A 56450-nucleotide genomic window follows, 5' to 3' on the forward strand; every position below is an offset into this window, starting at 1 on the left:
ACCGGGATCGAGGTCGCTGACGAACAACTCCACACCATCCGCGGCAAGCTGCTCGGCCAGGGCGTAGCCGACATTGCCGAGCCCCTGCACGGCCACACGCAGGCCCTGCAGATCGTCGCTGCCGAGGCGCGCCAGGGCGGTGGCGCGGATGCCGGCGTACACGCCCATGGCGGTGTGCGGCGAGGGATCGCCGGCGGAGGTGGTGCTGGTGACATGGCGGGTCTGCTGAGCGATGCAGTCCATGTCGGCGCTGGAGGTGCCGCTGTCCACGGCGGTGATGTAGCGGCCATTCAACGACTCGATCATGCGGCCAAAGGCCTCGAACAGCGCGCCGCGGCTGTCCACATGCGGCGGGCGGATGATCACCGCCTTGCCGCCGCCCTGCTCCAGGCCGGCCAGCGCGGCCTTGTAGCTCATGCCCTGAGCCAGGCGCGTGGCGTCGCGAATGGCGCTGTCGTCGTCGGGGTAGGCCAGGTAGCGGCAGCCACCCAGGGCGGCGCCGAACCGGGTGTTGTGGATGGCGATGATGGCCTTGAGGCCGGTGGCAGGATCATGGGCGAGATGCAGCGCTTCGAGCCTGGCGCTTTCCATCATGGTGAACATGGCGGACTTCCTTCGCTGGCTTTACAGGCCAGTATAGGTCGGCCGCCGTGACCGGGCCGGGCAGGCGGGAATAAGACCGGCTGGCCTTATCGCCCCTGCACCTTCCACCAGTTACAGAACTCCTCCAGCGCCGTCCAGATCGGCACTTGCGGCTCGTACTCCAGGTACTGGCGGGCGCGGCTGATATCGAGGGAAAAGTCGCGCCCCATCACCGCCACGCCGAGGCGGAACAGCGCCGGCTCCGGGCGGCCCGGCAGCAGCTTGCAGATGTTTTCGTTGAGCGTCGCGGCCGCGTAGGCCAAGCCGAACGGCATGTGCTTGGTCACCGGCGGCAGGTCGAACCGGCGCAGCACGAAATTGACCACGTCCCACAGCGGCACCGGCGCGCCATTGCTGATGTTGTACACCTTGCCCAGCGCCGGGCCGGCGGCCAGCAGGCTGCTGAACAGGGCGTCGTTGAGGTTCTGCATGCTGGTGAAATCGACCTTGTTCAGGCCGTTGCCGATCACCATCAGGCGGCCCTTCCTATGCATCTCGATCAGCCGCGGAAAGATGCTGGTGTCACCGGCGCCGGTGACGAAGCGCGGACGCAGGGCGATCACTTCCAGGCCGAACTCCTGAGCCTCGAACACCTTCTGCTCGGCCAAATACTTGGTAGCGCCGTAGTGGTCGACGAACTTCCGAGGCACCTGCTCTTCGCGCAGCCCGACATGGGCCTTGCCGTCGAAGTACACCGACGGCGAGGACAGATGCACCAGGCGGCGTACCTTCTGCCCCAGGCAGCCCTCGATGACGTTCTGGGTCAGCACCACGTTGCCCTGGTGGAAGTGCTCGCGCGTGCCCCAGGTGCCGACCGAGCCGGCGCAGTGCACCACCATCTCCACGTCGCGACACAGCTTGTGCGCCAGGTCCGGGTCGGACAGGTCGCCCTGGACGAATTCGGCGCCACGCTTGGTCAGGTGCGCCACCGCCTCCGGGCGGCGCCCGTTGACCCGCACGGCGAGGCCCTGTTCCAGGGCAAAACGGGCGAAACGCCCACCAATGAAGCCGCTCGCACCCGTTACCAGAATCTTCATCTGCACCGCCCCCGATCTTGTTATGCCACCGACTCTAGCAGCCGCCACGCGCCCTGGCTGTTGCCCAGGCGGCCAGAACAGCGGCCTTGCAGGCCCATCGCTCAACTTTTTTGACACTCGTTAAGTAATTTGCACGCTTATTGCAAAATATTTGACGATTTCAACCCTCTGTCACCCATTTACTCGCGGAGTCATCCGACATGCCGTTGCGCCTTAAACTTGCCATCAGCTTCCTGCTGATCGGTCTAATCCCCGTGTTGGCGATGGCCTTCACGGTCTACCAACAGGCCAGCCAGGCCCTGCGCGAACAGGCATTGAACGGCCTGGAGGCCGTAGCGAATATCAAACAGCAGCAGCTGCAGGATAGCTGGCAGGCACGCCACAACCAGCTCGTTGCACTGGCCAGCAACCTCGGCACCAGCTACGCCGGGCTGGATGAAACCGCCCTGCTCAGCACCGCCAACTATGACCGGCCGATCTTCCAGAACTTCGTCGAGACCTTCGGCTACCGCGAGCTCAAGCTGGTGTCGCGCGACGGCCATGTGCTGTTCAGTCTGCAGCGCGGCGCCGACTACCAGCAGCAGCTCGGCGAACCCGCCTGGCGCGATACCCCGCTCGGCCGTCTGGTGCGCACCGCGCTGAACAGCGGCCAGGCCGCGATCGGCGACCTGGCGGTGAGCACGCCCGGCGGCGAGCCCAGCCAGTTTCTCGCCGCGCCCATAATCGAAGAAGGCGAGCTGCAACTGCTGCTGGTGCTGGAGTTGCCGCTGGCCGAACTGAACCGGGTGATGCAGGCCCGCCAGGGCCTGGGCGAGACCGGCGAGACCTACCTGGTAGGCCCCGACGGCCGTCTGCGTTCCGACTCGGTGCGCTTCGCCGAACACCAGGTGGCGCGCGATGGCCAGCCGGGCGAGCGACTGCCCGGCGCCGCCATCGGTAAAGCCCTGGCTGGCGAGCAGGGTCGTCTGGCCGAACCCGGGTTGAATGGCCAGCCGGTGCTCAAGGCATTCGTCCCGCTGCAGCTGGATGGCCGGCGCTGGGCGCTGGTCGCCGAGATGGATCAGGAGCAGGCCTTCGCCGCCGTGCGCACGCTGATGTGGCAAGTGGTGGTGCTGGTGCTGCTGACCATCGCCGGCGTGGCCCTGGCCACCTGGCTGGTCAGCCGCAGCGTGATGCGCCCGCTGGGCGGCGAGCCGCGCAGCATGGCCGAGCTGGCCCGGCGCCTGGCCGCCGGCGAGTTGCGCCTGAGCGCCGAGGGCACCGAACACAGCGGCCTGATGCAGGCCCTGCACGAAATGGCGCGCGCCTGGCGCCAGGTGGTCGAACGCCTGCGTCAAGCCAGCCAGGCGGTGGGCGATGCCAGTGGCGATATCCTGGGCGCCGCCGGCCGTACCAGCACCAGCCTGGACCAGCAGCAGGAAGCCCTGGAGCTGGTGGTCAGCGCCGTCGACCAGATGGCCGCCACCGTGCAGGAGATCGCCAGCAACGCCAGCCAGAGCGCCGACGGCAGCGCCGCCGCGCGCGATGCCTTCGTCACCGTGCAGGCCAGCCTGCAGCGCATGATCGGCCAGCAGGACCAACTGCTCGCCGGCCTGCGTGGCGCCGATCAGGTGGTGCAGACCCTGGCCAGCGACAGCCAGCAGATCGGCTCGGTGCTGGGGGTGATCCGCGCCATCGCCGAGCAGACCAACCTGCTCGCGCTCAACGCTGCCATCGAGGCAGCACGAGCCGGCGAACAGGGCCGCGGCTTCGCCGTGGTCGCCGACGAGGTACGCAACCTGGCCCTGCGCACCCGCAGCGCCACCGAGGAGATCGTCACCATAGTCGCCGCCCTCGGCGAGTCGTCCGGCGAGGCCCAGGCGCGCATGCAGGGCTCCAGCGAACAGGCCCGCGCCCTGGAGGTGGAAACCCAGGCCGTACTCGGCTCCCTCGGCCACCTGGACGACTCGCTGCAGGGCGTGCACGCCCTGGCCTTCCAGATTGCCGCCGCGGCCGAGCAACAGGCGGCCACCACCCAGGAGGTCAACCAGCACATGCACCGCCTCAACGACATGACCGGCGAAAACCGCCGCACCGCCGCCCACACCCGCGACTGCGGCGAACACCTGCGCAAGGTCGCCGGCAGCCAGGAACAGTTGGTGGCGCAGTTCCAGCTGTGAGGCACAGGCCTGCGTAATCCGAATGCAATTCGGACTCGGAGCTGCCCGCACTCCCGGATTGCATCCGGGCTACCGCGGGCTTAAAAGCGCACTTGTAGGGTGGGCTCAGGAGCGCAGCGAACAGCCCACCGGGCACCACGATGTACTGCCCACGGCGAGTACACCCTACGGATTGACCAACCACTCACCCACGCCATTCTCCAGATGGCGAGTCAGCTGATTCAGCAGCTCGCCGCCATTGCGCCAGTGATGCCAATACAGCGGCACATCCAGCGGCCGTCCCGGCAGCAGCTCCACCAGCACTCCGGTCGCCAGCTCGCGCTGCACCTGCAGTTCGGGCACCAGGCCCCAGCCGAAGCCGGCGCTGGTCAGGCGCACGAAGCCCTCCGACGACGGGCACAGGTGGTGGGTAAAACCGCCGCCGATCCCCAGCCCCGCCAGGTAGCGGTGCTGCAGCAAATCGTCCGGGCCGAAGACGATGGCCGGCACCTGACCCAGGCGCTGCAGGTCCACGCCCTGGGGAAAATGCCGCGCGATGAAGGCCGGGCTGGCCAGCGCGCGGTAGCGCATGGCACCCAGTGCCAGGGCACGGGCACCGGCCACCGGGCGCTCGGCGGCGCACACACAACCGGCCACCTCGCCGGCACGCATGCGCTTGAGGCCGACGTCCTGATCCTCCACCACCAGGTCCAGCAGCAGGCGGTGCTCGGCGCAGAAGTCGCCCATCAGCGGCGCCCACCAGGTCGCCAGGCTGTCGGCGTTCAACGCGATACGCAGGCGCTCCGCGCTGCCGCCCTCGTCCAGTGCCGGCACCTGGCCCTGCAGATCGCGTTCGAGCAGGCGCACCTGCTGCACATGGTTGAGCAGGCGCCGGCCGATCTCGGTGGGTGCCGGCGGCGCGGCGCGCAGCAGCACCGGCTGGCCGACCCGCGCCTCGAGCAGCTTGATCCGCTGCGACACCGCCGACTGCGACAGGCCGAGCAACTGCGCGGCACGCTCGAAGCCACCCTGCTCCACCACGGCAGCGAGGGCCGCCAGCAGCTTGTAGTCGAACATCAGTTCTCCTAATGAGAGATCAGCATGATTTGTTTTTCTTATACAGCCGATCTGCCCAGACTGGCCAGCATCGCAACCCTCACAAGGACTCCGCCATGACCGGCGAAACCAAACTGAGCAAACTGCTCGCCACCCTGTCGCCGCGCCTCAACCCGGGCGAGTTCGTGTTCTGCTCGGTGGCCGGCCCGACCGTGCTGCATGACGCCGTGGCCGTCGGCAGCTTCCGCGAAGCGGAAGGCACCACCCTGATCCTGCCGCGCGCCGAGGCGGATCGCCTCAACCTGGCCTACGACTACGTGGCCGCCTGGATCACCTTGGAAGTACATTCCTCGCTGGCGGCCGTCGGCCTCACCGCCGCCTTCGCCACCGCGCTGGCCAGGGGAGGCATCAGCTGCAACGTGATCGCCGGCTACCACCACGACCATCTGTTCGTCGCCCAGGCCGACGCCGAGCGCGCCCTGGCGACGCTGCAGCGCCTGGCGGCGGAGAGCCGCTGAAATGTGGCAGAGCTACCTCAACGGCCTGCTGGTGGCGGCCGGGCTGATCGTCGCCATCGGCGCGCAGAATGCCTTCGTCCTGGCCCAGAGCCTGCGCCGCGAACACCATCTGCCGGTGGCCGCGCTGTGCGTGCTGTGCGACGCCCTGCTGGTCACCGCCGGGGTATTCGGCCTGGCGGCCGTGCTGGCGAAGAGTCCGCTGCTGCTCGCCGTGGCGCGCTGGGGCGGCGCGGCCTTCCTGCTCTGGCTGGGCGTGCAGGCGCTGCGCCGCGCACTCAGCCCGCAGGCCCTACGGCAGCAGGACAGCGGCCCGCGCTCGCGCCGCGCCGTGCTGCTGGCGGCCCTGGCGGTGACCCTGCTCAACCCGCACGTGTACCTGGACACCGTGCTGCTGATCGGCTCCCTCGGCGCCCAGCAACCGGTGCCCGGGGCCTACGCCCTGGGCGCGGCCAGTGCCTCGCTGATCTGGTTCTTCACCCTCGCTCTGGGTGCCGCCTGGCTCGCCCCCTGGCTGGCGCGCCCGGCCACCTGGCGCCTGCTCGACCTGGCGGTGGCCGCCATGATGTTTGCCGTGGCCTGGCAGCTGATCGCCAACGCGCCTGGCGCATGACCGCAGTGGTGTCGCAGCGTTATGCTGCGGCGCTCAAACCCGGGCTCTGGAGAGCGCTCTTGGATACGACGGTGTTTGCCGTGGTGATGGCCGCTGCAGTGCTGCACGCGGGCTGGAACGCCCTGCTGAAGATCGGCCTCGACCGCTTCCTCACCGCCTCGCTGATCCAGATCGGCGCCGGCTGCATCGCCCTACTGGCGCTGCCCTTCTTCAATACCCCGCTGACAGGCGCCTGGCCCTACATCGCCATCTCCGCCCTGCTGCACATTGGCTACAACATCTTCCTCTCACGGGCTTACCAGCATGGCGATCTGTCCCAGGCCTATCCGATCGCCCGGGGCAGCTCGCCACTGCTGGTCGCCCTGCTGGCGCTGCTGGCCGGGGATGCGCTGCATGCGGGGCAATGGACGGGTCTGCTGGTGCTGGTCGGCGGCATCTGGCTGATGGCCTGGCGTGGTGGCCACGGCGCCGCGCCCAACGGCCCGCTGCTGCTCAATGCCCTGGCCACGGCGGCCTGCATCGCCGGCTACACCCTGGCCGACGCCCTTGGCGCGCGCAGCAACGGCGACGCCATCGGCTATGCGCTGTGGCTGTTCGCGGTCAACGGCGTGGTGGCGACCACCGTCATCACCCTGCGCCGTGGCCCGCGCATCTTCCTGCAACTGGGACCGCACTGGCGCGGCGGCCTGGCCGGCGGCGCCATGTCGATGCTGGCCTACGGCCTGGTGATCTGGGCCACCACCCAGGCGCCGGTGGCCATGGTCTCGGCCCTGCGCGAAACCAGCGTGCTGTTCGCCCTGCTGATCGGCTGGCTGTTCCTCAAGGAGTCGATGCCGGCACTGCGCCTGATCGCCTGCTGCGTGATCGCCGCCGGCGTGGCGCTGATGAAACTGGCCTGACTCGCCCTGCACTTCCCGCCCGGCCGCCGGTCCCAAACAAGGGCCGGCGAAGCCCCTGGCATCGGCTTTCCCACACAGTTGCTGCGTGGATAAGGCCAGGGTCGGGTGCTATGATCCCGGCCTCGCGGCACATTAAAGAGTACAAACTCGTCGCCGCCCGTATTCCGGCCGCCCCGTGAACGGCCTGCGCTAGTCGCACATATCCCGACCTGATGATGAGGAGATAGACCATGGCTTTCGAATTGCCGCCGCTGCCGTATGAGAAAAACGCCCTCGAGCCGCACCTGTCCGCCGAGACCCTGGAATACCATCACGGCAAGCACCACAACGCCTACGTGGTGAACCTGAACAACCTGGTGCCGGGCACCGAGTTCGAAGGCAAGAGCCTGGAAGAGATCATCAAGACTTCCTCCGGCGGCGTGTTCAACAACGCCGCGCAGATCTGGAACCACACCTTCTACTGGAACTGCCTGTCGCCGAACGGCGGTGGCCAGCCGACCGGCGCCCTGGCCGATGCCATCAACGCCACCTTCGGTTCCTTCGACAAGTTCAAGGAAGAGTTCAGCAAGGTCTCCATCGGCACCTTCGGTTCCGGCTGGGGCTGGCTGGTGAAGAAGGCCGACGGCTCCCTGGCCCTGGCCAGCACCATCGGCGCCGGCTGCCCGCTGACCAGCGGCGACACCCCGCTGCTGACCTGCGACGTGTGGGAACACGCCTACTACATCGACTACCGCAACCTGCGTCCGAAGTACGTCGAGGCGTTCTGGAACCTGGTCAACTGGGACTTCGTGGCAAAGAACTTCGCCGCCTGAGTCGCCTCCAGCGTTCGCCAAAAGCCCGGCCTCTAGCCGGGCTTTTTCGTTGGCGCGCCCGGCGCCTTCTCGAGCGCCAATGCCCGCGGCTGACGACGAATGATTCGCATCGCCATCGCCGGCCATCGTCTCGCCGATGCAGGCCCGAAAAATATGGGATATGACGTAATGGCCCTTTGACGGCTCACGCGCATTTGCCAATACTCACAACGGTCATGAGCCTCCGGCGGCGAACAAGGAATACGCATTTGAAGCTGGATCTGAAAAACAGCCTGTCACTGAAACTGCTGCGTGTTGTCCTGATGTCGGCATTGGTGGTCGGGGTAGTGCTGAGCTGCGGGCAGATCGTCTTCGACATCTACAAGACCCGCCAGGCCGTGGCCAGCGATGCCCAGCGCATCCTCGGCATGTTCCGCGACCCGTCCACCCAGGCCGTCTACAGTCTCGATCGCGAGATGGGCATGCAGGTCATCGAGGGCCTGTTCCAGCATGAGGCCGTGCGCTATGCCGCCATCGGCCACCCGAACGAACCGATGCTCGCCGAACGCTCCCGCGAGCTGCAGCCCTCCCCCAGCCGCTGGATCACCGACCCGATCCTCGGCAAGGAACAGACCTTCACCACCCAGCTGGTCGGCAAGGGCCCGTACACCGAGTATTACGGCGATCTGACCATCACCCTGGACACCGCCAGCTATGGCGAGAACTTCATCACCACCTCGGTGATCATCTTCGTCTCCGGCGTGCTGCGCGCCCTGGCCATGGCCCTGGTGCTGTACATGGTCTACCACTGGCTGCTGACCAAGCCCCTGTCGAAGATCATCGAGCACCTGACCCACATCAATCCGGACCGCCCCAGCGAGCACAAGCTGCCAATGCTGCGCGGCAACGAGAAGAACGAACTGGGGCTGTGGATCAACACCGCCAACCAGTTGCTGGAATCCATCGAGCGCAACACCCACCTGCGCCGCGAGGCCGAGAACAGCCTGCTGCGCATGTCGCAGTACGACTTCCTCACCGGCCTGCCCAACCGCCAGCAACTGCAGCAGCAGCTCGACCAGATCCTCGACGACGCCGGCCGCCTGCAGCGCCGCGTGGCCGTGCTGTGCGTCGGCCTGGACGACTTCAAGGGCATCAACGAACAGTTCAGCTACCAGACCGGCGACCAGCTGCTGCTGGCCCTGTCCGACCGCCTGCGCAGCCACAGCGGCCGCCTCGGCGCCCTGGCCCGCCTGGGTGGCGACCAGTTCGCCCTGGTCCAGGCCGACATCGAGCAGCCTTATGAGGCCGCGGAGCTGGCCCAGAGCATCCTCGACAGCCTGGACACCCCCTTCGCCCTGGAGCAGCAGGAAGTACGCCTGCGCGCCACCATCGGCATCACCCTATTCCCGGAAGACGGCGACAGCACCGAGAAGCTGCTGCAGAAAGCCGAACAGACCATGACCCTGGCCAAGAGCCGTTCGCGCAACCGCTACCAGTTCTACATCGCCAGCGTCGACAGCGAGATGCGTCGCCGCCGCGAGCTGGAGAAGGAACTGCGCGAAGCGCTCAGCCGCAACGAGATGCACCTGGTGTTCCAGCCGCAGGTCGACTACCGCGATCACCATGTTGTCGGCGTCGAAGCGCTGATCCGCTGGCAGCACCCGCAACACGGCTTCGTTCCGCCAGACCTGTTCATCCCGCTGGCCGAGCAGAACGGCACCATCATCGCCATCGGCGAATGGGTGCTGGACCAGGCCTGCCGCCAGCTGCGCGAATGGCACGACCAGGGCTTCAGCGACCTGCGCATGGCGGTCAACCTGTCCACCGTGCAGCTGCACCACGCCGAACTACCGCGCATGGTCAGCAACCTGCTGCAGGTCTATCGCCTGCCGGCACGCAGCCTGGAGCTGGAAGTCACCGAGACCGGCCTGATGGAAGACATCAGCACCGCTGCCCAGCACCTGCTCAGCCTGCGCCGCGCCGGCGCGCTGATCGCCATCGACGACTTCGGTACCGGCTACTCCTCGCTGAGCTACCTGAAGAGTCTGCCGCTGGACAAGATCAAGATCGACAAGAGCTTCGTGCAGGACCTGCTGGATGACGAAGACGATGCCACCATCGTTCGCGCCATCATCCAGCTGGGCAAGAGCCTGGGCATGCAGGTGATCGCCGAGGGCGTGGAGACCGCCGAGCAGGAGGCCTACATCATCGCCCAGGGCTGCAACGAGGGTCAGGGCTACCTGTACAGCAAACCTCTGCCGGCCCGCGAACTGACCCTCTACCTCAAGCAGGCCCGCCGCCTGAGCAACGCCAGCAACCCCGCTACCCTCTGACCCTCCGTCGCGCCAAGCGCCGACGGAGTGGTGCGGCCTCTAGACTGCAGGCACACCTTTTCCGCCGCAGTCCCCACATGAAGTCAGCCCTCCTCCTGATCCTCATCCTGCTCCTGAGCAGCACCGCCACGGCCGAAGATTCGCCCTGCCGGCTCAAGGTTGGCTGGGAGGAATGGTTCCCGCTGATCCATCAACACGACGGTCAGCTCACCGGCAGCGAGTACCAGTTGCTGCTGCAACTGGCCAACGGCGCCGGCTGCAGCCTGGAGTTCATCGAAGTACCCTGGGCCCGTGCCCTGCAACTGCTCAAGCGCGGACAACTGGACATGCTCTACGGCGCCAGCCGCACCGCCGAGCGCGAGGCCTACGCCCAGTTCAGCCAGACCTACCGCCTGGAGCAGATGGTGCTGGTGGTACGGGTACCCGAGGGCAGCCAGCAACAAGACACCGGCGAGCTATCGCTGGTGGCCTGGCTGGCCGAGCACAGACCCGGCGGCCAGCCGCACATGCTCGGCCTGATCCGTGGCTTCTACTACGGCGACGCCCTGGAGCCGATAGTCCGCGATCCCGCCACCCGTGAGCAGCGCCTGGAAGTGCGCTGGGATCAGCAACTGCACCAGATGCTGATCCTGGGTCGCATCGACGGCTACCTGGTGGAGGCCAGCGTGGCCCGTGCCCAGCAAGCGGTCGGCGGCCAACCGATGCGCGTGTTCAACGTCAGCGAACACCCGGAAGAGCCCATGCACCTGATGTTCTCCCGCGAAGTCCCGCGCGCGGTGGTGGAACGCTTCGATAACGCCATACGTCTACAGCGAGAAGCCCCGGCAGTCCTCCACTGACGCGAGACGTTCCCGCATGCGCCAACGCTTGATCCATGCCCTGCTGCTGATCCTCACCCTGACCAGCTGCGCCTCGCTCGCGCCGCGCGATCCGCTGCGGATCGATCTGGTCGGAATGGAGCCATTGCCGGCGCAGGGGATGGAGATGCACTTTGCCGTGGTGTTGCGGGTGCAGAACCCCAACGACAATCCCGTCGACTATGACGGCGTGGCCCTGAAACTGGACGTCAATGGCCAGCCGCTGGCCAGCGGCGTGAGCGACCAGACGGGACAGGTGCCGCGTTATGGCGAGGCGCTGCTGCGGGTGCCGCTGAGCATTTCCGCGTTCTCGGTAATGCGCCAGGCCTGGGCGGCAGCCGGTTATCAGAATGGGCGCGACCTACCCTATGAGCTGAGCGGCAAGCTGGGCGGCGGACTGCTGGGTACCACCCGCTTCAGCGACGCCGGCACCCTGAACTGGCCGCAACCGGCCAGCACCCCGTGAAGCACGCACCGGTCTTGTTGCAGGCAGTGCACCTGGCGTACACCCAATAAGGTGCGCTCTCAAGGATGATCGCATGCCCCTCGTCGCGCTGGTTTGCCTGGCTCTTTCAATGCTGATGGTGGGAGGCAACATCGCCATCGGAAAGGCCGTACTCGCTGACTTCCCCGTGTTCCTGTTCGCCTTCCTGCGCTTTCTCATCGCTTGCCTGGCGCTGGCCCCCGGAATGCTCAGCAGGCCGGTACGGCGCGGACTGGATCGTGGCGCAGCACGTGGTCTGTTCCTGCAATCCTTCTTCGGCTGCTTCCTGTTCAGCCTTTTCATGCTCTATGGCGTGACGCTGACCTCCGCCACCAGTGCCGGCATCATCACCAGTGCTACCCCCTGCCTGATCGCCTTGCTCGCCTGGTTGTGGCTGCGCGAACGGGTCGACACACGCAGTGCGCTGGCCATCGTGCTAGCGGTCGGAGGCATCGCTCTGCTCAATCTGCTGGAAGCTGACGGAGGCCGCGACAGCCTGTTGGGCAACCTGATGGTGCTGGGTGCAGTGTTGGCTGAGGCACTGTTCGCCATCTACTCACGATGGCTGTCGCTGCGTCTTCATCCCTGGGCCATGGCCTTCGGCGTCAATCTGGTCGGCCTGCTGCTGTTCCTCCCTCTGGCGCTGCCGCAGTTGCTGGCCTTCGATTGGCACACACCAACTGCTGCTACCTGGGGCTTGCTGATGTTCTATGCGATCACCGCGAGCGTGCTGTCCTTTCTCCTCTGGTATCGAGGTATACGCCAGGTACCGGCCAACATCGCCGGGCTGTTCACCGGCCTGATGCCAGTCAGCGCCGCTCTGGTTGCGGTTCTGGGGCTAGGCGAGAGCTTCGCGTTGAGCCACGCGCTGGGAATGTCGCTGGTGCTCGGTGCCATCCTGCTCGGCGCGTGGCGCCCGCGGAGCATACGAGAGAGCCGGGCAACCGCCTCATGACGCCTGCTTCTCGCCCGGCTCCTTGCCCTCGTGGGCGAGGTGCTCGATCACCGCATTGAGCTCGGCGCCGAGCAGCAGCACCGCCGAGGAGATGTACAGGTACAGCAGGAACACGATGATGGCGCCGATGCTGCCGTAGGTGGCGTTGTAGTCGGCGAAGTTCTGCGCGTAGTAGCCGAAGCCCAGCGAGGCGGCGATCCACACCACCACCGCCAGGATCGAGCCGGGAGTGATGAAGCGAAACTCCTGCTCCACGTCCGGCGCCAGGTAGTACACGGCGGCGACCACCAGCACCAGCATCAGCACCGCCAGCGGCCAGCGCAGCCACGCCCAGAGCAGCACCACCGTCTCCTCCAGCCCTACCTGCATGGCCAGCCAGTTCATCGCCTGCGGCCCGAGCACCATCAATGCCGCGGCCAGCAGCAGGGCGGCGGCGATGGCCAAGGTATAGAGCAGCGACAGCGGCACCAGCTTCCAGGCCGGGCGCCCGTCCTCCACGCCGTAGGCGCGGTTCATCGCCGCCATGGTCGAGCGCACCGCCGCCGACGAGGTCCACAGGGCCAGCAAGATACCGATGGAGAACAACCCGACCTGCTGGGTCTGCAGCTGGGCGATCACCGGGTCGACCAGCCCCAGCGCATCCTGCGGCAGCACCAGCTCGGCCTGCTGGTGCAGCCAGTCGAAGATCGGCTGGGCATCCAGCACGCCGATCAGGGCGATGAGGAACAGTAGGAAGGGAAACAGCGAGAAGAACAGCTGGAACGCCAGCGCCGAGGCGTAGGTGGGCAGTTCGTCGTCGATGAAGTCGGTGGCGGTGTTGCGAACGATGGTCCACCAGGACACGCCGCGCAGGTCGATGAATGGCATGGCTCCTCCGCATCCTCATGCTCTCCCTGCAAGGTGGGACGGCAGAGCAGCGCCATCGGTTCGACCAATCGCCCATGCCACGACAAAGCCCTATACAATCTGCGGCCTTTCCGCTCCGACCGAGGTACCGCCATGAGCACCCTGCCACCCTGCCCGCACTGCGGCTCCGAATACACCTACGAGGATGGCAGCCAGCTGGTGTGCCCGGAATGCGCCCACGAGTGGTCGGCCGATGCGGCGCCGGAAGCCGGCGACGGTGAGCGCGTGATCAAGGACTCGGTGGGCAATCTGCTGCAGGACGGCGACAGCATCACCGTGATCAAGGATCTCAAGGTCAAGGGCACTTCGCTGGTGGTCAAGGTCGGCACCAAGGTGAAGAACATCCGCCTGTGCGGCGGCGACCACGACATCGACTGCAAGATCGACGGCATCGGCCCGATGAAGCTCAAGTCCGAGTTCGTGCGCAAGGTGTGAGAAGAAGGCCCGGCGCGAGGCCGGGCCTGGCATCACTGCAGATTGCCCTTCAACCACTCGGCCTGGGCCTTCAGCGGCTCGGGCACAGCACCGAATGCGGGCCATTCGCCCCCGAGAACCAGTAGGCGCTCTGTCCCAGCGCGTTCTTCCAGGCCTGCGATTGCAGCTCTCCTCCGATTGCATAGTGCAGAAGCAGATGCGGCTTGTAGGCCCAGCGCTTGCCTGCACCTTTCACGGAAAAGAACAGGTCCGGCGGAAAGCCTGAGTCGTACCTACCACTCGGCGTCCTTCAGCGTCTCGATGTTTTCTTCGGTGACTTCAGGCATGACGGCTTCCTCCGTCTGTGCCAGCCCCGTACCGGCGATAGCTGCACGGTGCGTGTCGCTCGGGCCTGTCGCAAAGGCAAATCCTTCCTCCGGCGCGTGGGTCGACTAGGCTGAGATAAGCGGGGCGCGCAACGTGCCCCGGAGCGCCCAAGGGAGGCCAGCATGCGCAGCCTTTCGCTCATTCTTCTCCTGCTTGTCAGCCCGCTGCTGGCCGCCGAAACCTGGCGGGTGGTTGGCGACGAACAGTTCGCCCCCTACAGCTTCGTCACCCAGGAAGACGACACGCCACGCGGGGTCGACGTGGACCTGGTCGAGGCAGTGATGAAGGAAGCCGGCGTCGCCTACAGCCTGCGCCTGTACCCCTGGGAGCGGGTCAAACGCATGCTCGAACGCAACGAGGCGGAAATGGCCTTCCAGTTCGCCGGCACGCCCGAGCGCATGGCCCAGTACGAGTTGGTCGGGCCGATCCGCACCGGCTCCACCGTATTCATGACCAGCCACAAGATCAGCCTGCAGGACTGGAAGTCCCTGGACGACCTCACCCCGTTCGTCATCGGCCAGGTGCGCGGGTACGCCTACGAGTCCACCTTCGACAAGGCCGACCTGCGCCGCGATACCAGCGCGCAGAACCCGCGCCAGCTGGTGTCCATGCTGCTGGCCGGGCGCATCGACATCATCGTCGGCGACCGCACCCAGCTGCTGTATTTCATTCAGGAGCAACGCGCCCAGGAGCAGGTGCGCGTGCTGCCCACTGCGCTGGTGGAGATGCCGCGCTATGTGGCCTTCGCCAAGGGCGACAGCCAGCGTGCCAGGCAGTTTGGCGTAGCGCTGGAGAAGGTGCGGGCCAGCGGGGAACTGGAGAAGGTATTGCGCAAGTGGGAGGAGTGAAACTCACTGCACCGGCAGAAAATTGAGGAACAGCAGGCTCTGCGCGTAGTTCACCCCGAGGCGCCGGTAGCGTTCCTCAAGCACATGGGTGAGCAGGTCCAGGCGCGCGGTCATCTTGCCGAACTCCACCGCGTAGCTGAGGTTGCTGCCCTCGTTGGACAGCAGCAGCGGCCGGCCCTGGGCGTCGCGGCGCTGGGCGAGCATCCAGGCGGCCTTCTCGATATTGCGCGCGGCGTTGTAGATGAACTGGGCGTCGAAGGAGTCGGTCAGGTAGAACTCGGTGCGCCCGCCATGGGCGGTCACCAGCATGCTGCCCAGGGCATAGATGAAAGCGCCGACCCGGTCGCCCTGGAAGTCCGGCCCCAGCGAGTAACTGAGCGCCGCCACATCGCGCCGCCCCTTCAGCTGCGGCAACGGCTGGTTCTGCTCAATGGCCAGGTGGATCGCCTGCTCCGCCTCGGCCCGCGTGGTCAGGCCGGTCTTGCGCCATTCCTGCGGGTTGCGCTGGTACAGCTTGCTCATCAACTGGTACAGGCTGTTGAGGTTGTCGCGCATGGCCAGGGTCGCCATGCGGTCCACGTCGCTCTGCAGGAACTCGCCGGCCTGTGGCTCGCTGCTCTTGCTGACGATGGACTCGTGCGCCAGACGGCCGGAGCAACCGCCCAGGCCGAACACCAACAGCAGCGCCGCAACGGCGCAGACCAGCTTCGTCATCGGATTGCCCCCGCTCTCCTACGAACCCTCGGCTAGCAGTAAAGCGCAAAAGCTGCCGCCGCACCGTGCGCCATGCCTCCACTGGGGAAGGCTTGCGCGAGGCCCACTCCACGTCCGCAACCCGAGGCCACGATCGCCAATTAACTCCCCTGATCACAAACTGTTCGGCTGCGAGGACAGCAGCAACATGAAGGCGATCTGTCCGGGCACCGCCAAGCCCGAACCAGCGCGCGAGTACGCCTCCCGCACTCCATTGGGCCAGGGCGCAGCAACGCAGAAGCGCTGCCAGGCCAGCGCCACCCGCTGAGCCGCTATCGCGCCCCCCCATGAATCCGGCGTTTACACAGGATTTACACTGCCCCGCGCAATGCGCTGAACGAAGCGCAGTCGAAAGCTGTAACCGGACGACCGGTTTCCCACAGGAGCTTCGACCATGCTTTCGCGTATCCCCATCATCACTGGTCTGATTGCCAGCCTGTTCCTCGCTGGCGAGCAACAGGCCCAAGCAGCAGACGGCGGCGATGTGGCCATCGGTGTCGCCGCCGGCGCCATCATAGGCGGAGTGCTGGCCAGCCAGCGGCCGGTGCGGGTCTACGAGCCGGAGCCGGTGTACGCCCCGCCCCCCGTCGTCTATTACGAACCGCGCCCGGTCTACTACGAGCCCCGCCCGGTGTATTACCAACCGGCCCCGGTGTACTACGTGGCCGAGCCGCGCTACCACCACAAGCACTGGCGCAAGCACCACCGCCGCCATCACCACCATCACGGTCATGGCCGTCGCTGGTGAACCAGGAAGCCCCGCCCATGCGGGGCTTCTTCATTCAGGGGCCGTGAGTTGTGCCGCGAGCGGCGAATGCGCTAGGTTCGCTCCCCCGCCAATCCAATGGATGGATGCCCATGCTTTCCCTGAAGAATCTGCTGTATGCGCTGGTGTTCGGCGTGATGATGTACTTCGCCATCCAGCAGGCGCTGGAGATGGGCGACTCGCGGGAATGGCCAACGGTAGAAGGCGTGATTACTGAATCACACATTACCCGGACTACGGAGCAGCGATCCTCCGTGCGCTACGAATACGAGGTGCGGGTGCAGTATTCGTACAACGTGGACGGGGTTGGCTACACAAGTGATCGTTTGCGCATCCGGCGCACCCGCTATAGCTGGGAGACAAACGCCCAGCGGGAGCTGGCGGAGTATCCGGTGGGGCAACGGGTACGGGTGTATTACAACCCGAAGGAGCCCGAGCGGAGCCTGTTGAAACATATTTGACCGCCCGAACCCAAGGCGTAACTTGGCTAGCCCCCAGCAACTGTTGCAACCACAGCACCTCCTCCAAGGACAGCCCATGAGCGACGAAGAACTCCCCGTGGAATGTGGCACACACGGCAAAACCGCCGCCGCCTTCATCTGTCAGCACCTGCCGGCAGGCGAGAACCAGGGATTCAATGTCGGCTACGACCCGGAACGCCCCGACGACGCCTATCCGGACGCCTGGTGCGACCAGTGCGAAGCCATGCTGGAGCAGGAAGGCGAATGGAATGACCGCTCCGAAACCTTCGCCGACATCAAGATGGTCTGCGCCGGTTGCTACTGCGAGATTCGCGAACGCAACTGGCAGCAGGACGAGGAGGCCCTGATTGAGCTGATCAGCGAGAGCTTCGAATACCTGCAGGCGCGGCAGGCCAGCTTTATGGAAACCTACGGCATCGGCGACTACGAGCGCTGGGACTGGTACCAGGAAAACGCCACGCTGGTGTTCTCCAACGGTGGCAAACCGGTCGTGGAGTGCGATATCGATTTCGTCGGCAGCTTTTCCAGCCACTCCAATACCTGGATGTGGGCCTGGGCCAATGACTCGCTACTGGAGCAGGTACGGACGGGCTCGCGGGCCATACGCGAACTGGGCGACTCGCAGGGTTTACTCAAGCTGGCCTGCGCCACCTGGGCGGCGGAGCCGGTCGATGGCTGGGAGATGACGGCGGTGATGGCCAAGCATCTGGGCGCCATCGGGGCCTATCGCGCGCCTAGTGATAATGGGTTTCTGCATATGGTGGTGAGGCAGGCGCGCTGGGTGAATTGAGGGGCAGTTGCTGGCCGAGTTGTCAGCTATGGCGTTGGGCCAGTATTCGCAGTATGGTCGGGAGCATCGACCTGCAAGGATGCGTTCATGGCCTTCATTGCCACGATTCCTCGCCAACGGACTGCTCCGGTGCCGCCCCATGCGGTGCGCTCGCTCATTATTGAAGGTGCCTGGCGGCATGGTTTCGCCCTGCTGGGCGACTCACTTTCTTTGCTTGTGCAAAGAAGAGTAAGCAAAGAAACACACCCCGGCATACGGGTCTCGCTGCGCTCGACTTCCCTCCCTCCGGTGCCGCTCCGGGGGCCGGCTTACCAGGGCCATCCATGGCCCTTTAAGCCTCTCGCCGCATCCATGCGGCTCGTCCCCCTACGCAACACCTACGCTCGGCCTTCTGACGGGGAGTTTGCGCGCATGCAGGTTTCGCGTTTCTGGTTGTTCGGCGCTGTCGGTATGCCTCGCCGTAGAGCGGGTGCAACCCGCGCAGCCGGCCTACGCGGGTTACACCCGCTCTACCCAATCGTTCCCACGCTCTGCATGGGCATGCAGCCTCAGACGCTCCGCGTCTGCGGGGCGCAGAGCGTCCCTCAAGGGGTTCCCACGCGGAGCGTGGGAGCCATCAACAAAATCAGAAGCCACCGCCGCACTCCCAACCTTGCACCAAAGGGTCGGGCCGGGATCGGGTGCCATCAGGAGGCTGAGTGGAATCGTTGCGTAAGGGGTTGAGCGGCATGGATGCCGCGAGAGCCGCGATGGGCCAGAGATGGCCCTTCGCGGCGGGTCCCTGGAGCAATGATGGAACGAAGGGAGTCTCGCGTAGCGAGACCCGGATGTCGGGTGTGCTTTCTCTTTGGTTACTTTCTCTTTGCACCGGGCGGCGATCCCCAAGCAAAGAGAAAGTGACTCGCCGGGAAGGCGAAAAACGTGATTTCAGAATTAATAGAAATTTCGGTGAGCGCTGATATTGGACAAACTAAGCGTGGTACGCCCTACGGACAAAAGGAGCATGTTGTGGCGGTAGGTATCCCAGCAAAAAAAGCGACTTTTCGCTTTGCCCAGAAATTTGACGGTGTTGTATGTGCCGCATTAGGCAACGACCATCTATACGTGCAGTACGGAACTAAATCCGGAAAACGTTATTTCAAAGACTTTGACCTGCGGCACTACTCTGGCGACGAGGAGAGCGAGCCGGCCCTACTGGACCAAGAAGCAGAAGTACGCTGGAGGCCAATGTTTCTGCACGGCAACCTGCTGCATGTATACGGAGAGCAGCCAGAGCTGATTGATGTAAATCAGTGGGAGCGTATATATAGCGAATACGATGGAACTGCCAATCCCAACTGGTCGATCGACGGCCGCTTTGTCTATCACGGCAAACACACTTATCGAGCCTTTGGCTGGAACAACTATACCCAAGGTCTGGACATCGTTCGAGACGGCAAGATCATTGGTCACGCCGATATTGATATCCAATACTTCATGCCCTGCGCTGATGGTCTGATATACGGAGTACGACTCTCGGCACCAACCTTCTGCGTGTATTCAATTACCGAGGGCACGGTGAAGCTTGAAGTGCCGCTGGCGCACTACGAGTTCGCCTACGACGAGCCCACAGCCTCGGTATCCCGGCGTGGCGACCGACTTCATGTCTTAGCCGGAAACCATATACTTATCATTGATCTGGTAAGTTTCTCCATCGTCGCTGAGTTCGCCTATTTCAACACTGACTTCATGCAGGCGCTGTTGACTGGATTGAAATACAAAAACGCCGCCATCCCACACTTCATCAGCGCTTCAGAGAGCACGTTGATACTGAGCGGCGCCAAATATCTACTCTGTTTATCTACTGTTGACGGCTCAGTGTTGTGGGGCCATGAAAGCAAAAGCGACATGATTGCCGCCAATACCGATGGTGACTTGGTATTCGGCTTGGAGGAGCGCCGCCCACGCGCTTGGGACAAATACACAGGAGACGAAGTGTGGCAGGCATCAGCCGGCACCACCGCCAACACCATTGAGGTGTGTGGCAACTGGGTGATCTTTTACCAGCCCGCCGGGGACATTCAATGTTTCACTTGGAAGAAACCATATACGTCACCCCAACTAAGGGATGCTGACTAGTGAAATAAAAAGCCCGTCATTTGACGGGCCCTTGTCACTCAACAACGCAGCGCCACTCAGGCCTCCACCGTCTCACGACGCTTGGCCTGCTTGTGCGCCTGATACTCCCTCGCCGCCTCATGGAACGCCCCAATCAGCGCGTTGTAATCGGCCTTCTCCCAATAGCGATACTCCGGATGCCACTGCACACCGACAGCAAACGCCTTGGCGCCAATCACGCTGACCGCCTCGATCTGCCCATCCTCACACACGGCCTCGACCTGTAGCCCCTCACCGAGCCGGTCAATGCCCTGTCCATGCAGCGAGTTGACGCTGATCTCGCGCTCGCCGAGCAGCCTGTGCAGCACGCCGCCCTCGGTCAGGGCGACCTTGTGGATAGGGCCGTAGGCCACGTTGTCCGGTACGTCCTTCACTTCGCGGTGGTCGAGGCGGCCCGGCACGTTATGCACTTCGCGGTGCAGGGTGCCGCCGTACAGCACGTTGAGTTCCTGCACGCCGCGGCAGATGCCAAGGAAGGGAATGCCACGGTCGATGCAGGCGCGCATCAGGCGCAGCACGGTGGCGTCGCGGGGTTTGTCGGCCAGGCCCAGGCCGGGGTGGTCGTCGCCGTAGTAGCTGGGGTGCACGTTGGACAGGGAGCCGCCGAACATGATGCCGGAGACGCTGTCGAGCACGGTCTCCATGTCCAGGTCGTCGCCGAAGGCCGGGATCATCAGCGGGAAGGCGCCGAAGCCGGTGACGGACTGGATGTATTTCTCGCCCACCAGATGAAACCAGCCGATGTCGCGATCGGTCAGCTGCCAGCGACACAGGGGAAGGCCAATCATGGGTTTGTTCATTGCAAGGGTGTCCTCTTCTGAGAACCTATTAGGGCTGGCTGCGCGTCGGAAAAACTGCGTTAAAAGCGGGCTCGGGCTGCTCATTTACAGCGCGTAAACTCCGCGCCCTCGCCCGCTTTTGCCTTGTTTTTCTCTAGCTCGCTCAACCCTAAGTCGGTTCTATTTAATTGAAGTGGGCTGCCCTTGGGACAGCGGGCTACCGGGTCACGACAACCGTGAACCCGCTCACCCAAGGGGTGCCGCTTCCCGCCGGCAGGGCGCCTGCGGGTTACTGCACCAATGCCGCGCCCGCGCGGCAGGGTTACTCCCCTCTCCCACTGGTGGGAGAGGGGCTGGGGGAGAGGGCGTTGTTCGACTGCCCCTCTCCCCAACCCTCTCCCGTGAACGGGAGAGGGAGCAAAGCGCGCTGCCCGGCCACTGTCGCCAGCCGGGCTGCACAAAAAGGGCCGGTCCGAAGACCAGCCCTGGTTAGCGCTTAACCATTGCTCGGGAAGGCGAACTGCGCCGCCTCGTGGCTGGCGCGCTGCGGCCAGCGCTGGGTGATGGTCTTGCGCTTGGTGTAGAAGCGCACACCGTCCGGGCCGTAGGCGTGCAGGTCGCCGAACAGCGAGCGCTTCCAGCCGCCGAAGCTGTGGTAGGCCACCGGTACCGGCAGCGGCACGTTGACGCCGACCATGCCGACTTCGATCTCGTCGCAGAACAGGCGTGCGGCCTCACCGTCGCGGGTGAAGATGCAGGTGCCGTTGCCGTATTCGTGGTCGTTGATCAGCTGCATGGCGTCTTCCAGGCTGCCGACGCGGACGATGCACAGCACCGGGCCGAAGATCTCTTCCTGGTAGATGCTCATCTCGCGGGTGACGTGGTCGAACAGGGTGCCGCCGACGAAGAAGCCTGCCTCGTTGCCCGGCAGGGACAGGCCGCGGCCATCCACCACCAGCTTGGCGCCCTGGGCCACACCGGCGTCGATGTAGCCCTTGACCTTGTCGCGCGCGGCGCCGGTGACCAGCGGGCCCATGTCGAGGCCGCAGGAGGTGCCGGCGCCGATCTTCAGCGCGGTGATCTTCGGGGTCAGCTTGGCCACCAGGGTATCGGCGACCTGGTCACCCACCGCCACCACCACGGAGATGGCCATGCAGCGCTCGCCGCAGGAGCCGTAGGCCGCGCCCATCAGGGCGTTGACGGTGTTGTCGATGTCGGCGTCCGGCAGCACCACGGCGTGGTTCTTGGCGCCGCCCAGGGCCTGTACGCGCTTACCGCGGCGGTTGGCCTCGGTGTAGATGTATTCGGCGATCGGCGTGGAGCCGACGAAGCTGATGGCTTTGACTTCCGGCGCTTCGATCAGCGCGTCCACCGCTTCCTTGTCGCCGTTGATCACGCCGATCACGCCCTTGGGCAGGCCGGCTTCGTGCAGCAGCTGGGCGATGAACAGGGTGGAGCTCGGGTCGCGCTCGGACGGCTTGAGGATGAAGCAGTTGCCGCAGACGATGGCCAGCGGATACATCCACAGCGGCACCATGGCCGGGAAGTTGAACGGGGTGATACCGGCGACCACGCCCAGCGGCTGGTGGTCGGACCAGCTGTCGATGTTCGGGCCGGCGTTGCGGTTGTATTCGCCCTTCAGCAGCTCGGGGGCGCCGCAGGCGTACTCGACGTTCTCGATGCCGCGCTGCAGTTCGCCGACGGCGTCTTCGAGGGTCTTGCCGTGCTCCTCGCTGATCATCGCGGCGATCTTGTCCTTATGCTCTTCGAGCAGGACCTTGAAGCGGAACATGACCTGGGCGCGCTTGGCCGGCGGGGTGTTGCGCCAGGCCGGGAAGGCGGCCTTGGCGGCGTCGATGGCGGCCTGGATGGTGGCGCGGTCGGCCAGCTCGACCTGACGCACCGGCTCGCCGATGGACGGGTTGAAGACCTGGGCGGTACGGCCGTTGCGCAGAACGATTTCGCCATTGATGAAGTGGGCGACGGTGCTCATGGGGTGCAATCTCTCAGTTTGAATTCGGGTAGTCCCCTCTCCCGCTTGCGGGAGAGGGTTAGGGAGAGGGGCTTTGGCTTATATGTGCCGGCCGCCCTCTCCCCCGGCCCCTCTCCCATGAATGGGAGAGGGGAGGCAATGCATCAGTCGAGCTTGTTCAGCACGTCGCCGACGGCGTTGAACAGGCGGTCCAGCTCTTCCGGCTTGGTGTTGAAGGTCGGGCCGAACTGCAGGGTGTCGCCGCCGAAGCGCACGTAGAAGCCGGCCTTCCACAGGGCCATGCCGGCCTCGAACGGGCGGATGGTCGGGTCGCCGTCACGCGGGGCCAGTTGCAGGGCACCGACCAGGCCGCAGTTGCGGATGTCGATGACGTGCTGGCTGCCCTTGAGGCCGTGCAGCACGTTCTCGAAGTGCGGCGCCAGCGCGGCGGATTGCTGGATCAGGTTGTCTTTTTCCAGCAGCTCCAGGGTGGCCAGGCCGGCGGCGCAGGCGACCGGGTGGGCCGAGTAGGTGTAGCCGTGGGTGAATTCGATCATGTGCTCAGGGATGGCCTGGTGCATGAAGGTGTCGTAGATCTCCTTGGAGGCCACGACCGCGCCCAGCGGGATGGCACCGTTGGTGATCTGCTTGGCGGCGTTGATGATGTCCGGGGTGACGCCGAAGTATTCCGCGCCGCTCCACTTGCCCATGCGGCCAAAGCCGGTGATCACTTCGTCGAAGATCAGCAGGATGTTGTGCTGGGTGCAGATCTCGCGCAGGCGCTCCAGGTAACCCTTGGGCGGAATCAGCGCGCCGGCGGAACCGGACAGCGGCTCGACGATGACGGCGGCGATGTTGGAGGCGTCGTGCAGCTCGATCAGCTTGAGCAACTCGTTGGCCAGCTCCACGCCGCCGGTTTCGGCCATGCCCCTGGTGAAGGCCATGCCCGGCTGCAGGGTATGCGGCAGGTGGTCGGCGTCCATCAGTTGGCCGTACATCTTGCGGTTGCCACCGATGCCGCCCAAGGCGGTGCCGGCAATGTTCACGCCGTGGTAGCCACGGGCGCGGCCGATGAACTTGGTCTTGGCCGGTTGGCCCTTCAGGCGCCAGTAGGCCTTGGCCATCTTCACCGCGGTGTCGGCGCACTCGGAGCCGGAGCCGGTGAAGAACACGTGGTTGAGCTCGCCCGGCATCAGATCGGCGATCTTCTCGGCCAGCTTGAACGACAGCGCGTGGCCGTACTGGAAGCCCGGCGAGTAGTCGAGGGTGCCGAGCTGCTTGGCCACGGCCTCCTGGATCTCGCGGCGCGAGTGGCCGGCGCCACAGGTCCACAGGCCGGAGAGACTGTCGAACACGCGGCGGCCCTGGTCGTCGATGAGGATGTTGCCTTCGGCGGCCACGATCAGGCGCGGGTCGCGCTTGAAATTGCGGTTGGCGGAGAAGGGCATCCAGTGGGCGTCCAGCTTGAGCTGGCTGGCCAGGGACGGGGTGGCAGACTGCGGCATGTTCATCGTGGCTCTCCAGAGCGGCACTGGTTGTCTTGTTGCCATGCAAGGTGCCACGGGCATAAAGTCACGAAAATCCAATTCTTCGCACTTTAAGTTCAGTGATAACTAAACAATGAGTAATCGCCGCGCAGACCCGCTGGCCCAGGTCAGCGACTTCGAGATCCGCCTGCTGCGCCTGTTCCGCAGCGTGGTCGAGTGCGGCGGCTTCTCCGCCGCCGAGAGCGTGCTGGGCATCGGCCGTTCGGCCATCAGCCAGCAGATGAGCGACCTGGAGCAGCGCCTGGGCCTGCGCCTGTGCCAGCGCGGCCGTGCCGGCTTCGCCCTGACCGAGGAAGGCCGCGAGGTGTATCAGTCGTCGCTGCAGCTATTCGGCGCACTGGAGAGCTTCCGCAACGGGGTCAACGGCCTGCACCGCGAGCTGCGCGGCGAGCTGCATATCGGCCTGACCGACAACCTGGTGACCGTGCCGCACATGCGCATCACCCATGCCCTGGCGCGGCTCAAGGAGCTGGGCCCGGAGGTGCGCATCCAGATCCGCATGACGCCGCCGAGCGAAGTGGAACAGGGCGTGCTGGACGGCAGCCTGCATGTCGGCGTGGTGCCGCAGAGCCACGCGCTGTCCGGCCTGGAGTACCAGCCGCTGTATGGCGAGCGCTCGCAGCTGTATTGCGCGGTGGGCCATCCGCTGTTCTATGTGGACGACAACCAGCTGTCCGACACCCGCCTCAACGCCCAGGACGCCATCGCCCCGACCTTCCGCCTGCCGCCGGAAATCCAGACCCAGTACCAGGTGCTCAACTGCACGGCCAGCGCCTCGGATCGCGAGGGCATGGCCTTCCTCCTGCTGACCGGACGCTACATCGGCTATCTGCCGGACCACTACGCCCAGCAGTGGGTGCAGCAGGGCCGCCTGCGGGTACTCAAGCCGACCACTCGCTTCTACGATCTGACCATGGCCTCGGTGACCCGCAAGGGCCGCCGGCCGCAACTGGTGCTGGAGACCTTCCTCGAGGCGCTGGCCGGCACCAGCTGAAACCACCAAGGAGCAAACGCGATGGATGCACTGCAGGACGAGGTACGGCGCTTCTTCGAGGACTTCGTCGCGGCCTTCGCCGAATTCGACGGCGCGCTGATCGCCCGCCGCTACGGTGTGCCCTATCTGGCGTTGAACGCCGCCGGCGAGCCGCGCCTGTTCAGTACAGCCGCTGACATCGGCGACTACTTCCAGGGCATAGTCGACGACTACTACGCTCAGGGCTGCCGCAGCTGTCGCTTCCACAGCCTGGAGATCACGCCGCTCGGCTGCGCCGCCGTGCTGGCGAGCGTGAGCTGGGAGTTGCTGGATAGCAGCGGCGCAGTGATCGGCGCCTGGCGCGAATCCTACAACCTGGCTCGCGGCGCCGACGGGTTGCGCATCCATGTCTCGACCGACCATGCCACGACCGGCGACAACACCTGACAGAACAGCTGGAACGCCCGTACCACTAAGGCCATCGCCATTTTTCCAGCAGCCGCAAGATGCACCAAAATGACGCTTTTCTGGCGCTTCCTAGGGGGTTTTACCGAGCCAAACGCGGGCTTCGTCTGAACAACACACGTTTTTGACGCCTGAGGGTTGTTTCGTGACCCGCCCTGCGGTATCAGTTCGCACACAAAACCGATCATCAGTACGGACCCTCTCGATGCCTGCAGCCCCCGCCCCTGCTACCGGCACCGGCAAACCCGCCGGCCGCATCCGCCAGAAGAACGAAAACGCCATCATCGCCGCCGCCGAAGTGGAGTTCGCCCGCCACGGCTACAAAGGCACCAGCATGAACAGCATCGCCCAGGCGGTGGGGCTGCCCAAGGCCAACCTGCACTACTACTTCAGCAGCAAGCAGGGCCTGTATGTCGCGGTGCTCGGCAACATCCTCTGCCAGTGGGAAAAGACTCTCGACAGCATGACGGTGGACGACGACCCGGCCGTTGCCCTGAGCCGCTACATCCGCGCCAAGGTCGAGTTCTCGCGCACCCAGCCGCTGGCCTCGCGCATCTTCGCCATGGAAGTGATCAGCGGCGGCCAGCACCTGGTCACCTACTACAACCAGGACTCGCGCGACTGGTTCCGCGGTCGCGTCGAGGTGATCCAGGCCTGGATCGATGCCGGCAAGATGGACCCGATCGACCCGGCCAACCTGATCTTCCTGCTGTGGGGCAGCACCCAGCACTACGCCGACTTCGCCAGCCAGATCTGCCTGTTCACCGGCAAGAGCAGCCTGAAGAAGGTCGACTTCGAGGACGCCGCCGACAACCTCGAGCGCATCATCCTCAAGGGCTGCGGCCTGACGCCACCGGCACGCGGCTGATTCGCTAACGATCACGCCGGCATGGATACGTAGGGTGGATCACGCTGCACCGATCCACCGAGCGGGGCCATGGTGGATGAACAGAGCGTCATCCACCCTACATCCTGGTTTGCCAGTCATGTAGCCCGGATGCGATCTGGGATAGGTTTCTCGCCCCGGATTGCAACCGGCCTAGAGCCGGCGGCGGCGCCCGGTGATCATCGACAGCGGCAGGTTCTCGCGCAGGCGCAGGCTCTCCACCAGCGCCGCCAGCAGGTGCACGCAGACCAGCGCCAGCAAGGCGTTGGCGAAGCAGTCATGGATCTGCAGCGGCAGGTCCTCGCCCCAGAAGTGGTCCACCTCCTCCATCAGGAAGCCGGTCACCCCGAGGCCGAGCAGCAACAGCATCATCAGCACCATCACCAGCGCGCCGATCGGCGAATGGCCAAGACGGTGATAGGGGCGTCGCTGGATCAGCGCCGAACAGTGTTCGCGCAGGCGCGTCGGGGTCGGCCAGAAGTCGGCCCAGCGCGCCGCGCTCGGGCCGGTGAAACCCCAGACCAGGCGCACCGCCAACCAGGCCACCGCGTAGTAGCCGAGCCAGCGGTGCCAGTCATCGCCCTCCTCGGTGAACCAGTAGTTGGCGATGAAGGCGCCGGCCAGGGACCAGTGGCACAGGCGCACCAGCGGGTCCCACAGCTGCAGGGTTTCCCGGCTCACCGGTCAGTCCTCGATCTCGGTCTTCACCGCGTTGCCGGACACCGGGTCGAAGTAGATCTCGACCTTCTGCTTGTCCTTGTTCCAGCCGTAGATCTCGTAGCAGTTGCCATCGGTGACCTTGAACTTCTTGATCTCGTAGCCCTGGGTCTTGAGGTCGTCCTGGAACTTGGCCTGGTCCTGCCACTGGGCCTTGTCGGCGGTGGTGCATTGCGGGCCGGCGAGGGCCAGTGGGCTGGCCAGGACGAGGGAAAGCAGTAGCAATTTGCGCATGGGTCTGTTCCTTGTGATGTGGCGACGGGTGCCGGCGGCGCCGGCGCAGCTCAGCTTAGACGGCAGCTCGCCAGGGCGCCCGTGCCAGCAGCTGCGCACAGCGCTGCTGGAGGAACTCACGCAGCAGACGCACCGGCCCGCTGAGCTGGTCGCGGTGGGCGCAGATCAGGTTGAGCGGCGTCGGCTCGCCCTGCCAGTCGCCCAGCGCCACCTGCAGGCGCCCGGCCTGCACATCGTCCGCCACGTCCAGCCAGGACTTGTACACCAGCCCCTGCCCCGCCACGGCCCAGCGCCGCACCACGTCGGCATCGTCGCTGACCCGGTTGCCGCTCACCGTCAGCGCCTCGCGCTGCTTGCCGGCGACGAAGCTCCAGCGCTCGTGCACGCGGCCGCCGAGCATGTACAGGAGGCAGTTGTGCCGGTGCAGCTCCGCGGGCACGCGCGGCTTGCCGTGGCGGGCGAAGTAGGCCGGCGCACCGCACAACACGCGGCGGTTGTCCGCGGCCACCGGCAGCGCCACCAGGCTGGAGTCCTCCGGCTCGCCATAGCGCAGGGCGATGTCCACCGGCTGGCGGAACAGGTCGGCATTGCGGTCGCTGAGCAGCAGGCGCAGCGACAGCTGCGGGCGCTCGGCCTGGAACTGGTCGAGCCAGGGCAGCAGCGCGTTGCGGCCGAAGTCGGACGGCGCGGCGATCTGCAGCACGCCGCTGATCTCGGCCTTGGCCCCGGCCAGCTGCTGGCGCCCGCTCTCCAGGCTGAGCAACGCGGCGCGGGCATGGGCCAGGTACTGCTCGCCCTCGGCGGTCAGGCGCAGGCTGCGCGTGGAGCGCAGCAACAGGCGCGCCTGCAGCTGCGCTTCCAGACGCTTGAGCGCGGCGCTGGCCACGGCTGGCGAGCAGTCCAGCTCGCGGGCGGCGGCGGACAGGCTACCCAACTCGGCGGTGCGCACGAACAGGGCGAGATCGTCGAAGCGCAGCATGATGCGGCTCCATTTTCAAAGTTGAATTGAAAGAGACTCTATGGCAGCCCGGTTTTTCTCGCCAGACAATTAACCGAACATGCGCCCAACGCCAGCCGGCACGCCGACTAAGCTGGAACATCGACTTCGCCATTGCGCCCCTTCGAGGATCACGCCGCATGAAAGCCATCGCCTACTACCAGTCCCACCCCATCGACCACGCCGAGGCGCTGCTCGACGTCGAGCTGCCCGCGCCGCAACCCGGCCCGCGCGACCTGCTGGTGGAAGTGCGGGCCATCTCGGTGAATCCGGTGGATACCAAGATCCGCCGCAACGTCTCGCCCGAGGCCGGCCAGGCCAAGGTGCTGGGCTGGGACGTGGCCGGCGTGGTGGTGGCGGTGGGTGACGAGGTCAAGCAGTTCCGCCCCGGCGACCGGGTGTTCTATGCCGGCGCCATCGACCGCGCCGGCGGCAATAGCGAGCTGCACGTGGTGGACGAGCGCATCGTCGGGCGCATGCCCGGCTCGCTGGACTTCGCCCGCGCCGCCGCCCTGCCGCTGACCGCCATCACCGCCTGGGAGCTGCTGTTCGAACGCCTCGGCGTGCGCGAGGGCAAGGGCGACAGCCGTGACAGCCTGCTGGTGATCGGCGCCGCCGGTGGTGTCGGCTCGATTCTGGTGCAACTGGCGCGTCAGCTCACCGGGCTGACCGTGATCGGCACCGCCTCGCGCGCCGAGACCCAGGACTGGGTACGCGAGCTGGGCGCCCACCACGTGATCGACCACGGCCAGCCGCTGCTGCCGCAACTCAAGGCGCTGGGCATCGAGCAGGTCGGCATGGTCGCCAGCCTGACCCACACCGACCAGCATCTCGACCAGCTGATCGAGGCCCTGGCGCCCCAGGGCAAGCTGGCGCTGATCGACGACCCGGCGCAACTCGACGTGGTCAAGCTCAAGCGCAAGAGCCTGTCGCTGCACTGGGAGTTCATGTACACCCGCTCGCTGTTCCAGACCGACGACATGGTCGAGCAGCACCGCCTGCTCAACCGGGTCAGCCAACTGATCGACGACGGCGTGCTGAAGACCACCCTCGGCGAGCACTTCGGCAACATCAATGCGGCCAACCTGCGCCGCGCCCACGCGCTGCTGGAGAGCGGCAAGGCGCGCGGCAAGATCGTCCTCGAAGGCTTCTGAGCACCGCCCGCCAGGTCGCACGGACGCGAGGCGGCAGCTCACGGCGCAGCGGCTAGACTGCAATGGACCCGGACTCTTCAGCGGTGGTCCGGGCCTTCTCCGCCGTGACTGCTGAGGGTTCAGGATGCGACCCAGGATCAACCGGCCAATGCGCGTGGCCGGCCTCTACCTGTTGTTCAGCGTTGCCTGGATCGTCCTCGGTGATCTGCTGTTGCAGACGCTGGAACTGGACGGCGCCACCCAGGCCGGACTGCAGACCGCCAAGGGCCTGGTTTTCGCCGCCCTCAGCAGCCTGCTGATCCTGTTGCTGTACCGCTTCGAGCAGAACGCCCAGCAGCAGCTGGAGCGCGATCTGCGCGAGCACGCCCGCAAGCTGCGCCAGGCCCAGGGCGAGGCGGGCCTCGGCACCTGGCAGCAGGATGGCGACCACCTGCACTGGTCCAGCGAGGCCCTGCAACTGCTCGAGCGCCCGGAAGCGGATGCCCGCAGCAGCCTGGACGATCTGCTGAGCTGGCTCTACCCGGCCGACCGCAACGCCGCCCAGCGCGCCCTGCAGGCGCTGCTGGACGATGGCGAGCCGCTGCTGATCAACGTGCGCCTGAACCGTCCCACCAGCGATGCGCCGGTGTGGCTGATGCTGCGCGGCCGCCATGGCGACGGTGGCGCCCACGGCAGCGTGCAGAATGTCAGCGGGCAGAAGCGCGACGAACTGGCCCTGCGCGAGAGCGAGCAACGCTTCCGCCAGCTGTTCGAGCAGACCCCGCGCATCGCCGTGCAAGGCTACGACCGCGAGCGCCGGGTGATTTTCTGGAACCAGGCCAGCACCCAGCTGTATGGCTACGACGTGGCCGAGGCCATGGGCCGGCGCCTGGAGGACCTGATCATCCCGCCGCCGATGCGCGAGCAGGTGGCCAGCGACATCCAGAGCTGGATGATCGGCGGCCCCGCCATCCCCGCCGCCGAACTGACCCTGCAGCACCGCGACGGCAGCGAGGTGCACGTCTATTCCAGCCACCTGATCCTGCGCAACACACGCAACCAGGTGGAGCTGTACTGCGTCGATATCGACCTGGGCCAGCAGAAGAGCGCGCACCAGGAACTGGAGGCCAGCGAGGCGCGCTACCGCGAGCTGGTGGAGCAGCTGCACGAGGCGATCTTCCTCACCGACAGCGGCGGCCGCCTGACCTTCGTCAACCCGGCCTGGCAGACCATCACCGGCTACAGCATCCGCGAGAGCGTGGGCCGCCCGCTGCTGGACTTCATCGACGACGACCAGCGCGAGTCGGCCGCGCAACACATCGCCGCCGTCATCGCCCACCAGCGGAGCAGCTGGCTCGGCGAGCTGCGCCTGCGCGACGCTGGCGGCCGCCCGCACTGGGTATCGCTGCGCCTGGCCGCCGGCCCGCAACACGGCCTGGGTCTGCGCGGCAGCCTCAGCGACATCCACGAGCGGCGCCATACCCAGGCCCTGCAGGAGGCGCGCAACGCGGTGCTCGATCGCATGCTGGCGCAGCGCCCGCTGCAGGAGAGCCTGAGCGACATGGCCCTGCGCCTGGAGCGCATCAGCCCGGAGATGCTGGTGTCCATCCTGCGCCTGGACGATGGCGTGCTGCGCCTGCTGGCCGCGCCCAGCCTGCCGGCCAGCTACGCCGCCACGGTGGACGGCATGCCGGTGCAGCTCGACCTGGGCAGCTGCGGCCATGCCGCCGCCAGCGGCGAGCTGACCATAGTCGAGGACATCCGCAGCCATCCCAACTGGGTCGAGTTCCGTGACCCGGCGCGGCTGGCCGGATTGAGCGCCTGCTGGTCGCTGCCGTTCAAGAACGACCAGCAGCAGGTGCTCGGCGTGTTCGGCATCTACTACCGGCGGCAGATGCGACCGAGCCGCGAGGATATCGAGCTGGTCACCGAGTTCACCCGCCTGGCCGGCATCGCCGTGCGCCAGCAGCAGCGCGATGCCGAGCGCCTGCAGAGCGAGCTGCGCTTCCGTGCAACCTTCGAGCAGGCGGCGGTCGGCATCGCCCACCTGGCGCCGGACGGCCGCTGGCTGCGGGTCAACCAGCGCCTGTGCCAGATGCTCGACTACGGCCGCGAGGAGCTGCTCGCGCTGACCTTCCAGGACATCACCCACCCCGACGATCTGGACAAGGATCTGGGCCTGACCAGCCAGCTGCTGGCCGGCGAGATCCAGCGCCTGACAATGGAGAAGCGCTACCTGCGCCGCGATGGCAGGGTGCTCTGGGCCAACCTCAGTGCCACCCTGGTGCGCCACACCAACGGCGAGCCGCACTACTTCATCTCGGTGGTCGAGGACATCGGTGTACGCAAGCAGCAGGAGCTCGCCCTGCGCCAGGCCGCCACCGTGTTCGAAAGCACCCAGGAGGCGGTGGTGATAGTCGATGCGCGGCGGCGCATCCTCACCAGCAACCCGGCCTTCAGCGCCATCACCGGGCTCAGCCCCGAGGACGCCCTCGGCCAGCGCCTGCCGCTGCTGCCGGGCAACAGCCTGGAGCGCGCGCGCTACCGCACCCTGTGGCGCAAGGTGCAGGACAGCGGGCACTGGCAGGGCGAGATGAACAGCCGCCGCCAGGATGGCTCGCGCTTCCCCTTCTGGCTCACCGTCAGCCGGGTGCGTGACTGCGACCCGCAGCAGCCGCAGTACGTGCTGACCTTCACCGACCTCAGCCAGTACCGCGACAGCCAGGAGCGCCTGGCCCACCTGGCGCACTTCGACACCCTCACCGACCTGCCCAACCGCCTCTATGCCATGGAGCGCCTCGGTCACGCCCTGGAGCACGCCCAGCGTCATGAGGAGCGGGTGGCGGTGCTGTACTTCGACCTGGACAACTTCAAGACCATCAACGAGAGCCTCGGCCATAAGGTCGGCGACGAACTGCTGGTAGCCGTGGCGCGGCGCCTGCAGCAGCGCCTGCGCAACGAAGACACCCTGGCGCGACTGAGCAGCGACGAGTTCCTGGTGGTGCTGGAGAACCTGCAGCGCCCCGAGGAGGCGGCCGGCATCGCCCGCACCCTGATCGAGCTGCTGGAGCGCCCGCTGCCGCTGGGCAACGGCCGCGAGGCCTACCTGGGCGCCAGCATCGGCATCAGCCTCTATCCGGACGACGGGCAGAACAGCGACGACCTGCTGCGCAATGCCGACAGCGCCCTGCACCAGGCCAAGCAGGAAGGTCGCAACACCTTCCGCTTCTACACCCAGGGCCTGACCCACCAGGCGCATACCCGCCTGACCCTGGAAGGCCAGCTGCGCCAGGCGCTCAAGCGCAGCGAGTTCATCCTCCACTACCAGCCCCTGGTGCGCGGCCACGACGGCCATCCGGTCGGGGTGGAGGCGCTGCTGCGCTGGAACAGCAGTGCCGGCATGATTTCCCCGGCGCAGTTCATCCCCCTGGCCGAGGACACCGGGCTGATCGTGCCGATCGGCAACTGGGTGCTGCGCGAGGCCTGCCGGCAGATGCAGTTCTGGCGCCAGCAGGGCCTGGGCCTGCATACCCTGGCGGTCAACCTGTCGCCACGTCAGTTCCGCCAGGCCGACTTGGTCAAGCAGGTGCGCGACGCCCTGCACGACAGCGGCCTGCCGGCCGAGCACCTGGAACTGGAGATCACCGAGGGCGCGCTGATCGAGAACGTCGAGCAGACCCAGGCCACCCTGGCCGCGCTCAAGGAGCTGGGGCTGAAGCTGGCGATCGACGACTTCGGCACCGGCTACTCGTCGCTGGCCTACCTGCGGCGCTTCCCCCTGGACAAGCTGAAGATCGACCAGAGCTTCATGCGCGGCGTGCCCGAGGACCAGGCCAACCTGGAAATCGTCGCCACCATCGTCGGCCTGGCGCGCAACCTCAAACTCTGCGTGCTGGCCGAGGGCGTGGAGACCACCGAACAGCTGCAGGCCCTGCGCCAACTGGGCTGCGAGCAGTGCCAGGGCTACCTGTTCAGCCGCCCGCTGAGCGCCGTGCAGCTGGCCCACTGGCTGCGCAGCGACCATCAGTCGGTCGGTTGACCCAGGTCAGGGAATCGCAACGGCACGGGTCTACACTGCAGCCCTCAACGTCCTCGTGGAGGTCTGCGATGAACATCCAGATTCGTCAGGTAACGACCGCCGAAGGCGCCCGCTGGCAGGTCAGCCTGGACCAGCATGGCGTCAGCTTCCGCAGCGAGGCCGAGGCCCGCGACTTCGTTCGCGTGCTGCAGGCCCGCCTCAAGGCTCCGCACCCACTGCCCGGGCGCGGCCTCGCCGAGGTGCGCAGCGCCAGCTGAGCGAGCGCCGTTCAGAACTCCAGCGCGTGACGCCGCGCATGCCGCGCGGTGAGCAGCCCCAGGGTCAGGGTGATGATGCCGCACACGGCGATGACCAGCGCCATCGGCCGAGCGCTGCCGTCGTGCAGCGCGCCCACCAGCCCGGACGCACCCGCCGCCACGGTGAACTGCAGCGAGCCGATCAGCGCCGAGGCGCTGCCGGCATGGGCGCCCTGCCCGGCCATGGCGCAGGCCGTGGCATTGGGCAGCACGCAGGACAGGCTGGCGGTGGTGATGAACAGCGGGATCAGCAACGGCCATAGCTCCGCCGGTCGGGCCATGGCCACCGCCAGCAGCGCCAGCGTCGCGGCGCAGTAGATCCACACCGTGCGCTTGAGCCAGTAGCCGGGGCCGTGGTGGCGCAGCAGCCAGCCGTTGAGCTGGGCGGTGAGGATGAAGCCGGCGGCGTTGGCGCCGAACAGCCAGCCGTAGTGTTCGGCGGGCACGCCATAGAGGTCGATGAACACGAACGGCGAGCCGGAGATGTAGGCGAACATGCCGGCCATGGCCACCCCGCCAGTCAGCCCGTAGCCGATCAGCAGGCGGTCACGCAGCAGCACCGAGTAGCGCCCCAGCGCCCCGCCCAGCGGCTGCACGGGAAACTGCGCCGAGCGGGTCTCCGGCAGCCACAGCAGCACGGCTGCCAGGCACAGGGCGCTGAACAGCACCAGGCCGAGGAAGATCGACTGCCAGCCGAACAGCTGCAGCAGCACGCCACCGCCCAGCGGCGCAAGGATCGGCGCCACGCCCATCACCAGCATCAGCTTGGAGAACACCTTGGCCGAGGCCAGCGGGTCGCACAGGTCTCGCACCACCGCCCGCGAGATGACCATGCCGGCGCAGCCGCCCAGGGCCTGGACGAAGCGCGCGACGATAAGCCATTCCAGGCTCTGCGCCAGGGCGCAGGCCAGCGAGGCCAGGGTGAACAGCACCAGCCCGGCGAGCAGCGGCTTGCGCCGGCCGAAGCGATCCGCCAGCGGGCCGTAGATCAGCTGGCCCAGGGCGGTGCCGGCGAAATAGGAGGCCAGCGACATCTGCACATGGTCGACATCGGTGCCGAACACCCGCGCCAGGGTCGGGAAGCTGGGCAAATAGAAATCGATGGCCATGGGCCCGAAGGCGCTGAGCGTGCCCAGTATGAGCAGGATGCGAAAATTCATCGGTTCTCCACGACGTGGTACTACCCGGAAAACGAAGGGCGCCCCGCCCGGAATACGCACGGCGGGAGCCTGGGCTCCCGCGCGGCAGGTCAGTGCTGCTCAACCGCCTTGTGCTTGGCCTTGCGCTTGTCCAGCTTGTCCGCCAGCGACTCTACCAGCAGGTAGAACATGGGGATCAGGAAAGTCGCCAGCAGGGTGGCGGCGAGCATGCCGCCGATTACCCCGGTACCGATCGAGTGACGGCTGGCCGAGCCGGCGCCGGTGCTGATGGCCAGCGGCACGCAACCGAGGATGAAGGCCAGCGAGGTCATCACGATTGGCCGGAAGCGCAGCTTGGCCGCCTCCATCGCCGCCTCGAAGATGCCCATCTTCTGCTCCTCGCGGCATAGCACGGCGAACTCGATGATCAGAATGGCGTTCTTCGCCGCCAGGCCGATCAGGGTCACCAGGCCGACCTGGAAGTACACGTCGTTGGCCAGGCCACGCATCCAGATCGCCAGGATCGCGCCGAACACCGCGAAGGGCACGGCGGTGACCACGGCCATCGGCAGCGTCCAGCGTTCGTACTGGGCGGCCAGGATCAGGAACACCAGGATCAGGCCGAAGATGAACGCGGTACTGCCCGAGCCATGGGTCGCCAGTTCCTGGAAGGCGGAGCCGATCCAGGCCAGGTTGTACTGCTCGCCGAGCACCTCGTCGGCCACTTCCTGCATGGCCTCCAGTGCCTGACCGGAGCTGTAGCCCGGCGCCGGCCCGCCGAGCAGCTTGGCCGCCGGGTAGACGTTGAAGCGCGCGTAGGAGTCCGGCCCGAGGATGCGCTGCACGCGCACCAGCGAGGCCAGCGGAATCAGGTCGCCGCCACTGGAGCGCACATACACCTGGTTAAGGTCTTCCGGATTGCGACGGAAATCCGCCTCGGACTGCAGGCTGACCTGCCAGGTGCGCCCATACAGGTTGAAGTCGTTGACGTAGTAGCTGCCGAAGGTCGCCTGCATGGCGGTGAACACATCGTTGATCGCCACGCCCAGAGCACGCGCCTTGGTGCGGTCGAGGTCGACGAAGTACTGCGGCACGTCGGCATGGAAGGTGCTGTTGACCCCCGCCAGCTCCGGACGCTTGGACGCGGCGGCGATGAACTTCTGCACCACCGCACTGAGCTCATCGATGGAGCCGCCGCTGCGATCCTGGATATAGGCCTCGAAACCGCCCGTGGTGCTCATGCCGCTGATGGGCGGCGGGTTGAAGGTCATCACCAGGGCGTCCTTCTGCTTGGCGCCCATGCCCATGAACTGCTGCGGCAGGTTGCGCGCATCCAGTTCCTCTGTGGTGCGCTCCTTCCAGTCCTTCAGGGGAATGAACGACACCCCGGCGTTGCTGCGGGTACCGAAGGTGAGCACGTCGAAGCCGGCGAAGGTCACCACGTCCTCCACCGCCGGGTGCTGCATCAGCTCCTCGCTGACCGCGCTGGTGACCTGGTCGGTGCGGCTCAGCGAGGCCGCCGGCGGCAGGAAGTAGGCGTTGATCACATAGCCCTGGTCTTCGTCCGGCACCAGCGAGCCCGGCACTCGACCGAACAGCACGACCATGATGGCGATCATGCCGCCGAACAGCGCCACGCCGATCAGCGAGCGCTTGAGGAAGAAGCGCACGCCAGCGGTATAGCCGTTGGTGAAGCGCTCGAAGGCGTTGTTGAACCAGCGGAACGGCGCTGCCGGCTCCTTGTGCTCGGACTTGAGGATCAGGGCGCAGAGCGCCGGCGACAGGGTCAAGGCGACGATGCCCGAGATCACCACCGACACCGCGATGGTGATCGCGAACTGCTTGTACATCTGCCCCGCCAGGCCGCCGAGGAAGCCGACCGGGATGAATACGGCGCACAGCACCAGGACGATGGCGACGATCGGTCCCGTCACCTCCTCCATGGCCTTGATCGCCGCGTCACGCGGGCTGAGCTTCTCGGTCCGCATCACCCGCTCGACGTTCTCCAGCACCACGATGGCGTCGTCCACCACGATGCCGATGGCCAGCACCATGCCGAACAGGGTCAGCAGGTTGATCGAGAAGCCGAGCATGTACATGCCGGCGAAAGTGCCGATCAGCGACACCGGAATGGCCAGCACCGGGATCAGCGTGGCCCGCCAGTTCTGCAGGAAGATGAACACCACCAGCATCACCAGCACCAGGGCCTCGATGAAGGTGTGGATCACCTCCTCGATGGAGACCTCGACGAACTTGGTGGTGTCGTAGGGAATCTTGTAGGCGATGCCTTCGGGGAAGCGCTTGGCCAGGCGTTCCATGGTGGTGCGCACCGCCTCGGCGGTATCCAGGGCGTTGGCGCCGGGCTGCAAGTAGATACCGAAGGCCGCGTTCTTCTTGCCGTTGAGGCTGGTGACCAGGGAGTAGTCCTGGGCGCCCAGCTCGACGCGCGCCACATCGCTGAGCAACAGGCTGGCACCGGTCGCGTCGGTACGCAGGATTACCTGCTCGAACTCTTCCGGCGTGGTGAAGCGCCCCTTGGTGCTCACCGTGTAGGTGAAGTCCTGCGGGTTGCTGAGCGGTTCCTTGCCGAAGCTGCCGGCGGCGAACTGCGAGTTCTGTTCCTGGATGGCGCTGACCACGTCGCTTGGCGTCAGGTCGTACTGCGCCAGCTTGTCCGGGCGCAGCCAGATGCGCATGGAGTAGTCCTTGGAGCCGAACTGGCTGGCGTCACCGACGCCATGGATGCGCTTGAGCTCGTCGATCACGTTGATCAGCGCGTAGTTGCTGATGAAGATCGGGTCGCGCGAATCGTCCGGCGAGAACAGGGTCACCACCTGCAGGATGTCGGAGGACTTCTTCTCCACCTTCACACCCTGCCGGCGCACTTCCTCGGGCAGCTTGGCCAGCGCGGCCTGCACCCGGTTGTTGACGTCGATGGTGGCCTGGTCCGGGTCGGTGCCGACGTCGAAGTACACGGTCAGGCTCATGGCGCCGTTGCTGTCGGAGTTGGACAGCTGGTAGATCATGCCCTCGACGCCGTTGATCTCCTGCTCCAGCGGCGCGGCCACGGTCTCTGCGATGACCTGCGAGCTGGCACCCGGGTAGGCCGCCGTCACCGATACCTGCGGCGGCAGGATCTCGGGGTACTGGGCCACCGGCAGCGCACGCATGGCCGCGAGACCGGCGAGGATGATGACGATGGAAATCACCGCCGCGAAGATCGGTCGATCGATAAAGAACCTGGAAATCACGGGCCTGACTCCTTACTGCTTGGCAGGGGCGGCGTCGACCACCTTGACGGGCGCGTTAGGGTGAACCTTGGGCAGGCCCTCGACTATCACCTTGTCGCCGGATTCGATACCGCTTTCCACCACCCAGCGGCCATTGGCGGTGTGCGCCGTGCCGATCGGGCGAATGCGCGCCATACCCTGGTCATCCACCACATAGACGAAGGTGCCGTTCGGCCCCTGGGACAGCGCGCGCTCCGGCACGGTGATCGCGTTGGGCTTGTTGATGCCCTTGACCACCACGCGCACGAACTGGCCCGGCATCAGCGCCAGGTTCGGGTTGGCCACCACCGCACGGGCACTGACGGTGCCGGTGCTGCGGTCGATCAGGCTGTCGGTGAAGTCGACCTTGCCTTCCACCGGGTAGCTGGTGCCGTCGCCGAACTTGATCTCCACGCTCATCTGCTGGCCGCCCTCGCGCACCAGGCTGCCGCTCTGCAGGCCGCTGCGCACGGCGGACACCTCGCGATCGGGAGCGGCGAAGTTGACGTAGAGGGGGTCGAGCTGGGTGATCTGGGTCAGCAGGCTGGCGTTCGGGTCGCCGGCCACCATCAGGCTGCCTTCGGACACGGTTTCCTTGCTGGTGATACCGGAGATCGGCGCCTCCACCGTGGTGTAGTCGAGGTCGATCTGCTTGGACTGCACCTCGGCCTTGGCCGCCTCGATGTTGGCCTTGCTCTGTTCGAAGTTGGACACCGCATTGTCCAGCTCGCTCTCGCTGGCGAAGCCCTTCTTCTGCAGCTCACGGATACGTTTGAGATCGCGCTCGGTCTGCCGGTAGCGCGCCTGCTCCTGGGCCAGCGAGCCCTTGGCGCGGGACAGAGCGGCCTGGTACGGGCGCGGGTCGATGCGGAAGAGGATCTGCCCCTGCTTGACCTGGCTGCCCTCCTGATAGGTGCGCTCCTGCAGGATGCCGCTGACCTGGGCACGCACCTGCACTTCGCGGAAGCCGGCGGTGCGCGCCGGGTATTCGAACTGCAGCGGCAGCGATTCGACCTTGGCTTCCTCCACCACCACCTCCGGCGGCGGCATTTGCTGGCCCTGTTCGGCGGCCTGCAGCCACGGACTGAACAGCATGCTCAGGGCAAGCGTTGGGAATGCGAACGGAAGCGAGCGAGCAAGCATGGTCATCTCCATGACGTCTTGAAGTGGGCAAGGCCCCGAAGGAGTGCCATGCTAGTTACATACATCTGCGTCTGTAAACTGAACAACGGCACAGAATTCATTACACTGAGTTCCCCAGAACAAGAGCCTAGACGGATTCCGCTTACCCGCCATGCGCCGAACCAAAGAGCAAGCCGAGCAGACTCGCGTCGCCATCATGGCGGCCGCCGAGCAGCTGTTTCTGGAAAAGGGCGTGGCCCACAGCACCCTGGAACAGATCGCCCGCGCCGCTGGGGTGACCCGTGGCGCGGTGTACTGGCACTTCGAAAATAAGGCCCATCTGTTTCATGAAATGCTCAGCCAGGTACGCCTGCCGCCGGAGCAGCTGACCGAGCGCCTCAGCGGCTGCGGCGGCGCGGACCCGCTGCTGTCGCTGCGCGACCTGTGCATCGAGGCAATCGCCAACCTGGCCCGCGACGAGCAGCGACGGCGCATCTTCACCATCCTGCTGCACCGCTGCGAGTTCACCGATGAACTGCGCGAGGCCGAGCAGCGGCACAACGCCTTTATCAACCAGTTCATCGGCCTGGTCGAGCAGCTGTTTGCCCGCCCGGCCTGCCGCGAGCGCCTGCTACCGGGCATGTCTCCGCGCCTGGCCGCGCGGGCGCTGCACGCGCAGATCATCGGCCTGTTCACCGACTGGACCCGCGACCCGCAGCTGTTCGATCCGCTGTCGGACACGCCAGCGCTGATCGATGCGCAGCTGCGCGGCCTGCTGCGCGAGTGGAATCCGCCGGCCTGACGGATCAGGCCGCCTCGGCTGCGTAACCCTCCTCGCGCAACACCGCCAGCAATTGCTCCAGGCTCAGGCGGCTGGCCACCCGCACCTCGCCGGCAGCCAGGTCGACCTGAACCTCCGCCGCCGGATCGCCGGCCTGCACCGCACGGGTGATGGCGCGCACGCAGTGACCACAGCTCATGCCCGACACTTTCAGAACCTGCATAACATTCCCCTCATTGAATTGCTGACGAGACCAGCATCGAGCTTGCCATCAGGGCAAAGTCAAGGCCTCGCGACTTGTAGTCCCCGCCAGCCTGGCCCAAGCTGCACAGAGCCTCTGGAGGGATTCGCCATGCGCCTGCCCATCGCCCTGCTCTTGTTGCTCAGCCTGCCGGCCCTGGCCGACGAGTCGGTGCCCGAACCCACGGCCGAGTCGGCCGCGATGCCGGTCCAGGTCCCGCCCCTGCCCGCCACCGTCCCGCTGGCGCCGATGACCCTGCCTACGCCGATCGACTACGGCGTGCTCACCGTGTCCCGCGAGCGCCTGGAAGTCTCCACCCCCTGCGAGATCGGCCTGTACCTGCAGGGCAACCTGACCGCGCGCCTGTATCAGGGCCAGTCGATCACCCTCAACCTGCCGCCGGGTGAGGTGCTGGTGCGCCTCGGCCAGCTCGGCGGCGGTGACTGCCAGCCGCGCTTCGAGCAACTGCGCCACCAGACCCTGCGGGTCACCGCCGGCGAGGTGAGCAAGTACCGCATCGCCATGGACTCCCTGGGCCTGCAGCTGATTCCGGCACCGCTCAACTACTGATACGCGAGCCGGCGCTTGACCTTGACCCGAGGTCAAGGTTGATTCTAGGGGCGAATTCTTTGGAGTCGCCCCATGTCTACCCTGCAGACTTTCGACCTTCCCATCCGTGGCATGACCTGCGCCAGTTGCGCCGGCCGCGTGGAGCGCGCGCTCGCCCAGGTGCCGGAGGTGCAGCAGAGCCAGGTCAACCTGGCCAGTGAGCGGGCGCGGATCACCGCGCCGCGCGAGCGCCTGGGCGAACTGCTAGCCGCCGTCGAGCACGCCGGCTATTCAGTGCCACAACAGAGCCTGGAACTGCAGCTCGGCGGCATGACCTGCGCCAGCTGCGCCGGGCGCATCGAGCGAGCCCTGGGCAAGGTGCCCGGCGTCAGCAACGTCAGCGTCAATCTGGCCAGCGAGCGCGCCCGCGTCGAGCTGTTGGACGGCACGGACCTGGCCGCGTTGATCGCCGCGGTGGAGCAGGCCGGCTATTCGGCGTCCCTGCTCAGCGAATCGGCCAGGGTCGATCCGCAGGCCGCCCTGCGCCGCGAACGCTGGGCCGTGATCGCCGCCCTGCTGCTGGCCGCTCCACTGCTGGTGCCGATGTTCGCCGAATGGGCCGGGCTGCACTGGATGCTGCCGGCCTGGGCGCAATTCGCCCTGGCCACGCCGGTGCAGTTCGTACTTGGCGCACGCTTCTATGTCGCCGCCTGGAAGGCCGTGCGTGCCGGCAGCGGCAATATGGACCTGCTGGTCGCCCTCGGCACCAGCGCCGGCTACGGCCTCAGCCTGTATCTGTGGGCCACGGCTGGGCATCACGCGCCGCACCTGTATTTCGAGGCCTCGGCCGTGGTCATCGCCCTGGTGCTGCTCGGCAAGTACTTGGAGAGCCGCGCCAAGCGCCAGACCAGCGCAGCCATTCGCGCACTCGAAGCCTTGCGCCCGGAGCGCGCCACTCGCCTGGTCGATAGTCGCGAAGAGGACGTGGCGATCACCGCCCTGCGCCTGGGCGACCTTGTCGTGGTGCGCCCCGGCGAACGCTTCCCGGTGGATGGTGAAGTGCTGGAAGGCCACAGCCAGGCCGACGAAGCGCTGATCAGCGGCGAGAGCCTGCCCGTGGCCAAGGCACCGGGCGACCAGATCACCGGTGGCGCCATCAATGGCGAAGGACGTCTCGTCGTGCGTACCACGGCACTCGGTGGCGAAACGGTGCTGGCGCGGATCATCCGCCTGGTGGAAGACGCCCAGGCAGCCAAGGCGCCGATCCAGAAACTGGTGGACCGGGTCAGCGCGGTGTTCGTCCCGGTCGTGCTGCTGATCGCCCTCGCCACCCTTGGCGGCTGGCTGCTGGTCGGCGCCGGCGTGGAGCAGGCACTGATCAACGCAGTGACGGTACTGGTGATCGCCTGCCCCTGCGCCCTCGGCCTGGCCACCCCGGCGGCGATCATGGCCGGCACCGGCGTGGCCGCGCGCCACGGCATCCTGATCAAGGATGCCGAAGCCCTGGAGCTGGCCCACAAGGTCACGGTGGTGGCGTTCGACAAGACCGGCACCCTCACTTCCGGACAACCGCGCATCGTCCACCTGGCCACGGCGGGTATCGAGGAAAGCGAGCTGTTGCGCCTGGCCGGAGCCCTGCAACAGGGCAGCGAACATCCACTGGCGCATGCCGTGCTGCAGGCCGCCGCGGAACAGGACATCGCCCTGCCAGCGCTATCCGCCAGCCAGGCGTTGGCGGGTCGGGGTATTCGCGGCGTGATCGAAGGGCGCGAACTGGCCCTTGGCAACCAGCGCCTGTTCGGCGAACTGGGCCTGAGCAGCCAACTGCAGAACCAGGCCAGCGATTGGGAGACCGAAGGTCGCACCCTGTCCTGGTTGATCGAGCAGAGCGCGCCCCCCAGGGTGCTGGGGCTGCTGGCCTTCGGCGACAGCCTCAAGGAGGGAGCCGCCGACACCATCGCCGCGCTGCGTGAGCGCCATATCGAGAGCCATCTGATCAGCGGCGACAATGCCGGCAGCGCCGGGGCCGTGGGTCGCGCGCTGGGCATCGACCGGGTGCATGCCCAGGTACTGCCGGCCGACAAGGCCGCCCATGTCGCCGGGCTGAAAAACAGCGGCGCTGTAGTGGCCATGGTCGGTGACGGCATCAACGACGCCCCGGCCCTGGCCGCCGCCGACGTCGGTATCGCCATGGGTGGCGGCACCGACGTGGCCATGCACGCCGCCGGCATCACCTTGATGCGCGGCGACCCGCGCCTGGTACCGGCGGCGTTGGAAATCAGCCGACGCACCTGGAACAAGATCCAGCAGAACCTGTTCTGGGCCTTCGTCTACAACCTGGTGGGCATCCCGCTGGCCGCCTTCGGCCTGCTCAACCCGATGCTGGCCGGCGCCGCCATGGCCCTGTCCAGCGTCAGCGTGGTGAGCAACGCCTTGCTACTCAATACCTGGAAGCCCGAACTGGAGAAACGCCCATGAATATCGGCCAGGCAGCCAAACAGAGCGGGCTCAGCGCCAAGATGATCCGCTACTACGAGTCCATAGGCCTACTCAAGCCGGCTGGACGCTCGGACAGCGGCTATCGCCTGTACGGATCACAGGATCTGCACGTGCTGGCCTTCATCAAGCGCTCCCGCGACCTGGGCTTCTCGCTGGAAGAAGTCGGCAAGCTACTGACCCTGTGGCAGGACCGCGATCGCGCCAGCGCCGACGTCAAGGCCCTGGCTTTGGCCCATGTCGAGGAGCTGAACCGCAAGATCGCCGAACTCACCGCCCTGCGCGACACGCTCAGCGAGCTGGTGCAGCACTGTCAGGGCGATCATCGGCCGGACTGCCCGATTCTTAAGGACCTGGAGTCCGGCTGCTGCGGAGGCTGAGCCGCCCCGCTTAATCCTTTTTGGCAGGCAAGTGCATTCGCGCATCTATATCAAATGATAAAAGCAAGCTAGTGATATAGATTCCTATTTACTACCAAATGCGACTTCTTTACACTCGCGCCGCCGAACCCGCACCAGATATCGATTGATGGCCCTCAAGGACGAGCAGGGGTATCGGCTTGCCTGCAGAAACTGCAGCGCGCACTAAAAAAAGCATCTGCCAGAACTCGTCTACAGGACCATCCCATGCATCGTCATCACGTGTCGCCGCTGGCTGCCGCCATCGCCGTCGCCCTGAGCTTCGCCAGCGCAGCCCAGGCCGAAACCACCGCTACCGAGCAACAGAAAGAAGCTGTGCAGCTGGAAGCGACCCAGATCGAAGGCCAGGGTCTGGCAGGTCAAGCCACCACCGAGGGCACCAAATCCTATACCACTGGCGCCATGGCCACTGGCACCAAGCTGCCGCTGTCCATCCGCGAGACCCCGCAGTCGGTCAGCGTGATCACTCGCCAGCGTATCGAAGACCAAGGCATGGAAGACCTCAATGATGTGGTCAAGTACACCCCCGGCCTTACCGTTAACCAATACGGCCCGGCACGCCAGAGCTACAAGGCTCGCGGCTTCGAAGTCGACAACATCATGTACGACGGCATGCCGACCAGCATCTCCACCTATACCCAGGACGTGATTTCCGCCGCCGACCTGGCCATATACGACCGCGTCGAGATCGTCCGCGGCGCCACCGGCCTGATGCAGGGCGCCGGCAACCCGTCCGCCGCCATCAACCTGGTACGCAAGCGCCCCACCGCCACTCCGCAGGCCAGCATCAGCGGCAGCGCCGGCTCCTGGGACACCTACCGTACCGAAGTGGATGTGTCCGGCCCGCTGAACAGTGAAGGCACCATCCGTGGTCGCGCCGTCACCGCCTACCAGACCAACGACAGCTTCCAGGATTACGTCAGCGGCGAGCGCGGCCTGCTCTACGCCATCGGCGAGATGGACCTGACCGACGCCACCACCCTGACGATCGGCGCCTCGTACCAGAACGACAACAGAAACGACAACTGGGTCGGCCTGCCAAGCAAGCCGGGCGGCGAAGACTTCGGCTTCGACCGTGACACCTACTACGGTGCTGACTGGTCCTACTGGGATACAAAGACCACCCAGCTGTTCAGCGACATCGAGCACCGTTTCGACAACGGCTGGAAGATGAAGCTGGCAATGAACAAGATGTGGGGTCGCATCCACATGCTGGGTATGTACAACAGCTGCTACTACACCGCCTGCGACACTATCGATCAGGGCGGCGGCCAGTACGTCTACACCGACGACCATAGCAGCTACGACGCCGTCGCATCCGGCCCCTTCCAGCTGCTCGGCCGTGAGCACGAGCTGGTCGTCGGTACCAGCTACCGCGAAGAAGCCTTCGACGGCCACGGCGGCTGGGGCGACATCATGTACTCCGATGGCAGCGGTCCGGCCGTTGGCTTCGACCCGGATGACTGGGATCCGAGTAACACCGACAAGCCGAGCTACAACATGCGCCTCTGGGGCATGAAGACCGACGAAACCCAGACCGGCACCTATGTGACCAGCCGCTTCAACGTGGCCGACCCGCTCAAGGTGATCGTTGGCGCCCGTCTCGACTGGCACGAGTTCGAGACCGAGACCGACAGCTACAAGGTCACTCGTAACCTCACCCGTTACGCCGGTGCGATCTACGACCTGAACGACACCTACTCGGTCTACGCCAGCTACACCGACATCTTCAAGCCGCAGCAGGCCATCGATGCTTCCGGCAGCGTTCTCAAGCCAATCGAAGGCGAGAACTACGAGATCGGTCTGAAAGGCGAGTACCTGGACGGTGCAGTGAACGCCACCGTGGCGCTGTTCCAGGTCGACCAACTGAACCGCGCCGTGGAAGACACCAGCGGCCCGACCCCCTGCCCGAGCAACCCGATCTCGCCTTACTGCCAGCGCGCATCCGGCAAGGTGCGTAGCCAGGGTCTCGATTTTGAAGTCAGCGGTGCTCTGACCGAGAACTGGAACGCCAGCGCGTCCTACACCTACGTCGAAGCCAAGTACAAGCAGGATGCCAACGAGGACAACGAAGGCGAGTACTTCGACCCGACCATCCCACGTCACCTGTACAAGCTGGCCACCGTCTACAACCTGCCGGGCCAGTTGAACCAGTGGCGCGTCGGTGGCGACGTCATCAGCCAGAGCTCGACCGAGAGCCCGGAAGGCTACCAGCAGGAGGACTACTCCCTGGTCGGCCTGATGGTTGGCTACAAGGTGAACGAGAACATCGACACCCGCATCAACATCAACAACCTGTTCGACAAGCACTATTACAGTGGTATCGACTTCGGCAACCTGAACTACGGCGCTCCGCGTAACGCCATGTTCAGCGTGAAGTGGACCCTGTAAGCGAAACAGCCCCCACTGAGCCGGTTCACCGGCTCGGACGGAGCCAATAAAAAAGGGAGCCTAGGCTCCCTTTTTTCATGCTTGAAGCTTCAGGCTTGCGATTGCAGATAGTTCTGCAGGCCCACACGACCGATCAGGCCGAGCTGCTGCTCGAGCCAGTAGGCGTGGTCTTCCTCGGTGTCGTTGAGCTGCAGCACCAGGATGTCGCGGCTCATGTAGTCGCCGTGCTTCTCGCACAGTTCGATGCCCTTGGCCAGGGCCTCGCGCACTTCGTACTCCAGGGCCAGATCGCTCTTCAGCATGTCCGGCACGGTGGCACCGGGGTGGATCGCCTTGGGCGTCATGTCCGGTGTGGCTTCGAGGAAGAGGATGCGCTGCAGCAGGGCGTCGGCGTGCTGGGTCTCCTCCTCCATCTCGTGGTTAATCCGCTCATAGAGCTTCTCGAAGCCCCAGTCCTGGTACATCCGCGAATGCAGGAAATACTGGTCGCGCGCAGCCAGCTCGCCACGCAGCAGATCCTTCAGATAATCGACGACTTCGGTCGCGCCTTGCATGACTCGTTTCCTTGCTAAAAAAGATCGCTTAGGTAGGCAGCTTCGACCCTGCGCGCACAATGGTCAAGCAACAAAATGTCGCTCTCGGCGGAGCGATTCGCATTAGCGCAAAGCCGCATGGCTATTGGGCTGCAGTGAATTCAAGCGCTAACGAAAATCACTGTGGATAAGGCCTTGCACGAGCTTCTCCGGTGTCAGGATTGCGCCCCCGGAGCGGGACACAATCCTGCCTGCAAAGCGTCAGACGAACATGCCGCCAGACACCTCCACGCGCTGCGCATTGATCCAGCCGGCCTCCTCCGACAGCAGCATGCCGATGGCATTGCCGATATCGTCCGGCAGGCCGACCCGGCCCAGCGCGGTCTGCCCGGCGATGACGGCGTTGAGCTCGCGGTTGTCACGCACCACGCCCCCGCCGAAGTCGGTCTCGATGGCACCGGGGGCAATGGTGTTGGCGCGAATGCCGCGACCGCCCAGTTCCTTGGCCAGGTAGCGGGTCAGCACTTCGATGCCACCCTTCATGGCCGCGTAGGCGGCGTAACCCGGCAGGGAGAAACGCGCCAGCCCGGTAGAGACGTTGAGGATGCGCCCACCGTCGGCCAGCAGCGGCAGCAACCGCTGGGTAAGGAAGAAGGTGCCCTTGAGGTGGATGTTCATCAACTGATCGAACTGCTCCTCGCTGGTCTCGGCGAAGGGCGCATGGATGCCGATGCCGGCGTTGTTCACCAGTGCATCGAAACTGTCGCGCTGCCAGGTCAGGCTGAGCGCCAGGCGTACCCGCTCGGCGAAGTCGGCAAAGCTGGCGCTGCGGCCCACGTCCAGCTGCAGGGCCACGGCCTGGCGCCCCAGGGCGCGAATCTCGGCCACCACGGCATCGGCTTCGCTCTGGTTGCTGTGGTAGGTAAGGATCAGGTCATGACCATGGCGCGCCAGGTGCAGGGCGGCGTTCTTGCCCAGGCCGCGGCTGGCGCCGGTGATGAGAGTGATCTTGCTCATGTTGTGTACCTCGTCGAAGTGAGTGACGGACGAGACACAGACTATTGATCGACGATAAACGGATAAATCAGCCACCTATGGTTAGACTGTCCACAAATCGATAACAGTGAACCGCCATGGATCGACTCAACGCCATGCTCGCCTTCGTGCGGGTCGCCGAACTGGCCAGCTTCACCCGCGCCGCCGAGAGCCTCGGCCAGCCCAAGGCCAGCATCTCGCTGCAGGTGCAGCAGCTGGAGAACCAGCTCGGCGCTCGCCTGCTGCACCGCACGACGAGGCGCGTGCAGCTGACCCAGGACGGCCAGGCCTGCTACGAACGCTGCAAGGACCTACTGGCCGACGCCGACGAGATCGCCTCGATGTTCCAGCTAGACGCCGGCCAGCTGCGCGGTCGCCTGCGGGTGGACATGGGCCAGGCCCTGGCTCGCGATCTGGTGCTGCCGCACCTGCCGGCCTTTCTCGCCGAGCACCCGCACCTGGAGCTGGAACTGAGCTGCACCGACCACAAGGTCGACCTGATCCGCGAAGGCTTCGACTGCGTGGTGCGCATCGGCAGCCTGGTGGACGCCGCGCTGATCGCCCGCCCGCTGGGCCTGATGGAGCAGATTAACTGCGCCAGCCCGGACTACCTTGAGCGCTTCGGCATGCCGCGCAGCCTCGCCGATCTGGCCGCGCATCGGCTGGTGCACTACGTACCGACGCTGGGCATGAAGCCGATCGGCTGGGAGTTCGTCGAAGAGGGCGCGCCGCGCTGCATGGAGATGCCCGGCGCGCTGACGGTGAACAGCACCGACGCCTACACCCAGGCCTGCCTGGCCGGGCTCGGCATCATCCAGGTGCCGCTGGCCGGCATTCGCGGGCACCTGGCCAGCGGCCGGCTGGTGGAGATACTTCCCGAGTATCGTGCCGCGCCCATGCCGGTGTCGCTGCTGTACCCGCACCGGCGCAACCTGTCGAAGCGCGTGCAGGTGTTCATGGACTGGCTCAGCCGGCTGGTGCGGGACTACCTCGACGGAACCAGCCTGCCGGCAGCAAATTGATCGCCAGGCCACCGAACACCAGGGCACAGGCCAGCCAGCCGAGCGGAGTGAGCGCCTCGCCCAGCAGCAGCCAGCCGGCCAGCAGTCCCGACACCGGTACCGCCAGGGCGAACGGCGTGACCTGGCTCGCCGGGTAGCGGCGCAGCAGGAAACTCCAGATGGCGAAGCCCACCGTGGTGGCCAGGAAGGCGATGTACAGCAGCGCGCCGACGCCGCGCCAGCTCAGTTCGCCCAGCGCCGCGCCCATCGCTTGCGGCCCCTCGAACAGGTAGGACAGCCCCAGCAGCGGCAGCACCGGCACCAGGCTGACCCAGCAGATCAGGCGCAGCATGTCGCTGGCGCCCGAGCGCTTGGTGGCGATATTGGAGAAGGCCCAGGCCAGTGCCGCCACGACCACCAGCACGAAGCCCAGCAGGCTGTCGCCCAGGGGCCGCTGCAGGCCGATCAGCACCAGACCGCCGACTGCCAGAACCAACCCGGCCAAGGCGCGAATGCTGGGCCGCTCACCTAGTACCAGCGCGGCGATCAGCACGGTGAAGAACACCTGGCTCTGCAGCACCAGCGACGACAGGCCCGCCGGCATGCCCAGATGCATGCCGACGAACAGCAGGCCGAACTTGATCACCCCGAGCAGCACGCCGATCTGCACGATGCGCCACCAGGGCGCCGGCAGCGGCCCGCGCAGGAACAGCAGCGGCAGCGCCGCCAGGGCGAAGCGCAGGGCGCAGAACAGCAGCGGCGGGAAGTCCTGCAGACCGATCTTGATGACGACGAAGTTGACACCCCAGATCAGGGTGACCAGCAGGGCCAGGAGGATGTGCGGCAGCGGCATGAGCGAGGCTCCGGAATGTCAGCCGCCACCCTACCAGCGCCGCACCGCACCCGCCCGATACAGTTCCCCGCTTTCGCGACCAGACAGGTCGCTGGTCACTGCATCCAGGGCGGTGGTGGCGGCTCGTCGCGCGGCGCGTCCTCGGCGTTGCGGGCGGCCTCGCGGCGCGCCTGCTCGGCCATGGCGGCCTTGATCTCGCGCATCACCGCATCCACGTCCGCTTCTTCCTCCGGCTCGACGAACTGGCCGGTTAACTGGCTCTCCGGGGTCAGCTTGCCGTCCTCGTAGAGCGCCCACATTTCCTTGGCGTAGCGGGTATCGAGCAGTTCCGGAGCGAACTGACCGAAGTACTCGGCCATGTTGCGCACGTCGCGCTCGAGCATGCTGAAAGCATGGTTGTTGGCCGCTGCATCCACCGCCTGAGGCAGGTCGATGATCACCGGACCGAGCGGATCGAGCAGCACGTTGAATTCCGAGAGGTCACCGTGGACCAGGCCGGCGCAGAGCATTTTGACGATCTCGCCGATCATGAAGGCGTGGAACTCGCGGGCGTCCTCGGGCAGCAGGTCGACGTCGTTCAGGCGCGGCGCGGCATCGCCGTAGCCGTCGTCGACCATCTCCATCAGCAGCACGCCGTCCTGGTAGTCGTAGGGCTTGGGCACCCGCACGCCGGCATTGGCCAGGCGGAACAGCGCGGACACCTCGGCGTTCTGCCAGGCCTCTTCCTGCTCCTTGCGCCCGTACTTGCTGCCCTTGGCCATGGCCCGGGCATCGCGGCTGTTGCGCGTCTTGCGTCCCTCCTGGTACTCGGCGGCCTGGCGGAAACCGCGCTTGTTGGCCTCCTTGTAGACCTTGGCGCAGCGCAGCTCGCCAGCACAACGCACGACATAGACCGAGGCTTCCTTACCGCTCATCAGCGGGCGCACCACCTCGTCGATCAGACCATCTTCGAGCAAGGGCTCCAGGCGTTTCGGGGTTTTCATCGAACTGATCGGGCCTCCACGGGAAACAATCCCGCCCTTATACGGCAATCCGCCGTCGCCGCCCAGTTAGTGGCCGACCGACAGGGTCCGGCGCAGCGCCTCGATGGCGTAGCGCACCTTGGCCGGCTGGGCATCGCGGCGCGGGGTGACGATATGGATGCCGACCGGCGCCGGCTGCCATTCCGGCAGCAGCACCAGCAGCGCGCCGCTGGCCAGCTCGGCGCGAATCTCCGGCTCCGGCTGCAGCGACACGCCCATGCCCGCCAGACAGAAATGCCGCACCGACAGGATGTTGTTGCAGGCCACCCGGCTCTCGATGCGCAGGCGCTGCTGGGCGCCGCCGGGGCCGTGCAGGGTGAGCTGCTGGGCGCGCTCGTGGTTCAGGCTCAGCCAGTCCAGGCCGACCAGCTGCTCCGGCCCGAGCACCGCCCCGCAGCGCGCCAGATAGGCCGGCGCCACGCACAGCAACATGCGCCAGTCGCCGAGATGGCGCGCGACAAGGCTGGAGTCCTCCTGGGCGCCGACACGGATGGCCAGGTCGATACGCTGCTCGATCAGATCGATCTGCTCGTCCTGGAAGAACAGCCGCAGGCTCAGGCCCGGATGGGCGCCGAGCAACGGCGCCAGGGCGTCGGTGATCAGCCGTCCGGAAAAACCCACCGGCGCGGCGATGCGCAGCTCGCCCACCGGTGCATCGCGCAGTTCGGCCAGGCGCTGTTCGGCCTGCTCGGCCAGCGCCACGATCTGCCGACAGCTCTGGTACAGCTGGGCGCCGGCCTCGGTCAGGGTCAGCTTGCGGGTGGTGCGGTGCAGCAGGCTGACCTGGGTGCTCTGCTCCAACTTGCCGATCTGCTGGCTGACCGCCGACGCGCTCATGCCCAGCGCCTCGGCGGCGGCCACCATGGAGCCCTTCTCCACCACGGTGGCGAACAGGGCCATGCGCTTTAGCTGCTCCATTATTAAGCCCTGCTTAATTATCCAAGGTATTTAAGCCGCTTTTTCTCGGATTTATCCAGCTGCGATTATTCAACCATCGCAACCCACCGAGGACCACCCCATGAAAATCGCCCTGATCGGCGCCACCGGCTATGTCGGCGCCGCCCTGCTGGAAGAATCCCTGAACCGCGGCCACCAGGTCACTGCCCTGGTGCGTAATCCGCAGAAACTGCCGCAGCACGCCAACCTCGACGCCCAGCCGGCCGACGTGCATGACGTGGCCGCCCTGGCCGACCAGCTGCGCGGCCACGATGTAGTGCTCAGCGCCTTCAACCCCGGCTGGGGCCTGGCCGATATCCGCGAGCAGTTCATTGCCGGTAGCCGCGCCATCAGCGCCGCCACCAAGCAGGCCGGCGTCAAGCGCCTGCTGGTGGTTGGCGGCGCCGGCAGCCTGTACGTGGCACCGGGGCAGCAGCTGATCGACACGCCGAACTTCCCCGCCGAGTACAAGGAAGGCGCCGAAGGCGCGCGCCAGGCCCTGAACCTGCTGCGCGACGAGCAGGAACTGCAGTGGACCTTCCTCTCCCCCGCCGCCCTGCTGCAGCCGGGCCCGCGCACCGGCCAGTTCCGTATCGGCGGCGAACAGCTGCTGATGGATGGCGACGCCCCGGCGCCTATCTCGGTGGCCGACCTGGCCGTGGCCCTGCTCGATGAAGCCGAGCAGCCGCAGCACATTCGTCAGCGCTTCACCGTCGCCTACTGATCGGCCATCCCGCCCGCGCCTGCGAGCGCGGGCAACCTCACCCAGGAGATCGCATGAGCAACTTCACCGCCTCGGCCCACGTCGTCACCGACACCCCGGCGCGCTACATCAGCCGCCTGTGCAAGCACTTCGCGCACAAGCTGCCGGTCAGCTTCGACGAGCAGCAGGGACGCATCGAGTTCGCCTTCGGCCTGAGCCTGCTGCAGGCCGATGCCCAGGGCCTGACCCTGCGCGTGGAAAGCGCCAGCAGCACCGATCTGGAAAAACTGCAGGGTGTGGTAGCCAGCCACTTCGAGCGCTTCGCCTGGCAGGAGGCGCTGAGTCTGGATTGGCAGGCCGGAGCCTGATCGCATGCGGGTAATGGGCTAGACGCGGGTTTCACCCGCCCTACGGAGTCGGTTCGTAGAGCGGGTGAAACCCGCGCGAATGCGGCATAGATGGCACCTGCCCTACACAGGCAGGACGGCTTAACTCGGCGGCAGGGTCAGCTCGATGCTTTCCCCCAGCGACTCGTCCAGGCGCTGCAGTTCGCCATGGATGGCCGCCGCATCGTCGGCCAGGCGCTGGGCGATGGCGGCGAACTCCTGCTCGGCCTCGATAAAGGCCAGCACCACCGACGGATCGAAACGCGTGCCGCTGGCCGCGCCGATGCGCTGCTGCGCCTCGGCATGGCTCATCGACTGGCGATAGGGATGGTGGCTGGTCAGCTCCTCGTAGTCGCCGACCAGCGCCATCAGCCGCGCCGCCAGGGGAATCTGCTCGCCGCGCAGGCCCTGCGGATAGCCGCTGCCATCCCAGTGCTCGTGCTGGCTGTAGACGATGTCGCGGGCATCACGCAGGAAGTCCGGCACGCTGCCCAGCTTGGCCTCGGCCGCCAGCAACGCATCGCGCCCGGCCACCGCATGCCGGTGCAGCAGCTGCAGATCATCACCCTGCAGCGGCACCGGGCTGAGCAGGATGCGATCCGGCAGCACCAGCTTGCCGATGCCATGCAGCAGCGCCGACTTGCCCAGCTGGGCGATGCGCTCGGCGCTCAGCTCATCGGCCAGCGCCGGCTGCTGGTAGGCCAGCGCCTTGGCCAGGGCGACCATGTAAGGCTCGACCCGCGACAGGTGCTTGCCGTTGGGGTTGTGGCGCATCGCCGCCAGGCTGGCCATGGCCTCGATGGTCACTTCCTGCAGGCGCTGCATGTCACGGGTGCGCCGGCGCACTTCCAGCTCCAGGTACTCGCTCTTGTCGCGCAGGAAGTCCGCGCTGGCCTTGAGCTGCAGCTGGGCGTGCACGCGGGCGAGGACGATCGGCGGGCTGATCGGCTTGGTGATGTAGTCCACCGCGCCCAGGTCGAAGCCCTGCTGCTCGTCGGCCACCTCGGTCTTGGCGGTGAGGAACACCACCGGGATGTCCGCCGTGGCCGGGTTCATCTTGAGCAGGCGGCAGACTTCATAGCCGTCCATCTCCGGCATCATGATGTCCAGCAGGATCAGGTCCGGCTGCTGGCTGCCTGCGGCGATGCGCAGGGCCTTGTGGCCGTTGTTGGCGACCTTGATGCGGTAGCTGTCGGCCAGCAGTTCACTCATCAGCTCCAGATTTTCCGGCGTGTCGTCCACCAGCAGCACCAGCGGCCGGTCGGGCCGGTCGAGCATGTCCACCATCATCCTTCCCCCTTGAGAGCGATCCCGTGTTGCTGCGCCACCTGACGCAACAGCACCAAGGCCCGCTCGAAATCGAAGCCATGTACCGCCGCGGCCAGCGCTGCGTATTCATCATTAAAGGCGCTGCGCAGCAGTTCGGCCTGTTCGTCGAAGAGTTTTCCGGCGCGCGGATCGTCGTCCTCGAACAGTCGCTGCAGCTGATGGCACAGCGGCGCCAGTTGCTGCGGATCGGCGCTGCTCAGCAGCGCCGGCTGCAACGCCGCGATGGCCGCCACCAGCGCCGCCAGGCTGCGCTCCAGTTCGCCGAGCTGGGCGTCCAGCTCGTCGTGACGGGCATCCTTGATCGCACTCTCGATGGCCGCCGCCTGGGTCGCCAGATCCAGCGCGCCAAGGTTGCCGGCCAGGCCCTTGAGGCTATGGGCCTCGCGTTCGGCACGCTCCTGCTCGCCGGCGGTCAGGGCCTGGCGCAGCCGTGTGGCGCAATCGGCCTGGCTGGCGGCGAACTTGTCCAGCAGACGACGGTACAGCTCCGGCTTGCCCAGCACCCGGCGCAGGCCGCTGGCCAGGTCGACGCCCGGCAGCTGCCAGTCCGGCAGTCCGGCCTGGGCCACGGCCGCCACCGGCTTTTCGCTGGCGCGCAACCAGCGCCCCAGGGTGGCCCACAGCTCGGCGGGCTCGATCGGTTTGCCCAGATGGTCGTTCATCCCCGCCGCCAGACAGCGCTCGCGGTCAGCCGGCATGGCGTTGGCGGTCATCGCCACGATCGGCAGCCCGGCGAAGCGCGGCTCGCGGCGCAGCGCCTGGGTGGTGGCGACGCCGTCCAGCACCGGCATTTGCATGTCCATCAGCACCAGGCCGTAGTAACCGTCCGGACTGGCACGCAATAGCTCGATGGCAATCTGCCCGTGCTCGGCCTGCTCGATCTGCAGGCCGCTCTCCTGCAGCAGGCCGCAGGCCACCTCGCGATTCAGCTCGTTGTCTTCCACCAGCAGCACGCGCTGGCCGCTGAAGTCCGGCACCACCTCGCCCACCGGCAGACGCGCGAAGCCCTGGGCCATGCCCGCGCCGCCCAGGCTGCGGATCACCGCATCGAACAGCAGCGAAGGGTTGAGCGGCTTGAGCAACACGTCCTCGATGCCGGCGCGCTCGGCGCCGAGCAGCACCTCCTCGCGGCCGAAGGCGGTGGCCATCAGCAGGTGCGGTCGCGGTTGCAGGCCCAGCTCGCCGACCTTGCGCGCCAGTTCCAGGCCGTCCATGCCGGGCATCTGCCAGTCCAGCACCAGCAGCTCGTAGGGGTCGCGGCGCAAAACGGCATCCTGTACCCGCTGCAGGGCCAGCCTACCGGACTCCACCGCATCGACGCGAAAGCTCATGCTCTCAAGCATGCCGCCGAGTACCTGGCGCGCACTGTCGTTGTCGTCCACCACCAGCACCCGGCGCCCGCGCAGGTCGGCCTGGGCCAGCAGCCGCGGGCCCTGTTCGCCGGCGATACCTAGGGGCACCCGGCACCAGAACAGGCTGCCGCGGCCGGCCTCGCTCTCCACTCCCACATGCCCGCCCATGGCCTCGGCCAGGCTCTTGCAGATGGCCAGGCCGAGGCCGGTGCCGCCGTACTTGCGGGTGGTGGAGGTGTCGGCCTGCTGGAACGACTCGAACAGACGACCGCGCTGCTCGGTAGTCAGGCCGATGCCGGTGTCGCGCACGCCCAGGTACAGCAGCAGCTGATCGGCGCTGCGCTGCTCGGCGCGCAGGATCACCTCCACCTCGCCCTGCTCGGTGAACTTCACCGCGTTGTTGGCGTAGTTGATCAGGATCTGCCCCAGGCGCAGCGGATCGCCGATCAAGTGCTGCGGCAGCGCGGGGTCGAGGTTGAACACCAGCTCCAGGCCCTTGCCGCCGACCTTGTCGCCGATCAGCCCGGCGAGGTTCTCCAGCACCTGCTGCAGGTCGAACTCGATGCGCTCGATGGTCAGCTTGCCGGCCTCGATCTTGGAGAAGTCGAGGATGTCGTTGATGATCCCCAGCAGGTGCTGGCCGGCCTGCTGGATCTTGCTCAGGTAGTCGCGCTGGCGCGGGTTGAGGTCGGTCTTCATGGCCAGGTGCGACATGCCGATGATGGCGTTCATCGGCGTGCGGATCTCGTGGCTCATGTTGGCCAGGAAGTCCGACTTCAACCGCGCCGCCTCCTCGGCCAGTTCCTTGGCCTTGGCCAGTTCGGCCTCGGTCTGCTTGCGCACGGTGATGTCGCGGCTGACGCCGACCAGGCCGAGCAACCGGCCCTGGTCGTCGTGGAAGGTGGTGCGCAGGGTGTCGAACACCACCTGGCGGCCATCGGGATAGGTGACCTGGCCCTCGCTCTCGAACGGGTGCGGCCAGTTCATCGCCGTGCGGTCGTGCTCGGCGCGGACCGCCGCCCAGGCCGGCGC

General features: G+C 66.2%; 51 protein-coding genes (2 of these 51 running past the window's edge). 29 read left to right on the forward strand and 22 right to left on the reverse strand.

The window, feature by feature from the left end:
• On the reverse strand, positions 1 to 603 hold the 5' portion of the coding sequence (locus tag N7607_RS01840; protein ID WP_279867118.1) for a Glu/Leu/Phe/Val dehydrogenase dimerization domain-containing protein. It extends 417 nt beyond the left edge of the window; the window shows 603 of its 1020 coding nt (coding positions 1-603); the start codon lies at positions 601 to 603; its stop codon lies off the left edge, out of view.
• 86 nt (positions 604 to 689) lie between these two features.
• Complete coding sequence (locus tag N7607_RS01845; protein WP_279867117.1) at positions 690 to 1679, reverse strand: NAD-dependent epimerase/dehydratase family protein; 990 nt, start codon at positions 1677 to 1679, stop codon at positions 690 to 692.
• Between the two features lie 200 nt (positions 1680 to 1879).
• Between N7607_RS01845 and N7607_RS01850 the strand changes: the two genes are divergently transcribed.
• Positions 1880 to 3838, forward strand: coding sequence for a methyl-accepting chemotaxis protein (locus N7607_RS01850; protein ID WP_279867115.1), 1959 nt, complete (start codon positions 1880 to 1882; stop codon positions 3836 to 3838).
• A 165-nt stretch (positions 3839 to 4003) separates the two neighbouring features.
• Here N7607_RS01850 and N7607_RS01855 read toward each other — a convergent pair whose 3' ends face one another.
• Complete coding sequence (locus N7607_RS01855) at positions 4004 to 4894, reverse strand: LysR family transcriptional regulator ArgP (protein ID WP_279867112.1); 891 nt, start codon at positions 4892 to 4894, stop codon at positions 4004 to 4006.
• A gap of 95 nt (positions 4895 to 4989) precedes the next feature.
• Between N7607_RS01855 and N7607_RS01860 the strand changes: the two genes are divergently transcribed.
• From N7607_RS01860 to N7607_RS01895, 8 genes are all read left to right on the forward strand, one after another.
• Entirely contained in the window at positions 4990 to 5391 is a 402-nt protein-coding gene (locus tag N7607_RS01860; protein ID WP_279867110.1) for an ACT domain-containing protein, read from the forward strand.
• Between the two features lies 1 nt (position 5392).
• On the forward strand, positions 5393 to 6001 hold the full coding sequence (locus N7607_RS01865) for a LysE/ArgO family amino acid transporter (RefSeq protein ID WP_279867108.1): 609 nt from the start codon (positions 5393 to 5395) through the stop codon (positions 5999 to 6001).
• Between the two features lie 59 nt (positions 6002 to 6060).
• On the forward strand, positions 6061 to 6900 hold the full coding sequence (locus N7607_RS01870) for an EamA family transporter (RefSeq protein WP_279867106.1): 840 nt from the start codon (positions 6061 to 6063) through the stop codon (positions 6898 to 6900).
• Positions 6901 to 7130: 230 nt separating this feature from the next.
• Entirely contained in the window at positions 7131 to 7712 is a 582-nt protein-coding gene (sodB, locus tag N7607_RS01875) for a superoxide dismutase [Fe] (RefSeq protein ID WP_137974193.1), read from the forward strand.
• Between the two features lie 248 nt (positions 7713 to 7960).
• Entirely contained in the window at positions 7961 to 10024 is a 2064-nt protein-coding gene (locus tag N7607_RS01880; RefSeq protein ID WP_279867103.1) for a GGDEF domain-containing phosphodiesterase, read from the forward strand.
• A 77-nt stretch (positions 10025 to 10101) separates the two neighbouring features.
• Positions 10102 to 10863: a transporter substrate-binding domain-containing protein gene (locus N7607_RS01885; RefSeq protein ID WP_279867102.1), complete on the forward strand. Its 762-nt coding sequence runs from the start codon at positions 10102 to 10104 to the stop codon at positions 10861 to 10863.
• A 16-nt stretch (positions 10864 to 10879) separates the two neighbouring features.
• Positions 10880 to 11347, forward strand: coding sequence for an LEA type 2 family protein (locus N7607_RS01890; RefSeq protein ID WP_279867099.1), 468 nt, complete (start codon positions 10880 to 10882; stop codon positions 11345 to 11347).
• Between the two features lie 73 nt (positions 11348 to 11420).
• Positions 11421 to 12320, forward strand: a complete 900-nt coding sequence (locus N7607_RS01895) for a DMT family transporter (protein ID WP_279867097.1) — start codon at positions 11421 to 11423, stop codon at positions 12318 to 12320.
• Here the strand turns inward: N7607_RS01895 and N7607_RS01900 are convergent.
• A complete protein-coding gene (locus N7607_RS01900) occupies positions 12315 to 13187 on the reverse strand; it encodes a YihY/virulence factor BrkB family protein (RefSeq protein ID WP_279867094.1) in 873 nt (290 codons plus the stop codon). The genes N7607_RS01895 and N7607_RS01900 overlap by 6 nt on opposite strands.
• A 132-nt stretch (positions 13188 to 13319) precedes the next feature.
• Here N7607_RS01900 and N7607_RS01905 point away from each other — a divergent pair, with 132 nt between their 5' ends.
• Together N7607_RS01905 and N7607_RS01910 are read left to right on the forward strand one after the other, a co-directional pair.
• Positions 13320 to 13661: a zinc ribbon domain-containing protein YjdM gene (locus tag N7607_RS01905; protein WP_279867092.1), complete on the forward strand. Its 342-nt coding sequence runs from the start codon at positions 13320 to 13322 to the stop codon at positions 13659 to 13661.
• A gap of 488 nt (positions 13662 to 14149) precedes the next feature.
• Positions 14150 to 14875, forward strand: a complete 726-nt coding sequence (locus N7607_RS01910) for a transporter substrate-binding domain-containing protein (RefSeq protein ID WP_279867089.1) — start codon at positions 14150 to 14152, stop codon at positions 14873 to 14875.
• Between the two features lie 3 nt (positions 14876 to 14878).
• On the opposite strand, the gene N7607_RS01915 is transcribed toward N7607_RS01910, so the two are convergent.
• Positions 14879 to 15589, reverse strand: coding sequence for a hypothetical protein (locus N7607_RS01915; RefSeq protein ID WP_279867086.1), 711 nt, complete (start codon positions 15587 to 15589; stop codon positions 14879 to 14881).
• 433 nt (positions 15590 to 16022) lie between these two features.
• On the opposite strand from N7607_RS01915, the gene N7607_RS01920 reads away from it, so the two are divergent.
• The 4 genes from N7607_RS01920 to N7607_RS01935 all read left to right on the forward strand — a co-directional run bounded on the left by N7607_RS01920 (position 16023) and on the right by N7607_RS01935 (position 19784).
• Positions 16023 to 16376: a hypothetical protein gene (locus N7607_RS01920; protein WP_279867083.1), complete on the forward strand. Its 354-nt coding sequence runs from the start codon at positions 16023 to 16025 to the stop codon at positions 16374 to 16376.
• A 110-nt stretch (positions 16377 to 16486) separates the two neighbouring features.
• On the forward strand, positions 16487 to 16855 hold the full coding sequence (locus tag N7607_RS01925; protein WP_279867081.1) for a DUF3592 domain-containing protein: 369 nt from the start codon (positions 16487 to 16489) through the stop codon (positions 16853 to 16855).
• Positions 16856 to 16931: 76 nt separating this feature from the next.
• Positions 16932 to 17666, forward strand: a complete 735-nt coding sequence (locus N7607_RS01930; RefSeq protein ID WP_279867080.1) for a DUF6882 domain-containing protein — start codon at positions 16932 to 16934, stop codon at positions 17664 to 17666.
• Positions 17667 to 18587: 921 nt separating this feature from the next.
• Positions 18588 to 19784 (forward strand): hypothetical protein, encoded by a 1197-nt coding sequence (locus tag N7607_RS01935; RefSeq protein ID WP_279867077.1) that lies wholly within the window; start codon positions 18588 to 18590, stop codon positions 19782 to 19784.
• Between the two features lie 56 nt (positions 19785 to 19840).
• Here the strand turns inward: N7607_RS01935 and N7607_RS01940 are convergent, their stop codons facing one another.
• The 3 genes from N7607_RS01940 to N7607_RS01950 form a co-directional block, all read right to left on the reverse strand.
• A complete protein-coding gene (locus tag N7607_RS01940; RefSeq protein ID WP_279867076.1) occupies positions 19841 to 20611 on the reverse strand; it encodes a gamma-glutamyl-gamma-aminobutyrate hydrolase family protein in 771 nt (256 codons plus the stop codon).
• A 487-nt stretch (positions 20612 to 21098) separates the two neighbouring features.
• Entirely contained in the window at positions 21099 to 22595 is a 1497-nt protein-coding gene (locus N7607_RS01945) for a CoA-acylating methylmalonate-semialdehyde dehydrogenase (RefSeq protein WP_279867075.1), read from the reverse strand.
• A 143-nt stretch (positions 22596 to 22738) separates the two neighbouring features.
• Positions 22739 to 24085, reverse strand: a complete 1347-nt coding sequence (locus N7607_RS01950) for an aspartate aminotransferase family protein (protein ID WP_279867074.1) — start codon at positions 24083 to 24085, stop codon at positions 22739 to 22741.
• Between the two features lie 109 nt (positions 24086 to 24194).
• Here N7607_RS01950 and N7607_RS01955 point away from each other — a divergent pair, with 109 nt between their 5' ends.
• The 3 genes from N7607_RS01955 (at position 24195) to N7607_RS01965 (ending at position 26427) form a co-directional block, all read left to right on the forward strand.
• Complete coding sequence (locus N7607_RS01955; protein ID WP_279867073.1) at positions 24195 to 25115, forward strand: LysR family transcriptional regulator; 921 nt, start codon at positions 24195 to 24197, stop codon at positions 25113 to 25115.
• 21 nt (positions 25116 to 25136) lie between these two features.
• Entirely contained in the window at positions 25137 to 25541 is a 405-nt protein-coding gene (locus N7607_RS01960) for a hypothetical protein (RefSeq protein WP_279867071.1), read from the forward strand.
• A gap of 223 nt (positions 25542 to 25764) precedes the next feature.
• On the forward strand, positions 25765 to 26427 hold the full coding sequence (locus tag N7607_RS01965) for a TetR/AcrR family transcriptional regulator (protein ID WP_279867069.1): 663 nt from the start codon (positions 25765 to 25767) through the stop codon (positions 26425 to 26427).
• A 171-nt stretch (positions 26428 to 26598) separates the two neighbouring features.
• Here N7607_RS01965 and N7607_RS01970 read toward each other — a convergent pair whose 3' ends face one another.
• Genes N7607_RS01970 through N7607_RS01980 form a run of 3 tightly spaced genes read right to left on the reverse strand, consistent with a single transcriptional unit; the run spans position 26599 to position 28375 of the window.
• Positions 26599 to 27126: a cytochrome b/b6 domain-containing protein gene (locus tag N7607_RS01970; RefSeq protein WP_279867067.1), complete on the reverse strand. Its 528-nt coding sequence runs from the start codon at positions 27124 to 27126 to the stop codon at positions 26599 to 26601.
• 3 nt (positions 27127 to 27129) lie between these two features.
• Positions 27130 to 27396 carry a PepSY domain-containing protein gene (locus tag N7607_RS01975; protein ID WP_279867064.1) on the reverse strand — a complete coding sequence of 89 codons (267 nt, stop codon included), beginning with the start codon at positions 27394 to 27396 and terminating at the stop codon, positions 27130 to 27132.
• A gap of 55 nt (positions 27397 to 27451) precedes the next feature.
• Complete coding sequence (locus N7607_RS01980; protein ID WP_279867062.1) at positions 27452 to 28375, reverse strand: LysR family transcriptional regulator; 924 nt, start codon at positions 28373 to 28375, stop codon at positions 27452 to 27454.
• Positions 28376 to 28533: 158 nt separating this feature from the next.
• Here N7607_RS01980 and N7607_RS01985 point away from each other — a divergent pair, with 158 nt between their 5' ends.
• The 3 genes from N7607_RS01985 (at position 28534) to N7607_RS01995 (ending at position 33822) form a co-directional block, all read left to right on the forward strand.
• Complete coding sequence (locus N7607_RS01985; protein WP_279867059.1) at positions 28534 to 29547, forward strand: zinc-binding alcohol dehydrogenase family protein; 1014 nt, start codon at positions 28534 to 28536, stop codon at positions 29545 to 29547.
• A gap of 148 nt (positions 29548 to 29695) precedes the next feature.
• Entirely contained in the window at positions 29696 to 33565 is a 3870-nt protein-coding gene (locus N7607_RS01990) for a PAS domain S-box protein (RefSeq protein ID WP_279867057.1), read from the forward strand.
• Between the two features lie 68 nt (positions 33566 to 33633).
• Entirely contained in the window at positions 33634 to 33822 is a 189-nt protein-coding gene (locus tag N7607_RS01995) for a hypothetical protein (RefSeq protein WP_279867056.1), read from the forward strand.
• 11 nt (positions 33823 to 33833) lie between these two features.
• Here N7607_RS01995 and N7607_RS02000 read toward each other — a convergent pair whose 3' ends face one another.
• The 3 genes from N7607_RS02000 to N7607_RS02010 form a co-directional block, all read right to left on the reverse strand.
• Positions 33834 to 35021, reverse strand: a complete 1188-nt coding sequence (locus N7607_RS02000) for a multidrug effflux MFS transporter (RefSeq protein WP_279867054.1) — start codon at positions 35019 to 35021, stop codon at positions 33834 to 33836.
• Between the two features lie 89 nt (positions 35022 to 35110).
• Positions 35111 to 38251 (reverse strand): efflux RND transporter permease subunit, encoded by a 3141-nt coding sequence (locus N7607_RS02005; RefSeq protein ID WP_279867053.1) that lies wholly within the window; start codon positions 38249 to 38251, stop codon positions 35111 to 35113.
• Positions 38252 to 38263: 12 nt separating this feature from the next.
• Positions 38264 to 39364: an efflux RND transporter periplasmic adaptor subunit gene (locus N7607_RS02010; protein WP_279867201.1), complete on the reverse strand. Its 1101-nt coding sequence runs from the start codon at positions 39362 to 39364 to the stop codon at positions 38264 to 38266.
• Positions 39365 to 39563: 199 nt separating this feature from the next.
• Here N7607_RS02010 and N7607_RS02015 point away from each other — a divergent pair, with 199 nt between their 5' ends.
• Complete coding sequence (locus tag N7607_RS02015; RefSeq protein WP_192396641.1) at positions 39564 to 40193, forward strand: TetR family transcriptional regulator; 630 nt, start codon at positions 39564 to 39566, stop codon at positions 40191 to 40193.
• A 4-nt stretch (positions 40194 to 40197) separates the two neighbouring features.
• Here the strand turns inward: N7607_RS02015 and N7607_RS02020 are convergent, their stop codons facing one another.
• The gene (locus N7607_RS02020; RefSeq protein WP_279867051.1) at positions 40198 to 40395 is read right to left on the reverse strand and encodes a cation transporter; all 198 of its coding nucleotides are present in this window, start codon (positions 40393 to 40395) and stop codon (positions 40198 to 40200) included.
• A gap of 129 nt (positions 40396 to 40524) precedes the next feature.
• Here N7607_RS02020 and N7607_RS02025 point away from each other — a divergent pair, with 129 nt between their 5' ends.
• The 4 genes from N7607_RS02025 (at position 40525) to N7607_RS02040 (ending at position 46268) form a co-directional block, all read left to right on the forward strand.
• On the forward strand, positions 40525 to 40983 hold the full coding sequence (locus tag N7607_RS02025) for a hypothetical protein (RefSeq protein WP_225592069.1): 459 nt from the start codon (positions 40525 to 40527) through the stop codon (positions 40981 to 40983).
• Between the two features lie 72 nt (positions 40984 to 41055).
• Entirely contained in the window at positions 41056 to 43440 is a 2385-nt protein-coding gene (locus tag N7607_RS02030; protein ID WP_279867046.1) for a heavy metal translocating P-type ATPase, read from the forward strand.
• Entirely contained in the window at positions 43437 to 43838 is a 402-nt protein-coding gene (gene cueR, locus N7607_RS02035; protein WP_279867044.1) for a Cu(I)-responsive transcriptional regulator, read from the forward strand. The genes N7607_RS02030 and cueR overlap by 4 nt, the downstream gene beginning before the upstream one ends.
• Positions 43839 to 44084: 246 nt before the next feature.
• Positions 44085 to 46268, forward strand: a complete 2184-nt coding sequence (locus N7607_RS02040; protein ID WP_279867043.1) for a TonB-dependent siderophore receptor — start codon at positions 44085 to 44087, stop codon at positions 46266 to 46268.
• An 89-nt stretch (positions 46269 to 46357) separates the two neighbouring features.
• Here N7607_RS02040 and bfr read toward each other — a convergent pair whose 3' ends face one another.
• A complete protein-coding gene (gene bfr / locus N7607_RS02045; protein WP_192396636.1) occupies positions 46358 to 46822 on the reverse strand; it encodes a bacterioferritin in 465 nt (154 codons plus the stop codon).
• A 240-nt stretch (positions 46823 to 47062) separates the two neighbouring features.
• Complete coding sequence (locus N7607_RS02050) at positions 47063 to 47818, reverse strand: SDR family oxidoreductase (RefSeq protein ID WP_192396635.1); 756 nt, start codon at positions 47816 to 47818, stop codon at positions 47063 to 47065.
• Between the two features lie 116 nt (positions 47819 to 47934).
• Between N7607_RS02050 and N7607_RS02055 the strand changes: the two genes are divergently transcribed.
• Positions 47935 to 48858, forward strand: coding sequence for a LysR family transcriptional regulator (locus N7607_RS02055; protein WP_279867042.1), 924 nt, complete (start codon positions 47935 to 47937; stop codon positions 48856 to 48858).
• On the opposite strand, the gene N7607_RS02060 is transcribed toward N7607_RS02055, so the two are convergent.
• The 3 genes from N7607_RS02060 to N7607_RS02070 form a co-directional block, all read right to left on the reverse strand.
• Positions 48803 to 49690, reverse strand: a complete 888-nt coding sequence (locus N7607_RS02060) for an EamA family transporter (protein ID WP_279867041.1) — start codon at positions 49688 to 49690, stop codon at positions 48803 to 48805. The two genes, N7607_RS02055 and N7607_RS02060, sit on opposite strands and share 56 nt — an antisense overlap.
• Before the next feature lie 95 nt (positions 49691 to 49785).
• Entirely contained in the window at positions 49786 to 50673 is an 888-nt protein-coding gene (locus N7607_RS02065) for a PA4780 family RIO1-like protein kinase (RefSeq protein WP_192396632.1), read from the reverse strand.
• A gap of 66 nt (positions 50674 to 50739) precedes the next feature.
• Entirely contained in the window at positions 50740 to 51630 is an 891-nt protein-coding gene (locus tag N7607_RS02070; protein WP_279867040.1) for a LysR family transcriptional regulator, read from the reverse strand.
• Between the two features lie 100 nt (positions 51631 to 51730).
• Here N7607_RS02070 and N7607_RS02075 point away from each other — a divergent pair, with 100 nt between their 5' ends.
• Complete coding sequence (locus N7607_RS02075) at positions 51731 to 52372, forward strand: NAD(P)-dependent oxidoreductase (RefSeq protein ID WP_279867038.1); 642 nt, start codon at positions 51731 to 51733, stop codon at positions 52370 to 52372.
• Between the two features lie 53 nt (positions 52373 to 52425).
• Complete coding sequence (locus N7607_RS02080) at positions 52426 to 52719, forward strand: DUF2218 domain-containing protein (RefSeq protein WP_279867037.1); 294 nt, start codon at positions 52426 to 52428, stop codon at positions 52717 to 52719.
• A 120-nt stretch (positions 52720 to 52839) separates the two neighbouring features.
• Here N7607_RS02080 and N7607_RS02085 read toward each other — a convergent pair whose 3' ends face one another.
• Together N7607_RS02085 and N7607_RS02090 are read right to left on the reverse strand one after the other, a co-directional pair.
• Complete coding sequence (locus N7607_RS02085) at positions 52840 to 54024, reverse strand: HD domain-containing phosphohydrolase (RefSeq protein WP_279867036.1); 1185 nt, start codon at positions 54022 to 54024, stop codon at positions 52840 to 52842.
• On the reverse strand, positions 54024 to 56450 hold the 3' portion of the coding sequence (locus N7607_RS02090; protein ID WP_279867034.1) for a response regulator. 1074 nt of this gene lie beyond the right edge of the window; 2427 of the gene's 3501 nt are visible here — the last part of the coding sequence; the start codon falls outside the window, past its right edge; the stop codon is at positions 54024 to 54026. The genes N7607_RS02085 and N7607_RS02090 overlap by 1 nt, the downstream gene beginning before the upstream one ends.

Source organism: Pseudomonas sp. GD04019 (assembly GCF_029837695.1).
Lineage (GTDB): Bacteria > Pseudomonadota > Gammaproteobacteria > Pseudomonadales > Pseudomonadaceae > Aquipseudomonas.

Bases quoted from the DNA above. Each gene is read 5' to 3' on its own strand.
- N7607_RS01845 (WP_279867117.1), bottom strand. From the start codon at position 1,679: ATGAAGATTCTGGTAACGGGTGCGAGCGGCTTCATTGGTGGGCGTTTC.
- N7607_RS01850 (WP_279867115.1), top strand. From the start codon at position 1,880: ATGCCGTTGCGCCTTAAACTTGCCATCAGCTTCCTGCTGATCGGTCTA.
- N7607_RS01855 (WP_279867112.1), bottom strand. From the start codon at position 4,894: ATGTTCGACTACAAGCTGCTGGCGGCCCTCGCTGCCGTGGTGGAGCAG.
- N7607_RS01860 (WP_279867110.1), top strand. From the start codon at position 4,990: ATGACCGGCGAAACCAAACTGAGCAAACTGCTCGCCACCCTGTCGCCG.
- N7607_RS01865 (WP_279867108.1), top strand. From the start codon at position 5,393: ATGTGGCAGAGCTACCTCAACGGCCTGCTGGTGGCGGCCGGGCTGATC.
- sodB (WP_137974193.1), top strand. From the start codon at position 7,131: ATGGCTTTCGAATTGCCGCCGCTGCCGTATGAGAAAAACGCCCTCGAG.
- N7607_RS01885 (WP_279867102.1), top strand. From the start codon at position 10,102: ATGAAGTCAGCCCTCCTCCTGATCCTCATCCTGCTCCTGAGCAGCACC.
- N7607_RS01890 (WP_279867099.1), top strand. From the start codon at position 10,880: ATGCGCCAACGCTTGATCCATGCCCTGCTGCTGATCCTCACCCTGACC.
- N7607_RS01895 (WP_279867097.1), top strand. From the start codon at position 11,421: ATGCCCCTCGTCGCGCTGGTTTGCCTGGCTCTTTCAATGCTGATGGTG.
- N7607_RS01900 (WP_279867094.1), bottom strand. From the start codon at position 13,187: ATGCCATTCATCGACCTGCGCGGCGTGTCCTGGTGGACCATCGTTCGC.
- N7607_RS01905 (WP_279867092.1), top strand. From the start codon at position 13,320: ATGAGCACCCTGCCACCCTGCCCGCACTGCGGCTCCGAATACACCTAC.
- N7607_RS01910 (WP_279867089.1), top strand. From the start codon at position 14,150: ATGCGCAGCCTTTCGCTCATTCTTCTCCTGCTTGTCAGCCCGCTGCTG.
- N7607_RS01915 (WP_279867086.1), bottom strand. From the start codon at position 15,589: ATGACGAAGCTGGTCTGCGCCGTTGCGGCGCTGCTGTTGGTGTTCGGC.
- N7607_RS01920 (WP_279867083.1), top strand. From the start codon at position 16,023: ATGCTTTCGCGTATCCCCATCATCACTGGTCTGATTGCCAGCCTGTTC.
- N7607_RS01925 (WP_279867081.1), top strand. From the start codon at position 16,487: ATGCTTTCCCTGAAGAATCTGCTGTATGCGCTGGTGTTCGGCGTGATG.
- N7607_RS01930 (WP_279867080.1), top strand. From the start codon at position 16,932: ATGAGCGACGAAGAACTCCCCGTGGAATGTGGCACACACGGCAAAACC.
- N7607_RS01940 (WP_279867076.1), bottom strand. From the start codon at position 20,611: ATGATTGGCCTTCCCCTGTGTCGCTGGCAGCTGACCGATCGCGACATC.
- N7607_RS01945 (WP_279867075.1), bottom strand. From the start codon at position 22,595: ATGAGCACCGTCGCCCACTTCATCAATGGCGAAATCGTTCTGCGCAAC.
- N7607_RS01950 (WP_279867074.1), bottom strand. From the start codon at position 24,085: ATGAACATGCCGCAGTCTGCCACCCCGTCCCTGGCCAGCCAGCTCAAG.
- N7607_RS01955 (WP_279867073.1), top strand. From the start codon at position 24,195: ATGAGTAATCGCCGCGCAGACCCGCTGGCCCAGGTCAGCGACTTCGAG.
- N7607_RS01960 (WP_279867071.1), top strand. From the start codon at position 25,137: ATGGATGCACTGCAGGACGAGGTACGGCGCTTCTTCGAGGACTTCGTC.
- N7607_RS01965 (WP_279867069.1), top strand. From the start codon at position 25,765: ATGCCTGCAGCCCCCGCCCCTGCTACCGGCACCGGCAAACCCGCCGGC.
- N7607_RS01975 (WP_279867064.1), bottom strand. From the start codon at position 27,396: ATGCGCAAATTGCTACTGCTTTCCCTCGTCCTGGCCAGCCCACTGGCC.
- N7607_RS01980 (WP_279867062.1), bottom strand. From the start codon at position 28,375: ATGCTGCGCTTCGACGATCTCGCCCTGTTCGTGCGCACCGCCGAGTTG.
- N7607_RS01985 (WP_279867059.1), top strand. From the start codon at position 28,534: ATGAAAGCCATCGCCTACTACCAGTCCCACCCCATCGACCACGCCGAG.
- N7607_RS01990 (WP_279867057.1), top strand. From the start codon at position 29,696: ATGCGCGTGGCCGGCCTCTACCTGTTGTTCAGCGTTGCCTGGATCGTC.
- N7607_RS01995 (WP_279867056.1), top strand. From the start codon at position 33,634: ATGAACATCCAGATTCGTCAGGTAACGACCGCCGAAGGCGCCCGCTGG.
- N7607_RS02000 (WP_279867054.1), bottom strand. From the start codon at position 35,021: ATGAATTTTCGCATCCTGCTCATACTGGGCACGCTCAGCGCCTTCGGG.
- N7607_RS02010 (WP_279867201.1), bottom strand. From the start codon at position 39,364: ATGCTGTTCAGTCCGTGGCTGCAGGCCGCCGAACAGGGCCAGCAAATG.
- N7607_RS02015 (WP_192396641.1), top strand. From the start codon at position 39,564: ATGCGCCGAACCAAAGAGCAAGCCGAGCAGACTCGCGTCGCCATCATG.
- N7607_RS02020 (WP_279867051.1), bottom strand. From the start codon at position 40,395: ATGCAGGTTCTGAAAGTGTCGGGCATGAGCTGTGGTCACTGCGTGCGC.
- N7607_RS02025 (WP_225592069.1), top strand. From the start codon at position 40,525: ATGCGCCTGCCCATCGCCCTGCTCTTGTTGCTCAGCCTGCCGGCCCTG.
- N7607_RS02030 (WP_279867046.1), top strand. From the start codon at position 41,056: ATGTCTACCCTGCAGACTTTCGACCTTCCCATCCGTGGCATGACCTGC.
- cueR (WP_279867044.1), top strand. From the start codon at position 43,437: ATGAATATCGGCCAGGCAGCCAAACAGAGCGGGCTCAGCGCCAAGATG.
- N7607_RS02040 (WP_279867043.1), top strand. From the start codon at position 44,085: ATGCATCGTCATCACGTGTCGCCGCTGGCTGCCGCCATCGCCGTCGCC.
- bfr (WP_192396636.1), bottom strand. From the start codon at position 46,822: ATGCAAGGCGCGACCGAAGTCGTCGATTATCTGAAGGATCTGCTGCGT.
- N7607_RS02050 (WP_192396635.1), bottom strand. From the start codon at position 47,818: ATGAGCAAGATCACTCTCATCACCGGCGCCAGCCGCGGCCTGGGCAAG.
- N7607_RS02055 (WP_279867042.1), top strand. From the start codon at position 47,935: ATGGATCGACTCAACGCCATGCTCGCCTTCGTGCGGGTCGCCGAACTG.
- N7607_RS02060 (WP_279867041.1), bottom strand. From the start codon at position 49,690: ATGCCGCTGCCGCACATCCTCCTGGCCCTGCTGGTCACCCTGATCTGG.
- N7607_RS02065 (WP_192396632.1), bottom strand. From the start codon at position 50,673: ATGAAAACCCCGAAACGCCTGGAGCCCTTGCTCGAAGATGGTCTGATC.
- N7607_RS02070 (WP_279867040.1), bottom strand. From the start codon at position 51,630: ATGGAGCAGCTAAAGCGCATGGCCCTGTTCGCCACCGTGGTGGAGAAG.
- N7607_RS02075 (WP_279867038.1), top strand. From the start codon at position 51,731: ATGAAAATCGCCCTGATCGGCGCCACCGGCTATGTCGGCGCCGCCCTG.
- N7607_RS02080 (WP_279867037.1), top strand. From the start codon at position 52,426: ATGAGCAACTTCACCGCCTCGGCCCACGTCGTCACCGACACCCCGGCG.
- N7607_RS02085 (WP_279867036.1), bottom strand. From the start codon at position 54,024: ATGGTGGACATGCTCGACCGGCCCGACCGGCCGCTGGTGCTGCTGGTG.